This is a genomic window from Lishizhenia tianjinensis, from assembly GCF_900116425.1.
GTDB classification, from domain to species: domain Bacteria; phylum Bacteroidota; class Bacteroidia; order Flavobacteriales_D; family Crocinitomicaceae; genus Lishizhenia; species Lishizhenia tianjinensis.
Genome location: NZ_FPAS01000003.1, coordinates 230,686 through 288,356 on the forward strand (window position 1 = coordinate 230,686; position 57,671 = coordinate 288,356).

51 protein-coding genes and 2 tRNA genes (2 of these 53 only partly in view) are annotated in these 57,671 nt (G+C 37.7%); 26 read left to right on the plus strand and 27 right to left on the minus strand.

Annotation, left to right across the window (positions count from 1 at the left end):
- The 7 genes from BM327_RS10795 to BM327_RS10825 form a co-directional block, all read right to left on the minus strand.
- Window positions 1-1,485, minus strand: the 5' portion of a protein-coding gene (locus BM327_RS10795; RefSeq protein WP_090249348.1) for a T9SS type A sorting domain-containing protein. Its footprint begins 396 nt before the window's first position; only the first 1,485 of its 1,881 coding nucleotides appear in the window; the start codon lies at window positions 1,483-1,485; the stop codon falls past the left edge of the window.
- A gap of 12 nt (window positions 1,486-1,497) precedes the next feature.
- Complete coding sequence (locus BM327_RS10800) at window positions 1,498-3,318, minus strand: T9SS type A sorting domain-containing protein (RefSeq protein ID WP_090249351.1); 1,821 nt, start codon at window positions 3,316-3,318, stop codon at window positions 1,498-1,500.
- Window positions 3,319-3,407: 89 nt separating this feature from the next.
- On the minus strand, window positions 3,408-3,926 hold the full coding sequence (locus tag BM327_RS10805) for a hypothetical protein (RefSeq protein WP_090249354.1): 519 nt from the start codon (window positions 3,924-3,926) through the stop codon (window positions 3,408-3,410).
- On the minus strand, window positions 3,911-5,407 hold the full coding sequence (gene hutH / locus BM327_RS10810; RefSeq protein ID WP_090249356.1) for a histidine ammonia-lyase: 1,497 nt from the start codon (window positions 5,405-5,407) through the stop codon (window positions 3,911-3,913). The genes BM327_RS10805 and hutH overlap by 16 nt, the downstream gene beginning before the upstream one ends.
- 1 nt (window position 5,408) lies before the next feature.
- Window positions 5,409-6,821, minus strand: coding sequence for a histidine--tRNA ligase (gene hisS / locus BM327_RS10815; RefSeq protein WP_090249358.1), 1,413 nt, complete (start codon window positions 6,819-6,821; stop codon window positions 5,409-5,411).
- A 160-nt stretch (window positions 6,822-6,981) separates the two neighbouring features.
- Window positions 6,982-7,191 carry a hypothetical protein gene (locus BM327_RS15890; RefSeq protein ID WP_090249360.1) on the minus strand — a complete coding sequence of 70 codons (210 nt, stop codon included), beginning with the start codon at window positions 7,189-7,191 and terminating at the stop codon, window positions 6,982-6,984.
- A 32-nt stretch (window positions 7,192-7,223) separates the two neighbouring features.
- Window positions 7,224-8,165 carry a hypothetical protein gene (locus tag BM327_RS10825; RefSeq protein ID WP_090249363.1) on the minus strand — a complete coding sequence of 314 codons (942 nt, stop codon included), beginning with the start codon at window positions 8,163-8,165 and terminating at the stop codon, window positions 7,224-7,226.
- Window positions 8,166-8,371: 206 nt separating this feature from the next.
- On the opposite strand from BM327_RS10825, the gene BM327_RS10830 reads away from it, so the two are divergent.
- Window positions 8,372-8,677: an SHOCT domain-containing protein gene (locus tag BM327_RS10830; protein WP_090249366.1), complete on the plus strand. Its 306-nt coding sequence runs from the start codon at window positions 8,372-8,374 to the stop codon at window positions 8,675-8,677.
- 242 nt (window positions 8,678-8,919) lie between these two features.
- On the opposite strand, the gene BM327_RS10835 is transcribed toward BM327_RS10830, so the two are convergent.
- Window positions 8,920-9,246, minus strand: coding sequence for a magnetosome magnetite crystal formation protein family (locus BM327_RS10835; protein WP_090249369.1), 327 nt, complete (start codon window positions 9,244-9,246; stop codon window positions 8,920-8,922).
- A gap of 254 nt (window positions 9,247-9,500) precedes the next feature.
- On the opposite strand from BM327_RS10835, the gene BM327_RS10840 reads away from it, so the two are divergent.
- Window positions 9,501-10,142, plus strand: coding sequence for a sterol desaturase family protein (locus tag BM327_RS10840; protein ID WP_090249372.1), 642 nt, complete (start codon window positions 9,501-9,503; stop codon window positions 10,140-10,142).
- Window positions 10,143-10,508: 366 nt separating this feature from the next.
- Here BM327_RS10840 and rlmD read toward each other — a convergent pair whose 3' ends face one another.
- The 6 genes from rlmD to BM327_RS10870 all read right to left on the minus strand — a co-directional run bounded on the left by rlmD (window position 10,509) and on the right by BM327_RS10870 (window position 17,527).
- A complete protein-coding gene (gene rlmD, locus BM327_RS10845; protein WP_244526214.1) occupies window positions 10,509-12,017 on the minus strand; it encodes a 23S rRNA (uracil(1939)-C(5))-methyltransferase RlmD in 1,509 nt (502 codons plus the stop codon).
- Between the two features lie 248 nt (window positions 12,018-12,265).
- Window positions 12,266-12,763, minus strand: coding sequence for a hypothetical protein (locus BM327_RS10850; protein WP_090249375.1), 498 nt, complete (start codon window positions 12,761-12,763; stop codon window positions 12,266-12,268).
- 111 nt (window positions 12,764-12,874) lie between these two features.
- Window positions 12,875-13,651, minus strand: coding sequence for an acyl-ACP--UDP-N-acetylglucosamine O-acyltransferase (gene lpxA / locus BM327_RS10855; protein WP_090249378.1), 777 nt, complete (start codon window positions 13,649-13,651; stop codon window positions 12,875-12,877).
- A 1-nt stretch (window position 13,652) separates the two neighbouring features.
- A complete protein-coding gene (locus tag BM327_RS10860) occupies window positions 13,653-15,053 on the minus strand; it encodes a bifunctional UDP-3-O-[3-hydroxymyristoyl] N-acetylglucosamine deacetylase/3-hydroxyacyl-ACP dehydratase (protein WP_090249381.1) in 1,401 nt (466 codons plus the stop codon).
- Window positions 15,054-15,070: 17 nt separating this feature from the next.
- Entirely contained in the window at window positions 15,071-16,105 is a 1,035-nt protein-coding gene (gene lpxD / locus BM327_RS10865; protein ID WP_090249384.1) for a UDP-3-O-(3-hydroxymyristoyl)glucosamine N-acyltransferase, read from the minus strand.
- A gap of 171 nt (window positions 16,106-16,276) precedes the next feature.
- Entirely contained in the window at window positions 16,277-17,527 is a 1,251-nt protein-coding gene (locus tag BM327_RS10870) for an HD domain-containing protein (protein ID WP_244526215.1), read from the minus strand.
- A 46-nt stretch (window positions 17,528-17,573) separates the two neighbouring features.
- Here BM327_RS10870 and porX point away from each other — a divergent pair, with 46 nt between their 5' ends.
- The 7 genes from porX to BM327_RS10905 all read left to right on the plus strand — a co-directional run bounded on the left by porX (window position 17,574) and on the right by BM327_RS10905 (window position 24,708).
- A complete protein-coding gene (gene porX, locus BM327_RS10875) occupies window positions 17,574-19,115 on the plus strand; it encodes a T9SS response regulator signal transducer PorX (protein WP_090249903.1) in 1,542 nt (513 codons plus the stop codon).
- 25 nt (window positions 19,116-19,140) lie between these two features.
- Entirely contained in the window at window positions 19,141-19,554 is a 414-nt protein-coding gene (gene tsaE, locus BM327_RS10880) for a tRNA (adenosine(37)-N6)-threonylcarbamoyltransferase complex ATPase subunit type 1 TsaE (protein WP_090249387.1), read from the plus strand.
- Window positions 19,551-20,774, plus strand: coding sequence for an alanine dehydrogenase (locus BM327_RS10885; protein ID WP_090249390.1), 1,224 nt, complete (start codon window positions 19,551-19,553; stop codon window positions 20,772-20,774). Before tsaE ends, BM327_RS10885 begins: the two co-directional genes overlap by 4 nt.
- Before the next feature lie 284 nt (window positions 20,775-21,058).
- Entirely contained in the window at window positions 21,059-21,772 is a 714-nt protein-coding gene (locus BM327_RS10890; RefSeq protein WP_090249392.1) for a DUF4258 domain-containing protein, read from the plus strand.
- Window positions 21,773-21,884: 112 nt separating this feature from the next.
- A complete protein-coding gene (locus BM327_RS10895; RefSeq protein ID WP_090249395.1) occupies window positions 21,885-22,733 on the plus strand; it encodes a T9SS type A sorting domain-containing protein in 849 nt (282 codons plus the stop codon).
- Between the two features lie 56 nt (window positions 22,734-22,789).
- The gene (locus tag BM327_RS10900; RefSeq protein WP_090249398.1) at window positions 22,790-23,692 is read left to right on the plus strand and encodes a hypothetical protein; all 903 of its coding nucleotides are present in this window, start codon (window positions 22,790-22,792) and stop codon (window positions 23,690-23,692) included.
- Between the two features lie 56 nt (window positions 23,693-23,748).
- Window positions 23,749-24,708, plus strand: a complete 960-nt coding sequence (locus BM327_RS10905) for a T9SS type A sorting domain-containing protein (protein ID WP_090249401.1) — start codon at window positions 23,749-23,751, stop codon at window positions 24,706-24,708.
- On the opposite strand, the gene BM327_RS10910 is transcribed toward BM327_RS10905, so the two are convergent.
- Both BM327_RS10910 and BM327_RS10915 read right to left on the minus strand, forming a co-directional pair.
- Window positions 24,705-25,172 carry a CYTH domain-containing protein gene (locus BM327_RS10910; protein ID WP_090249404.1) on the minus strand — a complete coding sequence of 156 codons (468 nt, stop codon included), beginning with the start codon at window positions 25,170-25,172 and terminating at the stop codon, window positions 24,705-24,707. The two genes, BM327_RS10905 and BM327_RS10910, sit on opposite strands and share 4 nt — an antisense overlap.
- Window positions 25,172-25,711 (minus strand): hypothetical protein, encoded by a 540-nt coding sequence (locus tag BM327_RS10915; protein ID WP_090249407.1) that lies wholly within the window; start codon window positions 25,709-25,711, stop codon window positions 25,172-25,174. Before BM327_RS10915 ends, BM327_RS10910 begins: the two co-directional genes overlap by 1 nt.
- 17 nt (window positions 25,712-25,728) lie before the next feature.
- On the opposite strand from BM327_RS10915, the gene BM327_RS10920 reads away from it, so the two are divergent.
- Window positions 25,729-26,379, plus strand: a complete 651-nt coding sequence (locus BM327_RS10920; RefSeq protein ID WP_244526216.1) for an IMPACT family protein — start codon at window positions 25,729-25,731, stop codon at window positions 26,377-26,379.
- Window positions 26,380-27,303 carry an aminopeptidase gene (locus tag BM327_RS10925; protein ID WP_090249410.1) on the plus strand — a complete coding sequence of 308 codons (924 nt, stop codon included), beginning with the start codon at window positions 26,380-26,382 and terminating at the stop codon, window positions 27,301-27,303. It begins immediately after the preceding gene.
- A 69-nt stretch (window positions 27,304-27,372) separates the two neighbouring features.
- On the opposite strand, the gene BM327_RS10930 is transcribed toward BM327_RS10925, so the two are convergent.
- Window positions 27,373-28,848 carry a hypothetical protein gene (locus tag BM327_RS10930; protein ID WP_139230342.1) on the minus strand — a complete coding sequence of 492 codons (1,476 nt, stop codon included), beginning with the start codon at window positions 28,846-28,848 and terminating at the stop codon, window positions 27,373-27,375.
- A 102-nt stretch (window positions 28,849-28,950) separates the two neighbouring features.
- Here BM327_RS10930 and BM327_RS10935 point away from each other — a divergent pair, with 102 nt between their 5' ends.
- A complete protein-coding gene (locus BM327_RS10935) occupies window positions 28,951-29,517 on the plus strand; it encodes a hypothetical protein (protein WP_090249416.1) in 567 nt (188 codons plus the stop codon).
- On the opposite strand, the gene BM327_RS10940 is transcribed toward BM327_RS10935, so the two are convergent.
- The 4 genes from BM327_RS10940 to BM327_RS10955 form a co-directional block, all read right to left on the minus strand.
- On the minus strand, window positions 29,509-29,940 hold the full coding sequence (locus tag BM327_RS10940) for an NUDIX domain-containing protein (protein ID WP_090249422.1): 432 nt from the start codon (window positions 29,938-29,940) through the stop codon (window positions 29,509-29,511). The genes BM327_RS10935 and BM327_RS10940 overlap by 9 nt on opposite strands.
- A complete protein-coding gene (locus BM327_RS10945) occupies window positions 29,924-30,334 on the minus strand; it encodes a pyrophosphohydrolase domain-containing protein (protein WP_090249425.1) in 411 nt (136 codons plus the stop codon). Before BM327_RS10945 ends, BM327_RS10940 begins: the two co-directional genes overlap by 17 nt.
- Window positions 30,335-30,498: 164 nt before the next feature.
- A complete protein-coding gene (locus BM327_RS10950; protein ID WP_090249428.1) occupies window positions 30,499-31,368 on the minus strand; it encodes a sigma-70 family RNA polymerase sigma factor in 870 nt (289 codons plus the stop codon).
- 188 nt (window positions 31,369-31,556) lie between these two features.
- Entirely contained in the window at window positions 31,557-32,699 is a 1,143-nt protein-coding gene (locus tag BM327_RS10955; RefSeq protein ID WP_090249431.1) for an acyl-CoA dehydrogenase, read from the minus strand.
- A gap of 66 nt (window positions 32,700-32,765) precedes the next feature.
- Between BM327_RS10955 and BM327_RS10960 the strand changes: the two genes are divergently transcribed.
- The 11 genes from BM327_RS10960 (at window position 32,766) to BM327_RS11010 (ending at window position 41,752) form a co-directional block, all read left to right on the plus strand.
- Window positions 32,766-33,836 (plus strand): anhydro-N-acetylmuramic acid kinase, encoded by a 1,071-nt coding sequence (locus tag BM327_RS10960; RefSeq protein ID WP_090249434.1) that lies wholly within the window; start codon window positions 32,766-32,768, stop codon window positions 33,834-33,836.
- A gap of 154 nt (window positions 33,837-33,990) precedes the next feature.
- Entirely contained in the window at window positions 33,991-35,220 is a 1,230-nt protein-coding gene (locus BM327_RS10965; RefSeq protein ID WP_090249436.1) for a Glu/Leu/Phe/Val dehydrogenase dimerization domain-containing protein, read from the plus strand.
- Between the two features lie 24 nt (window positions 35,221-35,244).
- Window positions 35,245-36,663, plus strand: coding sequence for a sodium:proton antiporter NhaD (gene nhaD / locus BM327_RS10970; protein ID WP_090249444.1), 1,419 nt, complete (start codon window positions 35,245-35,247; stop codon window positions 36,661-36,663).
- 47 nt (window positions 36,664-36,710) lie between these two features.
- On the plus strand, window positions 36,711-37,409 hold the full coding sequence (locus tag BM327_RS10975; RefSeq protein ID WP_090249447.1) for a MotA/TolQ/ExbB proton channel family protein: 699 nt from the start codon (window positions 36,711-36,713) through the stop codon (window positions 37,407-37,409).
- Window positions 37,410-37,415: 6 nt separating this feature from the next.
- Window positions 37,416-37,850: an ExbD/TolR family protein gene (locus tag BM327_RS10980; protein WP_139230343.1), complete on the plus strand. Its 435-nt coding sequence runs from the start codon at window positions 37,416-37,418 to the stop codon at window positions 37,848-37,850.
- An 11-nt stretch (window positions 37,851-37,861) separates the two neighbouring features.
- Window positions 37,862-38,599, plus strand: coding sequence for a hypothetical protein (locus BM327_RS10985; RefSeq protein ID WP_090249450.1), 738 nt, complete (start codon window positions 37,862-37,864; stop codon window positions 38,597-38,599).
- Between the two features lie 4 nt (window positions 38,600-38,603).
- Window positions 38,604-39,824, plus strand: coding sequence for a bifunctional folylpolyglutamate synthase/dihydrofolate synthase (locus tag BM327_RS10990; protein ID WP_090249453.1), 1,221 nt, complete (start codon window positions 38,604-38,606; stop codon window positions 39,822-39,824).
- A gap of 96 nt (window positions 39,825-39,920) precedes the next feature.
- Window positions 39,921-39,995: transfer RNA gene (locus tag BM327_RS10995), tRNA-Val, on the plus strand.
- A 27-nt stretch (window positions 39,996-40,022) separates the two neighbouring features.
- A tRNA-Val gene (locus BM327_RS11000) sits at window positions 40,023-40,097 on the plus strand.
- A 404-nt stretch (window positions 40,098-40,501) separates the two neighbouring features.
- Window positions 40,502-40,756 carry a GIY-YIG nuclease family protein gene (locus BM327_RS11005; RefSeq protein ID WP_090249456.1) on the plus strand — a complete coding sequence of 85 codons (255 nt, stop codon included), beginning with the start codon at window positions 40,502-40,504 and terminating at the stop codon, window positions 40,754-40,756.
- A gap of 264 nt (window positions 40,757-41,020) precedes the next feature.
- Window positions 41,021-41,752, plus strand: a complete 732-nt coding sequence (locus BM327_RS11010) for a tRNA-uridine aminocarboxypropyltransferase (RefSeq protein WP_090249459.1) — start codon at window positions 41,021-41,023, stop codon at window positions 41,750-41,752.
- 405 nt (window positions 41,753-42,157) lie between these two features.
- On the opposite strand, the gene BM327_RS11015 is transcribed toward BM327_RS11010, so the two are convergent.
- On the minus strand, window positions 42,158-44,647 hold the full coding sequence (locus tag BM327_RS11015; RefSeq protein ID WP_090249461.1) for a DUF5686 family protein: 2,490 nt from the start codon (window positions 44,645-44,647) through the stop codon (window positions 42,158-42,160).
- A 238-nt stretch (window positions 44,648-44,885) separates the two neighbouring features.
- Between BM327_RS11015 and BM327_RS11020 the strand changes: the two genes are divergently transcribed.
- Together BM327_RS11020 and BM327_RS11025 are read left to right on the plus strand one after the other, a co-directional pair.
- Window positions 44,886-46,184 carry a cytochrome ubiquinol oxidase subunit I gene (locus BM327_RS11020; protein ID WP_090249464.1) on the plus strand — a complete coding sequence of 433 codons (1,299 nt, stop codon included), beginning with the start codon at window positions 44,886-44,888 and terminating at the stop codon, window positions 46,182-46,184.
- A 1-nt stretch (window position 46,185) separates the two neighbouring features.
- Entirely contained in the window at window positions 46,186-47,202 is a 1,017-nt protein-coding gene (locus BM327_RS11025; protein ID WP_090249467.1) for a cytochrome d ubiquinol oxidase subunit II, read from the plus strand.
- A 74-nt stretch (window positions 47,203-47,276) separates the two neighbouring features.
- On the opposite strand, the gene msrB is transcribed toward BM327_RS11025, so the two are convergent.
- A complete protein-coding gene (msrB, locus tag BM327_RS11030) occupies window positions 47,277-47,801 on the minus strand; it encodes a peptide-methionine (R)-S-oxide reductase MsrB (protein ID WP_170853743.1) in 525 nt (174 codons plus the stop codon).
- 168 nt (window positions 47,802-47,969) lie between these two features.
- Here msrB and BM327_RS11035 point away from each other — a divergent pair, with 168 nt between their 5' ends.
- Window positions 47,970-49,136 carry an MFS transporter gene (locus BM327_RS11035; RefSeq protein ID WP_090249472.1) on the plus strand — a complete coding sequence of 389 codons (1,167 nt, stop codon included), beginning with the start codon at window positions 47,970-47,972 and terminating at the stop codon, window positions 49,134-49,136.
- A 5-nt stretch (window positions 49,137-49,141) separates the two neighbouring features.
- Here BM327_RS11035 and BM327_RS11040 read toward each other — a convergent pair whose 3' ends face one another.
- From BM327_RS11040 to BM327_RS11055, 4 genes are all read right to left on the minus strand, one after another.
- Window positions 49,142-49,933: a queuosine precursor transporter gene (locus BM327_RS11040; protein ID WP_090249475.1), complete on the minus strand. Its 792-nt coding sequence runs from the start codon at window positions 49,931-49,933 to the stop codon at window positions 49,142-49,144.
- A 5-nt stretch (window positions 49,934-49,938) separates the two neighbouring features.
- Window positions 49,939-54,300 (minus strand): DNA polymerase III subunit alpha, encoded by a 4,362-nt coding sequence (gene dnaE, locus BM327_RS11045; protein WP_090249479.1) that lies wholly within the window; start codon window positions 54,298-54,300, stop codon window positions 49,939-49,941.
- A gap of 102 nt (window positions 54,301-54,402) precedes the next feature.
- Window positions 54,403-57,306 carry a PKD domain-containing protein gene (locus tag BM327_RS11050; RefSeq protein WP_090249481.1) on the minus strand — a complete coding sequence of 968 codons (2,904 nt, stop codon included), beginning with the start codon at window positions 57,304-57,306 and terminating at the stop codon, window positions 54,403-54,405.
- Between the two features lie 177 nt (window positions 57,307-57,483).
- Window positions 57,484-57,671, minus strand: partial view of a hypothetical protein gene (locus BM327_RS11055; protein WP_090249483.1) — the 3' portion only. The gene runs 181 nt beyond the window's last position; only the last 188 of its 369 coding nucleotides appear in the window; the start codon falls outside the window, past its right edge; it ends in the stop codon at window positions 57,484-57,486.

Below are 57,671 nucleotides of genomic sequence, written 5' to 3' on the forward strand. Positions count from 1 at the left end.
TACGAATTGCATCTGACCATTAATTAAATTCAACCGCACAAGTCCTCTACCACTATTTTGTTCCCAGCTTCCATCTAGCTCAACATCTCCTGATGCATATAAATAGTTACCTATGATTTTCAAATCCTTGAAAGTGGATTGATAAGGATACAATTGAGTCATAGACATTAGATATGAACCATTTACAATAGGTTGACAACTACCATTCATATACCTTGTAATAAATACTTCATCATGGTCACCGTTAGGATCTACAATAGTTTTACCACCAATGTAAATTGCATTCAAATCATCTTTGATTACATGCACTTCATCTATATTTAAATCCATTGGTGACACATAAGACCCCACCCACAATAGAACATTGTTTGCATGATACATTGAATCATGAGCCACTATATAAACAGAATCAAAATCACCACCAAAATGAGGGAGAGTTGGAGTGTAAGACTCCCTAATACAATTTAATTCGCCATATATTTTAGCTCTCAAATGGTAACTCTGCGCGTAATACTGGTATACCTCGTAGTTATGTAACTCATTTTCAACAGCAATTCCTATATACCTAGAATAGTCATCAATTCCAACCTTCGCACCATGATTTGGACGTTGTGAAATTTCTATATAACTCCATGTTCCATCGTTGAAGGAGGCCATGGGATAATGGATACCATTCTCAACAAAATCTCCGTAAATAAGCAAGTTTACTCCTCCATCATATTTACTGTATTTTAATACTCCTTTCACCTCGCCTGAAATACCATTTCCAAAACAAGAAAAATTATCATCAGCGTAAACTCCTATATTTAAACAAGGTTGATTGTTTAATTCTGTAAAATTACCCGCTATAACCAAATCGTTTGGAGCAAGTTCATCAATATGTAAATCTACGACTTCTCCGTTTGTACCTTCTCCCAGTTTAGACATCTCTGTCCTTGGCGCATATCCCGGCTGTATCAATGCCAATTCTTGTACACTAAACCCATAGTCCTTGGCCCATTGCAACAAAGCTTCTGATTGGATTTCTTTTACATAGGCATAATTCTGTGTACGAGCTATTTCCTTAGAAATTTCAGGAAACCCTGTTTCCTTTACCAAATAACCAACTGCACAGTGTACTTCGTAGTTATCTATAAAATAAGGCTGTCTTTTTGTATGATAAAGATTGGTTGGAAACACCTTGCGTGCTGCATATCCTTCTAATATGGAAATTGTGTTGTTTCTGTTTTTCAATTGCTCTGCTGACAAATGTTCTGTGTTCTGAACTTTCAAAAGACGGCAAACATTCTCCAAATGATAAGAGATACGATCTGTATCATTGGTAAAAGCGACTTCTTCCTTAGGAAGGTAATCGCTAAAATACGTCCATTGGCTATTTACAGTAAGTAAGTGATTTTTCGCAAAACTTGTTACAGTTGGAGCTAGTTCTTGTGCGCTTACAACACAAGTTATAAGTACAAATAATAGGGTAAACATTCTTTTCATAAGTAGTGGTTTTTATTGAATAATTAATTTTTCTCGAAGTGTGTTTCCTGATTTCAATTTCACTTCTAATAGGTACGTTCCTTCACTTAGAACAGGTAAGGTAAGTTCAAGTGTTGTAGGTAAACTAGTTCGACTTCCTTTCATATCAACAATTGAAATTCTCTCAATATTTTCTTGTGTTGGAATTTCAAGGGTTAATTTACTACCTTGACTAATTGGATTAGGAAAAGTAAATAAGTACATATTATCTTCATGCTCTACCCCAACATATTGATAATTATCCCATTTCACTAAATAATGATAAAATTTTCCTCCAATAACCATTTCTCCATTGTAAACTTCTATGCAACAGACAAGGTAATTAAACCCATTCTGACATGTAAATTCATTCGTATTAAGGTCATAACTAAAAAAATGCCTTTGATAACCGATAAACTCATCTTTTGAATGTAAATATCCTCCAAAATAAAGTTGGTCATCTACAACTTTTATATCGTTAATAAATTCATATGTTATAAGCCCGAAGGTATCTGATAACGATGTTAAGTTTATAAGAGTACTTAAGTTCCCATTAGAAAACTTACACAATATTGGATTATTATCTACAGCATTTCTATAATGCATACCACCTATGTACATTTCCTGATTCACCAATTCAAGACAATGAATTGAACTAGGTAAACCATTTTCAAAGGTATGATAATTAGAGCTCTCTTCATCAGGTATTAATAACCCTTTGGAATAAACTGCATGCCCCAATTCATGTACATAAATGAAATCAAAATCTCCACCGAAAGCACCATAATCAAGTGTATTGATTTCTCCAAAAACCTTCGCCTCAATCTCCCAACCATCTTCGTGAGAATAAGAATAAACCTCTTGGCTATGTTCCTGCTCCTTTACTTCAATTGAAACTCTAAATCCATCGGCTCCATCCGTTCTAGAACCTGCCATAGCAATTCGATTAGATCGGTTTGGAATAGCCAAAAAACTCCAGGTATCATTCTCAAATTTTGCCACCGGATAAGTAATTCCATTGGAAATAAATTCTCCGTAAACAATCAATAAATCACTATTTCCGTCATAATGAATTATCCCTTTAGCATCTCCTTCAATACCATTTCCAAAACACGTATAAACTCCATTTTCGTAATAGGCAATATTTGCACAAGCTCCATTTTCAACTTCTGAAAAGCTTCCAACTACAGCCATTTTGTTATTAGAAGTTTTTAAATCTTTCACCTCTCCATTCGGTGCATTCCCTAATCGAGCTGAATAATTCTCACTCGGATATGTAGGCTGTATCAACGCCAATTCTTGTACACTAAACCCATAGTCCTTGGCCCATTGTAACAAAGCTTCTGATTGGATTTCTTTTACATAGGCATAATTCTGTGTGCGTGCTATTTCTTTTGAAATTTCAGGAAACCCTGTTTCCTTTACCAAATAACCAACGGCACAGTGTACTCCATAGTTATCTATAAAATAAGGTTGTCTTTTAGTATGATAATGATTGGTTGGAAAAACTTTGCGCGCTGCATATCCCTCTAAAATAGAAATCGTGTTGTTTCTGTTTTCCAATTGTGGGGCTGACAAATGTTCTGTGTTCTGAGCATTCAAAAGACGGCAAACAGTTTGCAAATGATAAGCGATACGGTCTATGTCATTGTCAAAAACGACTTCTTCTGCAGGTATATCCTTGCTAAAGTAAGTCCATTGACTATTTACTGTGAGCAAATGATTTTTAGCCAAACTTTTAATGTTTGGTGCTAGTTCTTGCGCACTTGTAACATAGCTTACAAGTAAAAACAAAAGGGTAAAAATTCTTTTCATAAGGGGTGGTTTTAATTCTTACCAACAAGAACGCATAAAAAAAGGGAAGCGTTGACAACACTTCCCTTTTTTAACATAAAGTTTATTTTTTATTTCAAATGCTTAAAATTAATGGCATAAAGCAAGGCCATGATTCCTCCCATTACTGCAAAGGCAAAAATAATTATCCCCGATACTGCAGCTGCTGGCATGATTAAATAAAATCCAAACACACCTAATAAGGTATAGATAAGATAAACGTGGAAACCTAATTTCTTCATTTTAAACAAAAGCACAACAGCCAATACACCAACCAAAACGGTTATGATTTGTAATATTAAATTGGCATAATAACCTTCGGTCATCAAGTAAAAGAAATGGTTCAAAACACCATCTAACATTTCCAAGGCTTCTTCTCCTCCTTCTTGCGTAGCGATTTCATCTCTTGCCTCTTCAAATTCTGGTCCGAGTGTTTGCTCTCTATCCACTACGGGCTTTTCACTCAACAAGCCGGTAACAGAATTGTATAAACTCGAAACTAAATTTAAAGCCGTTAATACTAACAATACAATTAAAAAAGGCGGTCTATCCTTTTGTTCTTCGTAATGTTCTATTATTTCTGGTTCCATATTTCAGTAGCTTTTACTAGGTCTTTACTTTTTCTTAATTCCGCACCAAGGTTTCTATCTTCTTCAATAAACGGAATTTCTGCCCTGAAATTAGTAATAATATTTTGAAGCACAGAACTCGTTTGTAAAGGCTTTCTAAATTCAATCGCTTGCGTGGCATGTACCATTTCTATTCCTAAAATTTGGTATACATTCTCTACAACACGGTGTAACTTCGTTGCAGCATTGGCCCCCATACTTACGTGGTCTTCTTGTCCGTTAGATGAATCAATTGTATCTACAGATGCTGGCGTACACAATTGTTTGTTCTGAGAAACAATAGATGCCGCTGTATATTGAGAAATCATTAATCCTGAATTCAACCCTGGGTTAGCTACCAAGAAAGCTGGTAAGCTACGTGTACCCGAGTTTAATTTGTAAGATCTACGCTCAGAAATACTTCCTATCTCCGCCAAAGCTATTGCTAAGAAATCTAAAATTAATGCCAAAGGCTGACCGTGGAAATTACCCGCAGAAACCACCTTATCTTCATCAACGAAAATGGTTGGGTTATCCGTTACGGCATTGATTTCTCTTGTCACAACATTTTTAGCATGCTGAATTGTATCCCAACTTGCTCCTAAAACTTGCGGTGTACATCTAAAACAGTAAGGATCTTGTACGTGTGCCTTTTCTTGCGCTATGATCTCAGAACCTTGCAACAAATCTGTCATGATTTGCCCCACACGAATTTGACCAATTTGATTTCTGATTTCATTTACCTCAGAACCAAATGGCTCTATACGTCCATCATACCCTTCCAAAGAAATAGCAGCAATTTTCAAGGCTTTTTCAAAAATATCTTCGGCCTTGTTTACACAATACGTACCGTAAGCACTCATAAACTGTGTACCATTCAATAAAGCCAATCCTTCTTTAGATTTCAACTCTATTCCTTCTAAACCGAACGCTTTGTTTACCTCAGCTGTATCTTTCAATTCACCGTTGTGGTAAACCTTTCCTTCTCCAATAATAGCCAAAGCAATATGTGCCAAAGGTGCCAAATCTCCAGATGCACCTAATGAACCTTGTTGGTAGACTTGGGGAATTATATTGTTGTTAAAGAAGAACAACAACCTTTCTATTGTTTCTAATTGCGCTCCAGAATTACCATGAGATAAGCCCATCGCTTTTAAGATCAACATCAATTTCACGATCTCTTGAGGTACTTCTTCTCCCGTTCCACAAGCGTGAGAACGTACAAGGTTTACCTGTAATTGCTCTAATTTATCCGCAGAAATCACCGTATCACACAAAGAACCAAACCCTGTGTTAATACCATAAATAATTTCCTTCCCTTCTGCTACTTTATTGTCTAAGTAGGCTCTACATTTTAAAATAGCAGCCTTTGCATCTTCACCTAATTCAACCTTAACATTTCCTTCTGCTAAAGCAATTACTTCTTCTATCGTAAGTTCTTGGTTATTTAAAATATGAACCATCTTATTTTAATTTTTCTATCAATTGATTAATGTCTAACTCTTGTTGTTCTCCTGTTTCCATGTTTTTCAGTTGAACAATTCCTTTCTCTATTTCTTGAGACCCTACCATGGCAACGTGCTGCACACCTCTGTCGTTGGCGTACTTCATTTGCTTTTTCATTTTAGCTGATGATGGATACAACTCTGCATCTATCCCAGCTTGTCTTAATTGTGAAACCAACTTAAAGCAGTGCTTCGCTTCCGCCTCTCCAAAGTTGATGAACAATACAGAAAGTCCTTTGGTTATGCTCGCTGGGAACAATTCCAAGGTATTCAACACGTCGTAAATTCTATCGGCTCCGAAAGAGATACCCACGCCCGACATGTCCTTCATTCCAAACAAAGCTGTCAAGTCGTCGTAACGACCACCTCCACAGATAGATCCCATTTTCACTCCATTGGCTTTCACCTCGAAAATAGCACCTGTGTAGTAGTTCAATCCTCTAGCCAAAGTAACATCGAATTCTAATTTAGCACGCTGTAAACCTACGGCATCCACCATATCAAACACGTACTCTAACTCGTCAATTCCTTTTAAACCAACTTCGCTACTTGCCAACATCTCACGCATTTCTGCCATGATGCTTGCATTATCACCGTTCATGGCGAACAAAGGTTTGATTTTTTCTATTGCTTCTTCCGGAATCTCCTTCTCACGCAATTCTTTAATCACACCTTCTTCACCTACCTTGTCCAATTTATCTATGGCAACGGTGATGTCTATAATTTTATCTTCTTGACCCGTAATCTCAGCAATACCAGAAAGTATTTTACGGTTATTGATCTTGATACTGAAATCTGGAATATTCAAATTGGTCAACACCTCATCAAAGATTTGTACCAATTCTACTTCGTACAATAAAGATTCAGAACCTACCACATCGGCATCACATTGTGTGAATTCTTGGTAACGTCCGTGCTGTGGTCTATCCGCTCTCCAAACCGGTTGAATTTGGTAACGCTTGAACGGAAATGAAAGGTCGTTTTGATGCTGTACCACGAAACGAGCAAAGGGTACAGTTAAGTCATAACGCAATGCCTTCTCGGCTATCTTTCCTGTTATTTTGTTCAAATTCACCCTTTCTTCCAAAGGCAATTGATCCAACACATTGTTGGTTAACATTGGTGATACTTCACCTTCGTTTAATTTTGATAAATAGTTCCCCGACCTTAAAATCTGGAACATTAATTTATCACCTTCCTCACCGTATTTCCCCATCAAGGTTGATGAATTCTCAAAACTCGGTGTTTCTATAGGTGCAAAACCAAACTTTTTAAATACCGTTGAAATGGTGTTAAAAATGTAATTTCTCTTCTCTACCTCTGCGGGTAAAAAGTCTCTTGTCCCTTTTGGAATAGAAGGTTTCTGTGCCATGCTCGTTTTTTTGTGGCAAAAATAAGAATGTAACGGAGACTTTTAGACACTTAGACACTTAGACTTTTAGAAATTTATAACCATTGGTCAAACTCAACCTACTTTATTTCTCCTGAACTTTGAATTTTAAATTTTGAATTTTGAATTTTGAATTTTGAATTTATGCCGGCTGTCCGGGCGCGCTATTCGCTTTACTGCGTTCTTGGTGACATGGTTTTTCATTCCTTTCTTGCAAAGCTTCACAAGGTCGCTCTCCAACAAAGCATTCAAAAGCCCAGCCCCAATAACAGTATTGAGTGTGAGTAGGGAGTAGATAGTTCCCCCCTATAAAACCTACTTCTCTTTCTACACCTGCAAATTGAAACCGCATAAGTTTTAGAGATGCTTAGAAGTTAATGGAGTTTATTCTAAGAATTGCGGAACTGAATTTTGGAACTCGGAAAAATGCCTAATTTCTTTAAATAGAGATTCATTTCTCTGTCTTAGATTCGGGTATATATCTAATAATAGATAGTGATTTATTTTCTTTTTAATTCCTCTGTAGTGAATTATGTTATTATATCTTAAGTAGTCTTCAAATTTTCTTTCGAATGGCTTGTAATCTAATGTGTTTTCATAGTTTAATTTAGGAAAAACCCTCCTTATTGATAAATCTAAGAATACCTCTCTTTTCTCTGACAATTTCTTTGCACTTTTCATTAATTCAAAGTATGAATCATGAAGAAGTTTCAAGAATACTCCAGAGGTGGAAATTGTAACTATTTCAACTTCCTTTTTTGCTGCTACCATTGCCAAATGCATACTTTTTTCCTTGTACAAGGTTTTGTAAAATGATAAGCTAGAGTTATATATTTCCGTAGGAAAAACTTCATCACCTGGACCAACACAAAGTTCAAAAGGCATCCGCTTGTCACTTTCGTAAAATTGCCACAAAATAGGCGATAAAAAAGCACCGTAGCACGTAGCTAAAGTTACAATTAAATTTCGCTGGGCAACCATATTAATCTTTGCAAGTTCCTTACATAGAATTTCCCATTTTATAATTTCCTTTGAAGGATATACCTGTATCCCCTCTTTACACCCATGAAACTCAAAATGTATGGCAGGAGCATAATTATTTTGAAAGCATTCTACTGCTATGTCATTTAATGTCTTGAGCAATTGTTTTACACTAGTGATTCGATGAAATGTTATTTCTTTATAGAATTTATCTTCTTTTTTTAAATTCATTTCAAAATCAAAATATTTCAGCTCATCTTTTAATCGCTCTCCATTTTTTACATCATAAAGATCTAGAGATTCAAGAATATAAATAGCGTTATTAAACATTTTATAATCTTCCATAGATTAAGTTTCCAACCAAATTACTGCACATTTCTAAACAATCGCAATTCCGAAGGTTCAAGTTGTGCACAGGAAATCCACAGAAAATATCAAACAATTGAGTTCTGCGGTTTTTACCTAACTTATTTCAGGGGAGTTTCCCCCTTAAATCTTTCGTTAATAAGTTTCATTTGAACCGTTTTTGTAGGTTTGGTTCAAAACACGTTATGGGAATATTAGTACTAGCAGGATGGTTTATCCTATGTTTGATTGTAGGAGCTATAGGTAAAAGTAGAAGAATTGGATTTTGGGGATCATTTTTACTCTCCCTATTCCTTTCACCTCTCATTGGATTCATTGTGGCATTAGTTTCTCAAAGAAAAAGTGATAGGGATTTTCAAAAAGCAATTTTAGACAATAACAAAAAAGACTCTATTTCTGATAAACTTGCAGAATTAGAAACCCTTAAAAAGAAAGGTACTATTTCGGAAGAGGAGTACACTGCAATGAGAAAAAAAGCACTTTCCATATAATCAAAGAAATAGAATACCAAATATTAATAAGTAATTGCCGATATTAAAAAAATATCGGCTTTTGTTTTTACTTTTTTCATTAAATCTAAAAACTTAATCTAGTTAAAAAGGCTGTAACAGAAAAAAAAGGCTTCTACCTATCAGTAATAACCTTTATATACTTTTCTAAACTTCAAGAAAATCAATTTCAAATTTCAAATCTCCAATTTCAAATTTCTAATATCTAATATCTAATTTCAAATTTACTCAAACAATCTTCCAAAAGTCTGGTCTATTTTCTTTCCTATATAAGGTACATACTTATACTCCTCATTGGCCGCTCCTACAATTTGTAAAATAATTACGATAAAACACAAGAGATTAAAGAGTCCGCTAATGGTGTATAAATGTAAAATTTGTAGTAAGGTACTCACAACAGCCATGATGATAAAAATACCTAATGACTGGCGCAGGTGAAAAGCATTGAAACGCTTATCATCACCTTGTTTATCATTGTTTAGTACTAAGGCAACTACGAAACCTATGAAGGTTATATAGGTAATAATGGAGGGCAGTTTATTCTTTTCCATGACCTGCAATTTAAAAAAAGAGCCCTCTGCGAAAGAGAGCTCCAATATTAACCTGTAGAAGTTAATAACTGATCCGTTAGAATACTTCTACGCAAATCATTTTTTAAAGTTACAGTACTGCAATTTTTTTTAAATGCCATTTTTAACTACCTTTTAAGTAAAATAATTTTATGTCGCCTGCGAGAAGTTTTTTAGCTAGCATTTATTATGCATGATGAATACTTTTAGGCAACTAAATTAAACAAGCGTTTATTATGAATGTCAAGATTTTTCCCAACAAAAAATCACCGAGACTCTTCAGTAATAATTTCTTGGAATTACTGACTTGGTCACACCCACTACTCATTTTCAGTATGTACAGCGTTATCGCTTACTTCTTAATGAATTACTTTATCAACGAACTTCACCACACCCTAGGCAGTGCCGTTGGCTACTTCTTTTTAGGGTTGTTTAGTTGGACGTTGGCAGAGTATTTCATGCACCGTTTCCTGTACCACAAAATCAAGGATGCCAGTTTTAGCAGTGGTTTCCAGTACATGTTTCACGGTATACACCACGAATACCCCAATGATGAAGGAAGAATAGTATTACCTCCTGTTCCTTCTTTGATTATTGCCTCTTTATTTTTCTTGGTGTTTTACCTATTCTTAGGAGAAACTACCTATGCTTTTGGTCCTGGATTTATGATTGGTTACTCCCTTTACATGAGTATACACAACATGGTACACAAACGTCCCTCTCCTAAAAAGTATAATTTCTGGTGGCGTCACCATAACATACACCATTTTCAACAACACGATAAAGCTTTTGGTGTAAGCACCTCACTTTGGGACAGAGTTTTTGGAACCATGCCCGAGAAAAATAGAAGAACCGTTTATGCAGAAGACGTGAAGTAGGCTTTTAGACTTTTAGAAAGATAATTTTAATTGCTCCGTTTCAGAGATGAGGCGGAGTTTTTTTATTTAAAGATTTAAGGATGGACTTGCGTCCATGATTTAACGATTTAAGGTTTTCCAAACAGGGATAGGATGGAAATTGACTGCGCTGCGGCTGTAGGAATACAGGCTTGTACAAAGCGACCTAAGAAGCTTTGGGAAAGCTTGTAGTACTTAAGCTGTAGAAGGGAGATTGGAAGGATAGCCTGGGAGTTTGCCAAAAATAAAATTGGAAATTGGTGATTTGAAATTGGAAATTGATGATTCAAAAAATAAGATCGGAGAAGTTATCTCAAAAAAAAGAGCAACTTTCGCTGCTCCTATCTCTTAATTTTCTTCTTCTGTTTTTACCATACTGGCGTCGAATTCGAATTGTGCCACGGCTTCGATGTGACCGGTATGTGGGAATTGATCTACCAAGCTTAACTTGCGCATATCGTAACCGGCTTGTCTCAACTGCTCGGCATCTCTGGCTTGCGTTGATGGGTTACACGATATGTACACGATGCGTTGCGCACCCAAAGCAATTACCTTTTTCAAGGTTTTTGGAGCGATACCCGCACGCGGTGGATCTAAAATGATAGTCCCTATTTTCCCTTGATATTCTGGGTATTCTAACAAGAATTTACCTACGTCAGCCGCATAGAATTTAACTTTATCTATACCATTACGCTTGGCGTTTCTTTTGGCATCTGTAATAGCTTCTTCTACGATGTCAACACCGATAATTTCAGCATCCTCTGTACGTGTAGAAAGAATTTGACCTATGGTTCCTGTTCCACAGAAAAGGTCCATTACAACCTCTCCGTTCAAAGTATTGTCTCCTTCGAAAACATAGTCCATAGCCTTGTTATACAAACGCTCTGCAGATTTCGGGTTGGTTTGGAAGAAACTCTCCATAGAAATTTCGAACTCCAAGCCCAATAATTTTTCTACAACGATGTTGCTTCCAAATACTAAGCTACAGTTACCGTTTTCAATTTTAGCTCTATCAGCTACGTTATCATTGATGGTATGCTGGAAACCTGCGATTCTTCCGCCAAAAGTTGTTTTCAAAAACTCACCGAATGCTTCTGCATCGAATTGTTCTTGTCCAACACTAGAAGTCACCAAATTCACCAACAACTGGTCTTGATCAAAAGATTTACGCACAACTATATGACGGAAAAAACCTTCTTTGCGCGGTGGGTGCCAAGCTGGTAAACCTGTTGCCTTTAAATACTCACGTACTTCTTTGAGTTTGTTTTCCCATTCCGCATCGAAAAGTCCAGACTCTTTATTCAACGACTCCACTTTCCACCACGTTCCACGGTGTTTAAAACCGAGGGCGAAAGCATCATCTATTTCTTCGTCTGTTTCTATATCGTGCTCTATACAAGAGAAACTGTACTCCATTTTATTACGGTAGTTGTAATGATTTGGAGATGAAATGAAGCTATCAAAACGCTCTTGTATGTCTTGGAAATTTCCTAAACGACGGTAAATATCAAGGGTTGTAGTTTGCTTGTGCTCTTCTTGCAAAGCGGGCGGAACATGAATGTAAGGCGCACCACTAATTTCTTGGTAAGGCACTTTTGTTTCTTGGGGAGATCTTTCAATGACCTTCAACAATTTACATTCTGCATAACGCTTTTTCTTTTTGTTGACTTTCGCCAAAACACGTTGTCCGGGAAAAGTATTTTGTACAAACAAAACGTAATCTCCCTTCTCTGAGCCCAACTTTGCAATTCCGTTTCCACCGAACGCAAACCCTGTGATCTCTAATTCTATTTCTTGACCTCTATTTACCAATGTTTCTGAATTTGGTGCAAAAATACGAATAGTAAAAGGATTCAAAAATTCAAGGATTCAAAAATTCAAAAATTTGAGGGATTTGAGGGATTTGAGGGATTTGAATAATTTGAAGATTTGAAGATTTGGTTTTGCAATGGACATAGAACAATACTAGATCTCTAGAAATCTAGGACTCTAGCTTCTAAAAGATTTGTCTCTTGACATGGCTCGTGAACCATTGTTTGAGAGTTTGAAGGATTGGGGTTTTGAGGCTTGGGGTTCGAGGTAGGAGAAGTCTCGAAGGCCGACATTTAATTCTCATCGCACCAAATGGTTTGATCTGTTTCAAGGATTTCTCCTTTCGAATTCATAAGAAAACTAAAGATTTGAGGAGAGCAGTGCTCATAGTGTTTTAAAGAGAACGAGATAAGTACTTGGTCCTTTAAATACTTTCTATGACCAAACTTTAGGTAATAGTGCCAACTCCTGTAGTGATTTAATTTATGGGTTAATTTGACGCGTTTGGGGAGATTTTCCAAAACTATCCCTCTTGTTGTATCTACGCTAAAATCTTCACTTTTGTAATCTTTAAAAAAGAGCTTCTCCTCTACTTCACTCACTGTAGCGTCATAAACTTTCAAGGTCTTTTTTGTATAGTACTCCTGCTTGCAATCACAACTGGATAGAAAAACATCTTTGTTTTCTATAGCATCTAAATAATACTGTAACGCAATACTTTCGTATTTGGGCGTTGTATCGCTTTCATTGAGAATACCCAAGCCGAGAATCAATAGCAGTAAATATTTCATGCTTTAAAGATGAAGAATTCAAGGAGTATCCATAAAAAAATCCTCCCAAAATTTGAGAGGACTTTAATATTCTAACTATCTAAATGTCTAAAAATCTAACAGTCTCCAAACCTACAAAGGTCCTCTAATAATCCCCTTATCACTTGCGCGAATAAAGTCAATTACCTGCTGTTTAAGTTCTGTACCTTGTAACTCATTTTCAACAGCTTCTAAGCCTTTAGATACGTTGTTGTTCAATACAAACAAGGTTCTGTATACGTCTTCTACCTCTTTTATTTGGTCGTCTGTAAAACCTCTACGACGCAAACCTATGGCGTTTACACCTGCGAAAGTCAAGGGTTCTCTTGCCGCACGAATGAAAGGAGGAATATCCTTACGGATCAAGGACGCACCACCTACAAAGGCATGTTTCCCTATTTTCACGAACTGCTGGGCAGCTGCCTTTCCTTCAATAATGGCAAAATCATCTATTTCAACGTGACCTGATAGTCCAACATAATTGGCCAAGATCACATTATTTCCTAAAATACAATCGTGGGCAACGTGTACATATCCCATCAATAAGCAATTGTCTCCAACTACTGTTTTGTATTTGTCGGTAGTACCCCTGTGTATAGTTACACATTCTCTGATTTTGGTATTGTTACCAATTTCAACGGTGGTGTACTCTCCTCCAAATTTTAGATCTTGTGGAATTACACCAATCACAGAACCTGGGTAGATTTCACAATCTTCTCCTATTCTTGTTCCTGGGTAGATGGTCACGTTCGGTCCTATCACCGTATTGTTTCCAATCACAACATCTTCGTAGATAGTAGTAAAGGGCTCAACTTTAACATTTTGTCCGAGTTGAGCATCTTTAGAAACTGAAGCTAAATTGCTAATCATGTTATGCTTTATCTTTAATTACCTGTGCAAGCATTTCTGCTTCCATTACAACTTGGCCGTTAACATACGCTTTTCCGCCCATGTTCACTAATCCTCTACGCATAGGTGATAAAAGATTCAATTCAAAAACAACTGTATCTCCTGGAATTACTTTTTGCTTAAACTTCACGTTGTCTATCTTCATGAAGTAAGTAGAGTACAATTCTGGCTCGTCTACTTTCGACAAAGCGTAAATTCCACCACATTGTGCCATGGCCTCAATTTGCAATACTCCTGGGAAAACTGGGTTTCCTGGGAAGTGACCTGTAAATTGTGGTTCGTTCATGGTAATATTTTTCACCCCAACAATACCATCTTCCGTCATTTCTATCACCTTATCTACCAATAAGAAAGGGTAACGGTGCGGCAACATTTTTTCAATGTCGTTGATGTTGTATATAGGCTCTTTTTCTAAATCGAATTTCTTCGGAGCTTTGGCTTGTGCCTTGATTTTATCTTTCAAGATTTTGGCAAACTGAACGTTTCCTGAGTGACCAGGGCGAGCGCCTAAGATGTGTGCTTTAATTGGCTTACCTACCAAAGCTAAATCTCCTACGATGTCTAACAATTTATGACGTGCAGGTTCATTTTGGTATTGAAGTTTAATGGTATTTAAAACACCCATTCCTTTCACTTCAATTTTCAAGTCTTCTTTCCCTAACAACTTAGCCAGGTTATCCAACTCTTCTTGCGATACTTCCTCGCGCTCAACCAATACGATGGCATTGTCTAAATCTCCACCTTTGATCAAGTTATTTTTCGCCAAGAATTCTAGTTCTCTTAAGAAAACGAAAGTTCTACACTTGGCAATTTCTTCTCTAAATTCACCAATGTTGTACATAGACGCGTGTTGCGTTCCTAACACTGGAGATTTGTAATCTACCATTACTGTTAAACGGTAGTTTTCGTCTGGCACCGCCAAGATTTCGTTTCCTTTTTCAGGATCCTCCCAAGGAATAATTTCGTCTAACACGAAGTATTCTCTTTCGGCATCTTGCTCTTCGTAACCTACGCTTTCTATCGCTTCAACAAAAGGCAATGCACTCCCATCCATAATAGGAATTTCAGGTGCATTTAATTTGATTAATGCGTTATCTACTTGCATTCCGTAAAGGGCTGCCAAAACGTGCTCCGTTGTGTAAATACGAATTCCGTTTTTCTCTAAGGTTGTTCCTCTTTCTGTAGAAACCACTAAATCAACGTCTGCATTGATGATAGGCTCTCCTTCTTGATCAACACGTTGAAATTTATAACCGTGATTTGCTGGGGCTGGACAAATTTCTAGCGTTACAGCTTTTCCAGTATGTAAACCAACACCTTCAAGGCTTACGCTTTGTTTTATCGTTCTTTGCTTTTCAGACATAATAGTAACGGATGCAATTATTTATTTGATATTTTATCTTCTAATTCTCTTAATTTCTGAAGGATGTACGGCAATTTTCTGAAACCGAAGAAAGATTTTTTGAAATCATCGATAGGAATACCTGGCGTTCCCATCAAGGTTTGATCTGGCTTTTTCACGTTCCCTGGAACACCGGATTGCGCAACAATTTTAGTTCTGTCGGCAATTTTTATATGACCAGAAATACCCGCTTGCCCACCTATCATAACGTTCTCACCAATTTTAGCAGAACCTGCAACACCAACTTGTGCGGCCATTGCAGAGTTTTTACCTACCTCTACGTTGTGTGCTAAGTGAACCAAATTGTCCAATTTAACTCCTCTACGTAAAATCGTAGATCCTAAAGTAGCTCTATCTATGGTTGCGTTAGATCCCACTTCCACGTTGTCTTCTAAAACAACATTTCCAATTTGTGGCACCTTTTGAAATTCTCCATTCTCATCAGGGGCAAATCCAAATCCGTCAGCACCTATAATAGCACCTCCATGAATTAAACAGTTTTCACCTACTACACAATCCGCGTAAACGGCTGCACCAGGATTGATAACTGTACCTGCTCCAATTTTCACATTTTCTCCAATGTAAACGTTGGGATAAATTTTCACGTTATCCCCTATCTCTGCTCCATCAGCGATGTAAGCAAAAGCTCCAACGTAAACATCCTTTCCTATCGTAGCGTTTTCATCTATGAATGAAGGCTGCTCAATTTTAGGCTGCTTCGTACGCATCTGGTTGTACACCTCTAATAACTGCGCAAAGCAAGAATATGCGTCATCAACTTTAATTAAAGTTAAGGTTGAAGGGAGTTCCTTCGATGGAGTAAAAGCTCTATCAACAATAGCTATAGATGCTCCTGTTGTATAAATGTGCTCTTCGTATTTCATGTTCGCCAAGAAAGAAAGTGTTCCTTCCTGACCTTCTTCTATCTTCGATAAACCACTAACTGTAACATCTTTATTGCCTTCAATGTCACCCTTAATGATACCTGCAATTTGCTCTGCGGTAAACTTCATGACGTCAAAAATAAAAAATCCTCAGCTTATATGGATACTCAAGAATTCATTGTTTTAAACATTCTTTAAATAATAGATAAGTATTTCTTTCTGAGTGAAAAGAATGACCGAAGTCTCTCGGTGATAAAAAAGGACAAAAAGACAAACTTAACACGCGTAAAAAAGGTGCTCCTACCTCCTGATTTCCACAGGGTAACACAAGAAATATTTTTCTACAGGTGCTGTGAGTGCAGAGATATTTAAGTTGTCGGCAGCTTTACTTACATCCACTACTCGACCATCTTTGTACAAGACATTAATATTTTCTTTAAAAGTATTATATGCATTGTTTACCAATTTATCCGTATACACAAAATAATGGGCGTCCTCTGGAGCAATGTTAAAGGTACTTTGTACCATTTGTCTTTCCCATTCTAAACGGTCTGGTCCGAAAGGTTCTGTACTAATTTCAATTTTAAACAAATCTCTATTTACCAACCCTTTAGACAAACGTGCAAGAACGGTATCCTCATGGAATTGCCACACTTTGATGGCGCCCATAATGTCAAAATCATCCAATTGTGCAAAGTTGTTGAGTGCTTCCGCATTCTTTTCGAAATCTTCGATTTTAATGTCGCGTTCTAAAAAGTATTGCAAAGCAGGACTAGCAAACAAATGATGTCCGTCTCTACTCAATTCTTTGGCTCTTCTCAAAATATACATCAACATCCATTCAGCAGCAACTACCGTTTTATGCAGATATACTTGCCAATACATGAGTCGACGTGCCACAATAAACTTTTCAATAGAATAAATCCCCTTCTCCTCCATCACCAATTTATCATCCACAACATTCAGCATTTCTATGATGCGATCAGAACCTATCACACCTTCAGAAACTCCTGTGTAAAAAGAATCCCTGTTGAGGTAATCCATTCTGTCCATATCCAATTGCGAACTCACCAATTGATGCAAAAAAGGTTTGTGGTATTTATTGTTGAAGATAAGTAGGGCTAAATCCAATTCTCCTTTGAATTGCTTAGAAATTTCTTTGATAAATAATGCCGATATTTTTTCGTGACTAATGCCTTTAACTATATCGTGCTCAAGGGTGTGAGAATATGGTCCGTGACCTATATCATGTAAAAGTATGGCCAACATCACTGCTCTTTCTTCTTGCTCTGAAATAAAGTGCCCCTTTCTACGTATTACTTGTACAGCTTTACTCATCAAATGCGTAGCACCTATACAGTGGTGAAAACGGGTATGATGAGCACCGGGATAGACCAAGTGGGTGAGTCCCAGCTGAGTGATTCTTCTCAAGCGTTGAAAATACGGATGTTGAATGATATCAAAAACAATAGAATTGGGAATGGAAACAAATCCATAAACCGGATCATTGATGATTTTCTTTTTGTTATTGGTGCTTGAGTTTGGATTCAAAACTATACTTTTAAATACTGATACTGTAAAGCTAAAAATAAAAACGATGCAGACGAAAATACTTTGGGCAGACGACGAAATTGAATTGTTAAAGCCACACATCATGTTCTTGGAACAAAAGGGCTATGATGTTCAAACGGTTAACAATGGAGACGACGCCGTAGAACAATGTGAAGAACACAATTTTGATATTGTTTTCTTGGACGAGAACATGCCGGGAATCTCTGGATTGGAAGCCTTGACACGCATCAAAGAAAGAAACCCTATGTTGCCTATAGTGATGATCACCAAAAGTGAGGAAGAAAGCATCATGGAAGAAGCCATAGGTGGTAAAATAGCTGACTACCTCATCAAACCGGTGAATCCTAATCAAATCTTGTTGAGTTTAAAAAAGAACTTGAACCAGAGTAAATTGGTTTCGCAAAAAACCAATGCCAATTACCAGCAAGAATTTCGTCAAATCGGTATGGACTTGGGCGATAATTTGGACAAGGATGAATGGAAAGACATCTACAAGAAATTGGTATACTGGGAATTGGAATTGGATGAGGCGGAAGACAAAAGCATGGAAGAAATTCTGCGCATGCAAAAGCAAGAAGCCAATGAACAATTTGTACGCTTTATAGAAGATAATTACTTGGAGTGGTTAAATGGAACAGAAGAAGCGCCTGACATGCTTCCAACTTTGATTAAAAATCGAGTAGCTCCGGAAATAAAAGACACCACTTATTTATTGGTCATCGACAATTTGCGTTACGATCAATGGCAAGTATTGAAACCACTCTTTTCGAAATACTTCAGTATAAAAGAAGATGATTTGGTGTACAGTATTTTACCCACTGCCACCCACTACGCACGTAATGCCTTCTTCGCAGGTTTGCTTCCTTCTGAAATTGCTAAAAAGCACCCTGATTTATGGAAGAACGAAGAAGATGAAGGTGGAAAAAACATGCACGAGAAAGAATTGTTGGCGGCTAACTTAAAGCGTTTGGGACAAAACATCAATTTCTCTTACAATAAGATTACCAATTTAGAGGCAGGGAAAAAGTTAAACGACAATTTCCACCAGTTATCTAATAACGACTTGAATGTAATTGTCTACAACTTCGTAGATATGCTTTCTCATGCTAGAACAGACATGGAAGTAATTCGCGAATTAGCAGATGATGAAAGTGCTTACCGTTCATTAACCCTAAGTTGGTTTGAGCATTCCCCTTTGTTTGACATCATTAAAAAGATAGCCCAGAGCAAAGCAAAGATTGTACTTACAACCGATCACGGAACCGTAAAAGTTCAAAACCCGGTAAAAATTGTTGGTGATAAAAATGTAAACACCAATTTGCGTTACAAAACAGGAAAAAACCTGAGTTACAAGGCCAAGGAGGTATTCCAAGTGAAAGATCCACAGGAAGCTTTTTTACCCAAGAGTAATTTAAGTTCTGAATTTGTGTTTGCAAAAGGAGCAGATTTCTTTGTTTACCCCAACAACTACAATTACTTTGTAAACTTTTATAAAAACACCTTCCAGCACGGTGGTATTAGTTTAGAAGAAATTCTAATACCCTTTGTGGTGATGGAAGCCAAATAAATTTGAAACGTTTATAGATCTCGCAATGCAAATCATTGTACACAACGAAGAAGAATTAGATAAAGTGGTAGATCAGATGCTGCCACTTTTAGAAACGCATAGCATTTTCGCCTTTGACGCGAAGATGGGAAGTGGAAAAACCACTTTTATTGCCCGACTCATAGCTGCCATTTCTGATGAGTCAGATGTTTCCTCACCAACCTTTGGTTATGTTAAGGAACACGATACAAAAATGGGTACTGTTCACCACTTTGATTTATACCGTTTAGAGCACGAAGATGAGGCCTATGACATAGGTATAGAAGAGTATTTATACGGCGATGATATTTGTTTAATAGAATGGCCTAAAAAAATAGAGAACCTTTTGCCCGAAAACACCGTATGGGTAAGTATTGAAGTTGCGCCAGACCAAGCGCGCATTTTTGACATAGAACTATGATAACGGACCCAGAAGTTTTAAAAGGATTGATGAAAGAAGGCAGATTGATGCCTCAAGAAGAAATGTTAGAGGTAGGGAGAAAGAAAAATGCCCTACACATAGGTATCCCCCGAGAAACCTCCTTTCAAGAACGACGTGTAGCCTTGGTGCCTGAGGCTGTTTCATTATTAGTGGCCAATGGTCATGAAGTAAAAATTGAAACAAAAGCTGGAGAAATGGCCAATTTCTCTGACCAAGAATACTCGGAGGCTGGAGCCAAAATAGTTTATGCCACCAAAGAAATCTTTGAATGTGAAATCATATTCAAAGTAGCCCCGCTTTCTGAAGAAGAAGCCAACATGATGCCTGGAAATCAAACCTTGATTTCTGCGCTTCAAATCAATATACAACCCAAAAAGATCCTTCAACTTTTGATGAGCAAGCGCATAACAGCCTTGGCTTGGGATTACATGAAAGATGAAGAAGGTTCTTTCCCTGTGGTTAGAACCGTAGGAGAAATTGCAGGAACTACATCTATTTTAATTGCTGCCGAATTACTTTCTGCTTACAAAGGTGGAAAAGGAATGATGCTCGGAGGTATTGCTGGAGTTCAACCCGCTGAAATAGTAGTTTTAGGAGCAGGAACGGTGGGAGAATACGCCACAAGAGCTGCGCTAGGATTAGGATGTTCGGTAAAAGTATTTGACAGTTCTCTATCTCGATTAAGACGTTTACAAAATGATGTAGGGAGCAGAATTTACACTTCTGTGCTTCAACCCAAAGTATTGGCCAAAGCGCTTATGCGTGCGGATGCTGTTATTGGAGCCATACGCTCTTCTGTAGGAAGAACACCATGTGTAGTAACCGAAGAAATGGTGAGAAACATGAAAACAGGTTCTGTAGTAGTTGATGTTAGTATAGATCAAGGTGGATGTTTTGAAACCAGCGAATTAACCAACCACAATACGCCAACTTTTGAGAAATTTGGAGTAACCCATTACTGTGTACCCAATATTCCATCAAGAGTGGCAAGAACAGCAAGTTTTGCTTTGTCCAACATCTTCTCTCCCCTACTTTTAGAAATGGGTGAATACGGAGGTTGTAAAGAGTTGATCCGACAAAATTCTGGATTCAGAAATGGAGTATACATGTACCAAGGTACTTTAACCAGTGAAGTTTTGGGAAATGCCTTCAACCTGAATTACAAAGATTTGGAGCTGTTTATTATGGGAATTAAATAGATTTTTTTAGACTTTTAGACGGTTAGACCTTTAGACTTTTAGATTTTAAGATTTCGAAAGAACGCGGTTTTAACCGCAAAGAACCCAAAGCTTTTCACGCAGAGCACAAAGGGAATGTTTTTCTCCGTGAACTTTGTGTAATACCTTAGCGGACTCTATGGTAAACATTTGTTCTATCTTTTCACTTTCACCCAACTTTCAAATTCTTAAATTTTTAAATACTTAAATCTTTAAATCCCTACTTTATTACAACAGATTGGCTAATTTCGCGGAAAACATTGGTCATGGATAAAATCATCAACAGGTTTAAGTATTATTTAGGAGGATTTTTAATCGGATCTATCTTCGTCTTTTTCTTTTTTCAAAACAGAGGATGTTCTTGGTTACCTTCTAACCGAGTAAAAAACACCCTTATGGGGAAAGTAATCGCTTTACCTGAAGCAGAAAAACAAGAATTGAAAGCACAAGGTTTAACAGAAGACGACTTTATTTCTTTCTTGAACGATGGAGAAATTGATTTTGGTGGTTCTTTAAAAGACCAAGATGTTTACCCTAAAGTTTACTTGATCAACAAAGAATTTAACGGTAAAAATGTAAGGGCGCAATTTTCTTTGTATGAAGATGCCTACATTACTGTTGGAGAAATATTAAAAGATGGAGAAGATATTCACCGTGTAGAAAACTATACGGGTTGGGGAGATTTCATCAAATTCCCTATGGATACCAACATGGTGTACATGGATACAGCTTTGAATAATTGTCTTTTAGAAGCCTTCGCTTACCAAAAATATGATTCTATACAAGCTGATATGCTCAACACCACACGCATCAACTTTGACCAATCTAATTTGATGTTACCGAAAGCAGAACAACAATTACAATTTACAGATAGAAAATTAGGAGTAGTAGACGCCAAAACCATTTGGTACCTCTCTAAAATCTTTATCAATAAAATAGAATTTGAAGGAAGAGAAGAATATCCTTGTGGATTAAAGTAATCTCTCACCAAAACCTATTGTCGAAGTCTCTCTATTCATTTAGAGGGACTTTTTTTATGGAAAAATGAACGCTTGCTCATCTTGGTTGTACAAATAAAAAAAACAGCACAACATGGCACAGCAACATTTCTACATAAGTATTCCTGAACCTTGTCATGAAGATTGGGGGAAAATGTCCAAGCTTGAAAAAGGACGCCACTGCCAGGCTTGTACTAAAACCGTTTATGACTTCACCAATAAAAATCACGAAGAAATTGAGCAAGCTTTCTATGAAACATCGGATTTATGTGGAAGATTTACTTCTACACAACTTCGTCAAAGCTATCAATTGCCACATGCTCAACGTTTCAATTTAGCCAGGTTTACAGCTGCATGTTTTCTAGTTTTTGGATTGAGCTTATTCAGCTATAGTTGTGATTTGGAAACACCGCATTTCAACCTTATCGACAATTTACAAGAACAATACTTTATGGGAAAGGTTTTACCTCCTGACAGCACATATAAAGTCGAATCCCATCAAGATACTATCATTGAAATGGCCCAGAAGGATAGTCTTGCAACAGATACACTTAACTTTCAAGAAATCAACATACACTCAGCTGTTCACAGGGTAGAACGAGAAATAAGCTTTGCAGGAATTCCAATAAAAACGATTCAACCCACCGTGACCAGAGAAATAAAGCCAATTGAACCTTTGAAAAGTTCCCTAGAAGTTTTTCCAAACCCAAGTAGTGATTTTTTCAAATTACAATTCATTCCTCCCATGCAGGATAGCTCTTCTTCTGAAATTGAAATTCGTATTTATGACGCTGCCGGTAGACTATTGGAAGACGACAGCTACCCATTTTTAGGAGGGAATTTTGAAACGATTTTATCACTTACCGGAAAAGAAGCCGGAGTATACTATCTACAGGTCATTTATGGTCGTGAAGTTTTAAAGACCGTACTCGTTAAAAATTAACCCCATGAATTAAACCATTCTCACCTAAGGGTGTACTTCTCTAAAAAAACACTGCGATGAATTACAAAAACCTACATATTTCCATTCCTGAACCTTGTCATGAAGACTGGAAGGAAATGATTCCGACTGATAAAGGAAAGTTTTGTTCCTCATGTGCTAAAACTGTAATAGATTTTACAAATAGTACACCCGAAGAAATCTACCAACATCTTCAAAAACATCCTCAAACTTGTGGTAGAATAAAAACTTATCATCCCTCTTCCCTAACTCCTACACCCTTAAAACAGCTGGCTCGATTTGCAGCGGCTTTATTTCTAGTTTTTGGTATGAGTTTGTTCTTTTACAGTTGTAAAATGGAGAGTCCAGCAGCAGACCTTCTTACCCTCACAGAACAAGAAGTAAATGTACACGACACGCTAACTTTACTTCAAGATCAAAAACTTGACACCTCTCATTACATCAGAAACTTCTCTCTACTAGACAGTAATCTAAGCCAAGAATTTTCCAGCATTCAATCCACAGCATCGATTACAAAAGAAAGAGCCGTTGAACTCTCGGAGCCTTATAACTATCTAGAAGATGAAAATTTCATTTTAGGTTCTTTCATTTTTGAAGGTGAAATTACTATTCCCCACTTAGAGTCAGAAAATTCAACACCAAATCATTCTCCCCAAATTACATCACCCTATATTAAAACACAATACTTGGAAGACAGTATAGTGATTGTAGATTTTATAGGTCTACCCCTTGAACCTTATGAAAAAAGCGTGTATACAGCAAAAATCGAAATCTATAAAAATTGGACGAATCTAATTTACAAACAAGACCACCTTATAAAGTTACCTCTATCTCAAACTCAATTGCATACAACCCCATTATCCCCAGGCGACTATCATGTAGTAATAAGCATAGGTAAGAGAACTGTACACACTTCTTTTAGAGTAAATGAAAACTTATAACAACCAAAATTTTAAAGGACCTACCCTCTTAATATTGAAAACATAAATCAACGAGTATGAAAAATTCACTGTATAAAATTAGCATACCAGAACCCTGTCATGAAGACTGGAACACCATGACCCCTAATGCGAAAGACCGCTTTTGTTCTTCTTGCGCTAAAACTGTTGTTGACTTCACCCACCTGTCGAAGGAAGAAATAATGTCTCATCTCTCCTCGCATAAAAATGTATGTGGAAGGCTAAATTCCAATCAACTCAACACGATCTATCAATTGCCTTACAAGGAAAGGTTTAAATTGGCCCGTTTCGCAGCGGCTTGTTTGTTGGTGTTTGGACTAGGACTTTTTAATTACTCCTGTGAAATGGAAAGTCCGCAGGTGAACTTACTTGAATTAACATCGAAAGGCACATCTATATTCACCAACTCCGACCCTGAAACACTTGGAGAGCTAGCTTTAGTAAAAGATTCCAATACCGTTCAGCAACTTGAAAAAGACAGTGTTCAAGAGGTGGAACAAAATTGGAACAAAACGAATACCTACGATGAGTTAGAAGGTATAGAAGGTGAAATAGCACTTGAAATGATTCCCGAGGAGTGTATAAATTCAGAAAAACATGAAGATGTGGGAGATACAATCTACACCTTAACCAAAGAAGATATTGAACAAATTCCTTTAGATTATTACCCCATGATAGGAGCAGTAGTTTTGGTGGAAAGACCCGAGAAAACAATTGAACCTATTGTTGTTCCTGAAAATGAATTAAAGCTTTTTCCCAACCCAGCAAATCACGTTACTAACCTTCGTTTTAAACCTAGAAAGTTAGAAAGTAAAGATGACATCACTTTTCAAATCTTCAATCAGACAGGAGCACTTGTTCAACAAGAAAGAATGACTTTCGAAGGTGAGGATTTCACTGCAAAGTTCGCTGTTAGTGATTTAACCAATGGTGCTTATTTCGTCAACTTTGTATACGGTGAGGAGAGGTTTAGTGAAAAACTTATCGTTCAACACTAAAGCATATTTACATTGAAATATTGAGGATCAGTAGAAACATCTTGGGTGATAAAATCGGGATATTCTACTTCCTCATTTTCTGTCTTCAATTCAACTTCTGCCAATATTAAGCCTGCTTTGGGTGAAGTAAACTCATCCACTTCCCAAGTTGTTCCTTGAAAATCAAAGGTAAACCTTACTTTATCAATGTGTTTTGAGCAGAATTCAGCTATCATTGCTTTTGCGTCGGCTACGGGTATTTCATATTCGAACTCTGAGCGTGTAATACCTTTTGTATTGCCTTTAATAGTGAAATAAGCAGACTCTTTTCCAGCTTTAGATTTAATTCTTACGGGTGAAGTTTGTAATGCTGTTCTTCCAATATAGGCTTGAATCATTTGAACTTTTTCAGCTTTGAGGTCTTTCTTGAAAGTTTCCCACTTCGCTTTATCTACCAAGAATTTGCGCTCTATTTCCTTCCCCATTAATTTACGTTTACGTGCTCAAATTGTCCGTTAGTTACTTTTACAGTATCTCCAAAACCTTGGGCCAATTTTGCTTCAAAAAATCCTGAGAATTGATTGTCTACAACATCTATTTTAGAAAACACTACAGTTCCAGATCCGAGCGTAGTGTAATTATCAACTTGGTTTTGCAACTTGTCTGTGATTTTCACATAATTATTCAAAGGCATCATAGGTCGAGCTCCTAAAGAATCTCCGTTTCCAAAATTAAATTTCACTTCTATGGCAAGACTATCGTTTTCGTAATCTGCGAAAAAATAATAATTACCCGAATAGACCATTTCATAATTCTGGAAGGTCCATTTATCTCCATTAATCTTCGCAAATGCATAGCTTATTTCTTCTGGTTCAGCACACGGTGGGCAATCTCCCCCGCAGTCTACGGCTGTTTCACCAACAGACAAATATCCATCCGAGCACTTATCTACCACTTCTTCCTCTTTACAAGCAAAAGAAATGACAAACAAGCCCAATAAAACCGCTAGTTTCGAAATTTTCATGGTAATCACTTTATAGTTTGTGCAAGATAGGTACTTTTGAGAAAAAAAGTATTCTGGAAAAGATAAATAAATACAAAACTATACACGCGAAGTCAGAAGGATTGTACAAAGAAAAAGGCTCTAAATTCATAGGCTACATTGTACAATGTTATGACGAAGACGAAGCAAAAACTTACCTTGAACAATGGCGTAAAGAACACCACCAGGCCAGACATTGGTGTTATGCCTATCGCTTTGGTTTGCATAAAGATGTTTACAGAGCCAACGATGATGGAGAACCTTCGAATTCTGCCGGGGCTCCCATTTTGGGGCAAATTCAATCTTATGATTTAACCAATGTACTCATTTGTGTCGTTCGTTATTTTGGAGGAACCAAACTTGGTGTTGGCGGTTTAATTCACGCCTACAGAGCTGCAGCAAAAGAAGCTATAGACAACGGTAAGATTATAGAGGTTACCGTGCATCAATGGATAGATGTAAATTTCGAATATCCTGAAATGCCCGGCATCATGAAATTTGTTAAAGACCACAACCTTATCATCAAAGAACAAGTGTTTGAACTCTCCTGTAAACTTCGTTTGGGAATTCCCTTAGAAATAAGCGAAATGGTTACCGAACACTTGGAAGAATTAGACAATACATCAATTAGCGATTTAGGAATATATTAAATGAAATTATTAGAAAAACTGATAGAAGTTCGCGGAACTTCTGGAGACGAAGCGGAGATTAAAGATTTCTTGTTGAACCATATTCATGAAGTTAAACAAAACTGGAAGGTTCAACCTCAAATCATAGCGGGAGAAGAATTTCAAGATGCTATAATTTTGGTATTTGGAAAACCTAAAACAGCCCTATTTGCGCACATAGATACCATAGGTTATATGTCGGCTTACGGTAAAAACCTTATCAAAATTGGCGGACCAAGAGCGGTTGAAGGTTATGAATTAGTTGGACAAGACAGCAAGGGTGAAATTGAAACAGAACTCATGCTCATAGAAGATGAAAATGGATCTACCAGCATACAATATGTTTTGGACAGAGAAATTGATAGAGGTACACCTTTAAGTTTTAAACCTAATTTCAGAGAGACAGAAGAATACATTCAAAGTCCTTATCTAGATAACAGACTCGGTGTTTGGAACGCTTTGCAAGTAGCAGAAACTTTGGAAAATGGAATTATCGTATTCTCTACTTACGAAGAACACGGTGGAGGTTCTGTGGGCTTTTTAGGAAGATATATTTACGATAATTACCAAGTACGCCAAGCTTTGATTTCTGATATAACTTGGGTAACAGATGGTGTGCACCACGGAAAAGGCGTGGCTATTTCTATGCGTGATAGCGGTATTCCAAGAAGAAAATATTTGAACAGAATTCTAAGCATAGCCAGTAAAAGTGGAATTGCTCATCAATTAGAAGTAGAATCTGCAGGGGGTAGCGATGGAACAATGTTGCAAAAAACAGATTTACCCTTTGACTGGTGTTTTATTGGAGCTCCGGAAGATAATGTACATAGTCCAGACGAAAAAGTACACAAGTTTGACATTGCCTGTATGGTAGATTTGTACAAGGTATTGATGCAAGAATTATAAAGAAATTTCAACGCAAAGAAAAAGGCTCATTCGTAGAAATGAGCCTTTTTTAATCATCTTAATTTTCTCTTACAATCCATTAGCAGCCATGAAACTCTCTAACAATTGTTTCAATACATTTTCTTGTCCCTTTTTCGCCTTAATTACAATACGAGATTCTAAATTATCAGCTTCCATGTAGATATGGTCTAGGGCATCCACCATAAACTCTGCATCATCTAAGTCTACTTTAATATCTTCTGGTAAAGCATTGATGTCAACAAAAGCTGTCACTGGTTTCGATCCAAATCCTTTTGCCCATTCTGGTACTGTAACTTTTCCTTCTGGGAAATTTCCATTCACTCCTTTTTTATACATTAAGAAATCATCGTTCTTGTACACTTTCTGATTCTTTCCAATTAAGAATTCATTGGCAGCAGTTTCCTTAACTTCAGACGACCATAAATCTTTGCTGTTGTCCAATAAATTCATCATACTTTCACCTACACCCGCGTAAGCAGAAACATAATTCAAACTATCAGCTTTACCCGCGATTTGTGCAACAGCTGTAAACTTACCGTTGATGAAAGTATTCAATTTGTTAGAACTTAGTAAAATTGAAACCAAAGGACTCACATCGCTTTGCGCCAAAATTTTATTCATGTAATTCGGATCTATTGTTTTGGCAAACTTGTCCATTTTATCCACATCTATATTTATGCAGATTCCCATGTTTGCTTCAAAAGCACCTAGCTTCTCGAAAATAGCTTCATTGTCATTCGTATTTAAGAACAATGCATTTTTCAATTCGTCATTTACATAGGCTTTAGTTGTAATTACTCCTTGCCCCTCTTCAAAACGCACACTTGTTTTAAACTGGGCATCTTTCATGTACATCAATGTCATCTTCTTTTGCTCTACTGTAACATCTTTGCTGAATGCAGCTGCCTCAACATACATCGCATCAGGTTTCGTACAAAAAACAATATCGCTATCATCTGCCAAGACTTCATGTGCTATGTCTTGTTTCGATTTGTTTTTATTTTTCGCAAAGAAATCTTTCACGTAAGCCACTGGCTCCATAATCTCATCTTTCTCTACAAAGGCAACGGCCATTTTCGGTGTAATTGCAATCACTTGATTGTCGCTAACGAAAATGGATAAATCTTCTTCTTCAGATAAATTCGTAAAGCTCATGTTTACAATTTGATCGACCAATTTTTGGTGATCCTTCACATCTAAAATCAATACGCCTTTATCAGCTGGCAAACCATCTGTTGTATCTGAATTTTCAACTGCGAAGTAAATTCGAGCATCCTCTGGCAAGGCTAAATTGAAGGTATCTAGCGTGCTTGATAACACGTCACCATACATAGGTAAATTCTTCGCATCCGATTTATTTACGATATTATTGTAATCAACTGCACCATACGCTACCACTGATGTATTTGTAGCAACATAGCCCTCTAAAAGTTCATCGGCACGCAAGCTACTCATACCTTTTTCACCACAAGAAAAAAGCACTGCTGCTAATCCAAGACTTAAGATGATTTTCATTTTTTTCATGTAAAAAAATTTATTTGTTAATTCTATTTCAAAGTTAAACTTATCACGCAAATAGCCTACCAAAACAAATTATTCAATTGCTTTTTCAACTACCTTTGATTTATGCATTTTATTGAACCTCATTTTAGCTGGAGAGATTATTACGTTGCCTCAGAAGACGCGTATTCACCATTCTTTGAGAGAGAGTATTCTGAATTTGAATTCAGCGATGCCCTCTACAATTTTGCCATACACCCACAATGGGATAATTTTGGTTCACCCACTCTTTTTATGAAGATACTTTACGCCGATTATGAAATTGGTTTCTGTATCATCGAATTCATTGGAGAATGGAACGATGCTATCAATAATGATATCATGACCCTTAAACGTGATATTATTGAACATCTTATGCAAAACGGTATAGATAAGTTCATTATTATAGGAGAGAATGTACTTAATTTTCACTATTCGGACGATAGTTATTATGAAGAATGGTTCGATGAATTGGAGGATGGTTGGATAGCCATGGTGAATTTTCACGACCACGTATTGGAAGAGTTCAAAGAGATACACCTCGACCAGTTCTTTGTGATGGGTGGAGAATTAGAAGATGTTTCTTGGAGAACCTACAACCCTATTCAGTTTTATGGAAGAATAGAGCAGTACGTTCAAAAGCGCTTAATGTAGTTCACTTAATTTTTGCGCCACTATTTTATCTACCGGAAAAGTTAAATCTTGCGGACCAATACTCTCCAGGGGCTTCCATCTTGGTTGTTCTTCTGCATCTGTAAGGGTAATGGGCAATTCACTGCCAAATTCTTTGTGTAAAGGCTTTACCCAATAGTACAAGCTTATGAGTTGGTCGTTATCGTTGAAGGCAGATTGTTGAAAGAAATCTGTACAATAAAAAAGCTCCCCCACTTCGATTTCCAAATTCAATTCTTCTTGAAATTCACGCACCAAGCACTCCTTCAGACCTTCTCCCCACTCCAAACCACCTCCCGGAAATTTAGTAAAGCTTCTTCCAAATCTATTTTCATCTGAAAGAAGCACATCACCTTGCGTGTTGGTAAGTAGACCGTAAACTCGAATATTAAACTGTTTTCTCACCTTTTAAAACCGCTTTGATGTCTGGTTTGAAATATAAATCTGATTTCAAGATTTTACCATCTTCTCGGTAAATAGCCTTTCCATTTTCATCCAACTTACTCATGTTAGAACGTTGAATTTCTTCAAACACTTCCACTATTTTATCTTGGAGTCCATGCTTTAACAAAGTACCACAAAGGATGTATAGTTGATCTCCCAAAGCATCAGCTACCTCAACTAAATCTCCTTCTTTTGCAGCTTCTAAATACTCTTCGTTCTCCTCTTGCATTAAACGGTGACGCAAGGTGTAGTCTGCCTCACTGATTGCTCCTTTCGGTTCATATTCATTTTTGATTCCAAAGCTATCGTGAAAGGTTTCCACGGCCTTGATAATATCTGCAAAGTCCTTTTTCATATAATCAATTTTGGACCAAGATATTAGAATTGAAGAAGAGAAGAGCTTTATTCTGCTGAGTATTTATCCACAAAATTGGCGACTATACACAATCGTAATATCTAATTGTTGGTCACAAAAAAACCGATGCTTTCACATCGGTTCCCACTGTAGTTATTGTGGAATTATCCTAAATACATTTTCAACATCTTGCTTCTAGAAGTATGTTTTAAACGTCGAATAGCTTTTTCTTTAATTTGTCTAACCCTTTCTCTGGTTAAATCGAAATGCATACCGATTTCTTCCAGTGTTAAAGGAGCTCTCCCGTCTAAACCAAAGTAGAATTTCACAACATCACCTTCTCTCGCGGTAAGTGTAGATAAACTTCTATTGATCTCTTTGGCCAGTGACTCTTGTAACAAAGTCTTTTCTGGACTAGGCAAAGCATCGTTTGGAAGCACATCATACATAGAAGAAGAAGACTCATCCCCTTCTTTTAAGGGTGCATCCATAGAAACATGTCTCCCCGAAGTAGCAAAAGCAGTTCTTACTTCTTCCACCGTACAATCCAAGGCTTCCGCCAATTCATGCGCACTAGGCGGACGCTCCAAACGCTGTTCTAATTCTGAAAAAGTTTTGTTTATCTTATTAATTGAACCAATTTTATTCAAAGGCAAACGCACTATACGCGCTTGTTCTGCCAAAGCTTGTAAAATAGATTGTCTGATCCACCATACGGCATAAGAGATAAATTTAAAACCTCTGGTTTCATCAAAACGTTTTGCTGCTTTGATTAACCCCATGTTACCTTCGTTAATTAAATCTGGCAAAGACAAACCTTGGTTTTGATATTGCTTAGAAACAGAAACCACGAACCTTAAATTGGCCTTGGTTAATTTTTCTAAAGCTTTGTTGTCTCCAGCTTTAATTCTTCGGGCTAATTCAACTTCTTCCTCAGCAGTAATTAAATCAACCTTAGCAATTTCTTGCAAGTATTTATCGAGTGAAGCGGTTTCCCGGTTGGTAACCTGTTTGGTAATTTTTAATTGTCTCATAGCGCTAACAGTTTTAAGATAAGAAAAGAGCCAACTTATACTTTCTTGAAAGATAAGCTGTTATATATTAAACGCAATAAAAACAGAAAAGGTTGGAGATTTTTTTGGTTATGTAGAATATTTTTCATAACAAAAAAGCGAAACCCGCTAGGAGTCTCGCTTTTTACACTATATTTTTTTTCTAAAAATTAGTCTCTCAACACATTTCTAGAAATTACAATCTTTTGAACTTCAGAAGTTCCTTCGTAAATCTGCGTAATTTTCGCATCTCTCATTAAACGCTCTACGTGGTATTCTTTAACGAATCCGTAACCACCGTGAATTTGAACAGCCTCTACTGTTTGTTCCATCGCTACTTTAGAAGCGTATAATTTAGCCATTGCAGAAGATTGGTCGAAGTTTCTTCCCATATCCTTATCTCTTGCTGACTTGTAAACTAACAATCTTGCAGCTTCGATTTCAGTAGCCATATCTGCTAATTTAAAAGCGATAGCTTGGTGCTTAGAAATCTCTTTTCCGAATGCTTTTCTTTCTTTCGAGTAAGCTGTTGCCAATTCGAAAGCTCCAGCTGCAATACCTAATGCTTGAGAAGCAATACCGATACGTCCACCAGATAAAGTTTTCATTGCGAAAGTGAATCCAAATCCGTCTTCACCAATTCTATTTTCTTTAGGAACTTTTACGTCGTTGAACAACAAAGTGTGTGTATCAGAACCTCTAATACCCATTTTATCTTCTTTTGCTCCAACAACAAATCCTTCCATTCCTCTTTCTACGATGAAAGCGTTGATTCCTTTGTGACCTAACTCTGGGTTAGTTTGTGCAATCACTAAGTAAACAGATGCTGAGCTACCGTTAGTAATCCAGTTTTTCGTTCCGTTTAAGATGTAGTGATCTCCCATATCTACAGCTGTAGTTCTTTGAGAAGTTGCATCAGATCCAGCTTCTGGCTCAGATAAACAGAATGCACCAATTTTCTCTCCTGTAGCTAATGGTACTAAGTACTTTTGTTTTTGCTCTTCAGAACCGAATTTTTCCAATCCCCAACAAACTAATGAGTTGTTAACAGACATACATACAGAAACAGATGCGTCAACTTTAGAGATTTCTTCCATAGCGATAGCGTAAGAAAGTGTATCCATTCCTCCACCACCGTACTTCGGGTCTACCATCATTCCCATGAATCCTAACTCACCTAATTGCTTGATGATCTCCGCTGGAAATTCTTGCTTGTTATCTCTCTCAATTACTCCTGGTTTACAAACATTCTGAGCAAAATCTCTCGCTGCGTCTCTTACAGCTATATGTTCTTCTGTTAAATCGAAATTCATCCGTATGATTTTATAATTTTGATGTGGCAAAAATAAGCTTATTATTGAAAATCAGAAAACTTTAATATGTCATTCCCACAATCTTACAAGCTAATTGGACTCATGTCTGGCACCTCTTTAGACGGACTAGATATCGTCGCTACCCAATTTACATTTGATGCAGGAGCTTGGAACTACAACATTGAACACTGTAAAACAATCCCTTACAGTACAGATTTTGAAAACAAATTAAAAACGGCACATCAATTATCTGGGTTAGACCTTACTTTTTTAGACAAGGAAATTGGTGGATATTTTGCCCAAGCTGTGAATAACTTTTGTGAGGAATTCCACATCAACAAAGAAGAAATTGACGCTATCGCCTCTCATGGTCATACTATTTTTCACCAACCCGATAAAGGAATGACCCTTCAGATTGGATGTGGACAAAGCATAGCTACACAAACCGGAATAAAAACCATCAATAATTTTAGAGAGAAGGATGTTTTGCTGGGCGGACAAGGAGCTCCTTTGGTTCCTGTTGGTGATACCCTACTATTAAAAAATGAAGCCGACGCTTTTTTAAACCTTGGTGGATTTGCCAACATCAGTATACCCAAACAAAACAATTTAGCCTTTGACATTTGTCCGGCAAACATCGTTTTAAATGCCATCGTTCAAGCCAAAAATCTCGACTTCGATTTCGATGGTAACGAAGGAAGAAAAGCAACGATAAACAAGGAACTCTTATCTCAACTCAACGCCTTTCCTTTTTACCACCAAAAAGCGCCAAAATCTCTCGGTTTAGAATGGGTTGAATCTTACATTCATCCACTTTTAACGGCAAATTCATACGCCGATAATTTAGGTACATTTTACGCCCATATTGCACATCAAATTTCTCGTGTTTTAGAGGAGCATAAAGTTGCCTCTATAATGATTACCGGTGGCGGTGCGAAAAATAGCTTCCTGATAGCTAAAATCAAGGAGAAGTACTCGGGAAATATAATCCTTCCGGAAGATGATTTAATTGATTTTAAAGAAGCGCTGATTTTCGCATTTTTGGGCGTGTTAAATCTCCGTAACGAAAACAATTGTTTAGCGCAAGTTACCGGTGCAAGTAGAGACTCTAAGGGAGGAAATACCTTTGAACCCTAGATATTTTCAAAGGTTTGATTCTTTGCTTAGAATAAGTTTTTTACTTTTGCTGCCGTCTGTTTCTATTAATAAGTATGAAATACTTAAAAATGGAAGCGAAAAATTAACTTCAACTGTGTGAAAAGCACAGCACAATTAGATATAAATAAACACAATGAAAGAGTTACTGAACAAGTTTGAAAACAAACGTCCAGAGATCGTATTCGAATGGAAAGATTCTGAAACAGAGGCAGAAGGATGGGTTGTAATTAATTCACTTCGCGGTGGAGCAGCAGGTGGAGGAACACGTATGCGTCCAGGTTTGGATAAAAGAGAGGTTGAATCTTTGGCGAAAACGATGGAAGTGAAGTTCACGGTTGCAGGTCCAGCTATTGGTGGAGCGAAATCAGGAATCAACTTTGACCCAAAAGACAGTCGTAAAGAAGGTGTTTTGAGACGTTGGTACGCAGCAGTAACTCCTTTGTTAAAGCACTACTACGGTACTGGTGGAGATTTAAACGTTGACGAAATCCACGAGGTTATTCCAATTACGGAAGACTGTGGAGTTTGGCACCCACAAGAAGGTGTGTTTAACGGACACTTCCAACCAAGAGAAGCGCAAAAAATTAATAGAATTGGTCAGTTACGTCAAGGTGTATTAAAAGTAATCGAAGACGAAACATTCACGCCAAGCATCAACAGAAAATACGTTATCGCTGATATGATTACAGGTTACGGTGTAGCTGAATCTATCAAGCATTATTATAACATCTGGGGTGGTGACATCAGAGACAAAAAAGTTATCGTTCAAGGATGGGGTAACGTAGGTTCTGCAGGAGCTTACTACTTGTCTCAAATGGGAGCTAAAGTGGTTGGTATCATCGACAGAGTTGGTGGATTGATCAAAGAAGATGGATTCTCTTTCGAAGAAATTAGAGACATGTTCTTGAACAAAAACGGAAACGAATTGAATCACCCAGACATGATGTCTTTCGAGGAGGTTAACGCTAAAATTTGGGATATAGAAGCAAACGTTTTCATTCCTTGTGCAGCATCTCGTTTAATTACACAAGACCAAGTAGATAGAATGATTAAATCAGGAGTAGATGTAATTTCTGCTGGAGCTAACGTTCCTTTCGCTGATCCAGAAATCTTCTTTGGTTCTATTGCAGATTTCGCAGATAACAATTTGACGGTAATTCCTGACTTCATCTCTAACTGTGGTATGGCAAGAGTATTCGCTTACTTGATGTCATCTGACTTAGGAGAATTAACAGATCAAGGAATTTTCCAAGACACTTCTGATGTAATTAAGAAAGCATTAGAAAATACACACTTAAAAAACCCACAAAAAACAGGAGTTGCTAAAGCGGCATTCGAAATCGCATTGAAACAACTTGTATAACCAATATTACTATAATTAGATATCATGGAAGGATTTATTTTAGCGGTATTCATCTTAGGATACTTAGCCATTACTTTAGAACACAACCTTAAGGTTGATAAGTTAATCCCAGCATTGTTAATGATGGCTTTAGCTTGGGCTGGAGTAGCTTTTGGATTAGATAGCTTTACTACTTGGTTCGATTCTGATAATCACCACTTGGTAGATGGATTCGCTCAGTTGGCAGCTCATTCAGAAGATCACAATGAAGTTACTAAAATGACGTGGATGGAAGGAACTTTACTTCACCACTTTGGTAAAACATGTGAAATCTTAATTTTCTTAATTGGAGCTATGACTATTGTTGAAATCATTGATCACTTCAATGGATTTGCAACAATTAAAAACTTCATCAAAACCAACAAAAAAAGAACTTTATTGTGGATCGTTTGTATCCTTGCTTTTGTTCTTTCAGCTATCATTGATAACTTAACAGCTACGATTGTATTGATTACAATTTTACGTAAGTTATTGAAGAACAACTCAGACAGAATTTGGTACGCCGGTTTAATCATTATTGCTGCTAACGCAGGTGGAGCTTGGTCTCCAATTGGTGACGTAACGACAACAATGTTATGGATGGGTGAAAGAGTTTCTACAGGGAAATTAATTGAATTCTTAATCATTCCTTCTTTAGTATGTATGGTTTTACCTACAGTTATCGCTTCATTCTTACCAGCTTTCAAAGGTCAATTTGAAGTACCTGAAGAGGAAGAGGCTAACAACGCTAGAGGTCCATTAATGTTATACTTAGGGTTAGGTATGATCATCTTTGTTCCTGTCTTCAAAACGATTACTCACTTACCTCCTTACGTAGGAATGATGTTATCATTATCTATTGTTGCTATGGTGGCAGAGGTTGTTTCTAATAGACAGTTGAACTTAACAAGTGCAAGTAAAGAAATAGAACAAGAAGAAAGCGGAGATCACAACCCTGATGCTGGTCACCACTCTTCACCAACTTTCAAAGCTTTGGGTAAAATTGAGATGCCGTCTATCTTATTCTTCTTAGGAATCTTGATGACAGTTGCTGCTTTAGAATCTTTAGGTATGATTTACATCTTTGGTAAGAATGTAGAAGAAAGCATGCCGGTAGATTTATTCATCACTTTGATGGGAGTTGGTTCTGCTGTAATTGACAACGTTCCATTGGTAGCAGCTTCTATGGGTATGTTCGATATGACAAATCCTGAATACGCTATGGATAGTCACATTTGGCACTTTATTGCTTACTCTGCTGGTACGGGAGGATCTATGTTAATCATTGGTTCAGCTGCAGGTGTTGTAGCAATGGGAATGGAGAAAATTTCTTTCTTCTGGTACTTAAAAAATATTGCTTGGTTGGCACTTATTGGTTTCTTAGCTGGAGCTGGTGTTTACCTTGGAATTCAGATGTTCGTTTAATCGAACTTAACATGTAACAAATTATAAATTTCAACGTTTATTCGAGTATGAATCATTCATTTTTAATGCAAATTGCAAGCGACAGTACAGCTGTTTCTGAAGATTTTAAAGAGGTAGCCATCTGGCAAGCTGTTAAAGACGCAGGTTCAACACCTATGGGAGCAATTATCCTTATCGTGTTAGCCATTATGTCTATCTACGCCATCTACATTTTCGTAGAGCGTTTCTTAGCTTTAAGAAGAGCAAGTCAAATAGACCCAAACTTCTTAACCAATGTAAAACAAATGCTAATGGATGGTAAAATTGATGATGCCAAAAATCTTTGTGCTAGAACCAATACGCCATCAGCAAGAATGATTGAAAAAGGTATTTCTCGTTTAGGAAAACACGTAGATGTGGTTTCTTCAGCGATAGATAACACGGGTAAACTTGAAATTTCTAAGTTGGAGCAACGTTTAAGCTTTTTAGCTACTGCCTCTGGTGCAGCACCTATGATAGGGTTCTTAGGAACTACTTTAGGGATGGTACAAACCTTTAACGAGATGAAGAACTTGGATTCTTTACAGTTAGATACGATTGCACCAGGTATCATGACAGCTATGGTAACCACTGTAGCAGGATTGATTGTAGGTATTATTGCCTACATGGGGTATAACTACTTAGTGGCAAAGATTACCACAGTTATCTACAGAATGGAAAACGATGCTATGGAGTTCATGGACTTATTGCACAAACCAGGAAACTAAGAAACTATGGGATTCGGAACACAAAATAAAGTAAAGGCTGAGGGTGGAATGGCTTCCATGACCGACCTTGTATTCTTGCTACTTGTATTCTTTATTATTATGAGTACAATGAGTGAGAACAACACGCCGGTGGACTTGCCAAAACCTTCAGAAAAACTGGATCCGTCGAAAACAAATACAACAACAACTGTAATTGTTACTGCAGACAACTTGTACCAAATTATGTCAGGTCAATTGGACGACGCTTCTAACCCTTTCAATACAAAAACGGAAGGTGGAAGCTACGAACAAGTAAAGGCATTTTTGGTAGAGCAAGTAGAAGCGAATCCAGAAAGAAAATTAAAAATTGCAGGTTCTCGTGAGGCTAAATACGAAGCGGTTTTCCAAATTTTAGCCTTGGCTAAGAACAGAGAGTGGAATCCTGCTTTAGCGTACGATTAACACCATTTATTATGAGCAGTTACTTTGCAGAAATAGTAGATAAAAGAGACAATAGAAAGGCGATCATAGCGAGTTTACTCGCTATGCTTGTCGCTGCTTTCATTTTATTTTTCGAAAAGTATCACGAGCCAGACCCTCCCAAATTAGATGTGCCGTTAGTGGCTGAAATGATATTCCCTGAAGGAATAGATGCATTTGAAATAGACAACGGAGGTGGCGGAGCTCCTGAAGCAGAGAACAATACCGTTGCTGCAGAGGAACCAACAAGAGAAGAAGAAACACAGGAAGACTCTCCTGTGGAAACACCTTCTTCAACAGGCGAAAACAAAACTCCTAATACCCAACCGGCAGAAAAACAATCTACAGAGCCCGCAAATCCATTCAGTGGATCTGGTGGACAAGGAACCAGTGGAACAGGACCTGGTTTAGGAAATGATAACGGACCTGGTCCCGGCACAGGAAACCCTGGTCAAGGTGGATCTGAAGGAGAAAGAATTAGACTTACTGACATTAAATCTACTCCTAAAACTCCTAACTCCGAATACTGTAAGGTTGCACTTATCCTTACCGTAAACTACGAAGGAAAAGTAATCTCTGTATCTGTTAATAGAACTGAGACTACAGCTGAAAATGAAGCCTTGATAGACGAAATTATAGCATTGACTAAAAAAGAAGTACGTTACAAGGCAAAACCAGTAGGATACCGCGTAGAGAAATGTTTCTATACAGTTTCTATACGTCCAAATTAATCGTATGACTTATCAAGAAACAATAGATTGGTTGTTTCAACAATTTCCCTCTTATCAAAACATAGGAGCGAAAGCCTATAAACCCGATCTATACAACGTTGAAAAGCTGTGTGCTATTTTCAACAATCCACAGAACGACATCAAAACAATACATGTAGCAGGTACTAACGGGAAAGGGAGTACCTGTTCTTATATGTCCTCATTTCTAACTGAAGCAGGCTATAAAGTCGGTTTGTTTACCTCTCCCCACTTGCAGCGTTTTACAGAACGCATACGCATCAATGGTGAAGAAGTAAAAGAAGACTTTGTAATTGATTTTGTAGCGAAAGTAAAAGTCCAAGAACTCGACTACTCACCTTCTTTCTTTGAGATAACCTTTGTAATGGCTCTGGAGTATTTCAAACAAGAACAAGTAGATTTTGCCGTTATTGAAACGGGCTTGGGAGGTAGATTGGATGCCACCAATATCATCTCTCCTATAATTAGCGTAATTACCAACATAGGTTTAGAACACACCAATTTCTTAGGAACAACCATCAAAGAAATTGCAGGTGAAAAAGGAGGAATCATTAAAACGCATACCCCCGTTGTTTTAGGTACCAAGGATGCAGAAGTAGTAGAAGTGATGGAAAACGTTGCGAAGGCAAAAGAGGCAGCGCTTTACTTCAGTAATGATGCTTTAGATACTCCCCCTTCCCTTTTGGCCAATTATCTCCAAGAAAATTATAGAACAGCTCATAAGGCCATAGAAGTATTGATCAAGGAAAACTACATCAACACGATAGATGTAGCGGAAAACTTTGAAAAAGCACTTCAAAACTTATATCAGAATACAGGTTTAAGAGGCAGAATGCATTTGATGCAGGAACATCCGAGAATCATTTTTGATGCGGCCCACAATGCGGATGGTATCAAAAACTTGCTCTCTAATTTTAAAGAAGAGCGTCTTTTTATTGTCTACGGAAGTTCGAACGACAAAGATTTCGATGCGATTTTTCCATTATTTCCAAAAAACGCGACTTATTTCTTGACTGAATTCAAAAATGAACGTAGCGCGAAAATTGAGGTTTTGGAGCAAAATGCGGTCAAAAATGAATTAAATGCAAAATTTTTCAAAAAAGTTTCTGAAGCCTTGACCTCCGCACAAAACACAGCGGGTCAACAAGATACAATTCTATGTTTCGGAAGTTTTTTCTTATTGGAAAATTTATATGAAATTTTTTAAAAATTTTAGTTGCTAATTAGAATTATACACTTATATTTGCACCCGCAATCACGGTTCAACGGAACACAAAGTGATACTTGAAATAAGAAAGTTATTGGGCGATTAGCTCAGTTGGTTCAGAGCACCTGCCTTACAAGCAGGGGGTCACTGGTTCGAATCCAGTATCGCCCACTTTTAAAACTCTAATAACTTTCTCTCGGGCGATTAGCTCAGTTGGTTCAGAGCACCTGCCTTACAAGCAGGGGGTCACTGGTTCGAATCCAGTATCGCCCACCGAACAAAAGGTCAAGTTTATTTTAAGCTTGACCTTTTTTTATGTCCATACATTTTCATTTTAGTTCTGATTTGCTCAGTTGGTTCAGAGCGTCCCGATGCAATCGGGAGGGACACTACTTCGAATCCAAAAGATAGACACCGTTTCTTTACCAAAATCATCTCCAACCATAGTTCAAACTTATTTAAAGCTTAACCTTTTTTATGTCCATACATTTTTCCTATCAATTTTGATTTGCTCAGTTGGTTCAGAGCATCCCGATGCAATCGGGAGGGGAACCCAACGTTTCTGGACTAGATTTAAGACTAACCCAAGGTTGAACATCATACTTTTCTAAAAACAACCTTTTTGAGATCCTTAAAAATGTTGTAACTTGAGTACTATTCAACCTAATACTCCAAACATGTATAAAGTCTATATTTTATATTCTAACACCCTTAACAAATTCTATATTGGCTACACTGGTGATAACATTCAAACACGTTTGAAAAAACACAATTCCAATCATAAAGGTTTCACCGGAAAAGTAAATGACTGGTTCGTTAAATACACAGAGGATTACAAGACAAAAGAGGAAGCCTTAGCCAGAGAAAAACAAATCAAAAGCTGGAAATCTAGAAAAATGATATTACAACTAATTGAGAAGGTTAACACTTAATTTATATGATTCTCCCAACTGGTTAAGAGCATTCCAATACAATCGGGACAGGATCTGGTTCGAATCCATGTGTTTACTTCCGAGACTTTCGGAAATCGCCCACCGAACAAAAGGTCAAGTTTATTTTAAGCTTGACCTTTTTTTATGCCTTTACTTTTTCTACATATAATCCTCAGATGGAAAGAGAAGCAAATAGAAATTGAGTAATTTTGCATTTTCGAATTCAAATTAGTTAAGTCGGGAGACTGAAAAAAGACATTTATCTTGCGTGTAGAAATAGAAAATCCGAGAAAGAAGTGTTACCAGTGTATGAAATCTGCGAGCACTTGTATCTGTAAACATGTTCATCCCATAAAAACAAAAACACGTTTCGTTATTCTCATGCATCCGAAAGAAGCTCGGAAAGAAAAAAATGGTACGGGTTATATGACCAATCTTCAACTGGAAAATGCTGAGCTTATTGTTGGTGTTGATTTCAGCGAGAATAAACGTGTGAATGAAATTCTCAACAATGAAGAAAACAGTTCTTTCTTACTCTACCCTGGAAAAGAGACTTTCAATTTATCTGTAAAGAAAAGTACAGAGATCCATACATTTCTAGACAAAACTCCGCACATATTTATCTTAGACGGTACTTGGCCATGCGCGCGTAAAATGCTTAAGTTAAGTAAGAATTTGCAAACCTTGAAAAGGGTAAGTTTTGATAATGAAATCAAATCTAAGTTTATTATTAAGCAACAACCAGAACCACTTTGTTTGAGTACCATTGAGTCGGTATACACCGTAATTAACCTACTTAAAACGGCAAGGTTTGAAACATGTAATACAGACAACTTTCTGCTTCCATTTGAGAAGATGATAGAACAACAAATAGCGTGTATTTTGGATCCCAACAACAAGAACCATTACCGACCGAATAAAAATCCAAAGATTGCACCCAAAAACATGTATAAGAAAACAACGGAAAGGAATATCATTTTTGAGGAAAATAGATAGAAAGACAGTATTGAGTGTGAGTTTGGAGTGTTGACGAAGAAACAATAATTAAGTCTCTTTCCATTTAACCACCATGTACACAAAGATTTTTCACGAAGTACACAAAGAGAAAACTATAGTCTTTTTAAAACCCTATACAAGAAGCTAGAATTAGCCCCTGCTAGCGATAGGACTGGCAGCCCGGAGTTGGGGTGGGGATTGAAACTTAGGGGCTGTAGAGCGACTTTAGAAGCTTTACAGCATCTTTAGATGAAACACCAGCACAAGGAGGACTATAAGGGATAGCGCGGCCACGCTCACCAAGATTCTTGGGGAGCGTGGAAGCAGCCAAAACACACTACTTATAATAAGCTACCCATTTTCACTTTAGTAGCTTGATTTGAAAAGTTCATTATTAGAAAACCGCTAGTAATCCCACTTATCGTAGAAGGCATTATAGAAGTTTATACCGAATTTAAAATTGAGCTGGGCGGGACCATAACTACTTTTCGAACTCACGGCGTAGGCTCCGAGTTTGAAGATGGTTTTCTTGATTCTAAATTGTCGTTCTATCCCCGCATACAACTCTACTTGTTGAAAGTTACTCGAAGGAATAGCCATGTAACTTCCTCCAACGGTTTCCTCTAATTTCAATTTATTAATGAGGGGAACTTTGTGTAAAAAGGCGCCTTTAAAGTGGTGAATAAAGTTCAATTGAAAATAACTATTTGCCGTGCTCAACGCCGTATCTAAACTCTGCTGCGAATACACAGGGTTGGAAAAGAAGAAACGATCTGACGTTCTAAAAAACTTATACTCTACGGCGCGTAAATTCTCCTTGTACAAAAAGCTTCCGGCCAGGGCATAGATGTCTGTATGACCAAAATTCTTCAAGTCAATATCATCTTCTAATTTCAATTCCACGTAGCTAAAGTTTGACTGACCACCCAATAAATTAGGCACACCCATTTTATGTTTCATACTCACCACAGGCCACTTGGAGCCCAGTATTATTTTCTCGCCATCTCTAATTTTGTAGCGTTGTTGAAAGTGATATTCTAAATAGAGCTCTGTCATGAAAATGCGGTAGCCTTCAAAATCATTGGGCTTTTGAAAATTGCCAAACAAACTGGCCCATTCTGGATACTCTATATCTGTAATATTGATGCGATCTGAGTATTCCATGGAAGCTTTCAGGTAAAGTCCGTTAGTAAGCTCTGAAAAGTGATACACGCTCCACTTCTTATTACGCATGCGGTTGGCTGGTGCGATGGTTCCTTGTATACTTTGGTAACTGGTCATGAAATCATAAATATCACCAACTTCAAACCCAATTTTTGCAAAGTTCAAAGGATTATATTTAAAGTATCCATTGAACTGCCATTTCACATCCTTGTTTCTAAATCCATAATCAATCAGCGGGTTAATCATGAAATCTTTGTGCGATTTGGTGCCTTTGGTATATTCTACTCCCAATCGGTGTCTATAACCACCAACCCCAAGGGGTACAACTTGTTCTAGCAGTGGAATAACTCGAAAGGATTGCTTTTTAAAAGTATTCCTGTGGCCCACCCCATTAAAAATGAGGTTGAGCACACTAAAATCATTATAAATACTGTCTCTTTTGAGCAGGTACTCCTCGCTTTGGTGGTAACGTTTGATGCTATCTTGCTTAAATATAAAGGTCAACTCTTCCACTTTCAAAGGCAAAGGACGTTCATATATCCAATACATACTATCTCTGTCGTAAGCCGAATCACTCACCACACTTGGCGTTAGCCAGAACTTTTGTTTGTAGTCGCCTTTATCGAAAGCATAATTATCTTGTTTGATGCGAATGGCACCGTGGTACATCTTTTTTCTTTCCTTCAAACTGTAGATAAATTCCTTTCTTACGGGAAAAACTCTATTTTGCTCAAAAGTATAATCACATATAAAGTGGAACTCTTTAAAGTAGTTGAGTGCCGACTGGGACAAGGATAAGTCTGCAGATAGCAAACGTTTGGAATCTATATGAAAATATAATTTACCACTCCACAAGGCTGCCTCCTGAAAACGAGGAATAACCTCTATGACGTATACTTTTTCATTGTTCTCATCGTAATACAGCTCAGCAATATCGTAGGTATAAGACAAAAATGCTAAACTCGACAAAGGCGAAATAACATTAAAGGTACTTACTCCCGAAATTTCTTGTGAATTTTTAAAGAGGTTAACATCCGCGTCTTTTGAACCTTGAACAAAAAGATAAGGATTACTCATCTCTGCCTGTTGGGGAGCAAGTCCTGAATTTCCATCCATTTGTATGCTTACAGAAACTCCACCTGCATTGCTTTTATCCGACAAGTCTAGATAAGCCCTTACACTATCCTTATACTTCCCTGGATCTTGGTAAAAAGATCTTGTGACCATTTCATTGAGGTTCATCTTTTTTCTACCCGAAGGAAGCTTATACAACATAGAATCTGGCACTTCCATTTCTATACTGCTGAGCACATACATATCCATGGAATAGTTAGAGAGTTTATCCTCCCATTGCTTTTTTTCAGCGATTACTTCACGCATAAAGGCCATGGCTCTTGACTTTTTAGAATCTTCAGAAATCACCACTTCTTCAAATTCTAAGGCCTCTGTTAACAAGGTGAAGTTTTGAATTTGCTCACCGGGCTTTAATTGAATACTATCCACCAATTCTTCATAGCCTGTTACTCGTATATAGAGTTGAACAAAGTTTGTATCCAACTTCAACACATATTTACCCTCTCCATTGGTAAGGGTGCCGTAAGAAGTATTTAACACTCCCACACGTGCAAATGGAAGCGCCTCGCCTTGCTCATTTACAACCTTTCCCTTCAAAACCTGAGCATTACTCAGAAAAGAAAAACAAAGGAATAGAATGAGGTAAATATGTTTCATGAGTGCATGTTTTCTATGGGACTTTTCTGTTCGCAAAAAGTTACACTATTCACCAGAAGGCCAAAAATTTCAGAGAGAAAAAAGAAAATAAACAAGCATTTGTCCCCCACCGTAAATTCTGAAGCAAAAAAGGGCGTTTCATCCTATAATTGGTCCTTTAAAACTTCCTTTTCCACTGCATCTTTCGTAATTTAACCCTCCAAAGAAACGCGATACATTTCGCATTAAATTGGACCCTATGGACGAACTCCTCGCAGCCCGACTCCAAATGGCAAGCTCTATGGTTTTTCACATCGTATTTGCCGCCATAGGAATGGTTATGCCCTTCCTGATGATGATTTCTCATTACAAATATTTAAAATCTGGTAATGAGCTTTATTTACAGCTCACCAAAACCTGGCAAAAAGGAGTAGCTATCTTCTTTGTAGTAGGTGCCGTATCCGGAACCATGTTATCTTTTGAACTGGGCTTACTTTGGCCAGAATTTATGAAACACGCAGGACCTATTATAGGGATGCCTTTCTCTTTAGAAGGAACTGCCTTTTTCGTGGAAGCCATAGCCTTAGGATTCTACCTCTACGGATGGAAAAACATCAAAAGCAAATGGTTCCATTGGTGGACGGGTGCTATTGTGGGCATTTCTGGTTTAGCTTCCGGAATTTTGGTAGTTGCCGCCAACGGTTGGATGAATGCCCCCAGCGGATTTGATTACAAAGACGGCGTTTTTAGTAACATAGATCCTGTGGCTGCCCTGTTCAATGACGCTTGGTTTTCTCAAGCCCTGCACATGTCGCTCGCTGCTTTTATTGCTGTAGGTTTTGCCGTAGGAGGATTGCACCTCTGGCAATACTACAGAAAGAAAAATTCGGAAATACATTTCAAAGCTTTTACCATCGCTTTGAGTATAGGAGCTATAGGCGCTATTTTAATGCCTATTAGTGGAGATATAGCCGCCAAAGACGTTGCGGTGCGACAACCTGCAAAATTAGCCGCGATGGAGGCTTTGTACGAAACCGAAAAGGGAGCAGATCTTTTGATTGGAGGAATCGTCGACGAAGAAACCCAAGAAGTGAGTATGGCTTTACACATTCCAAATGGACTTTCCTTTTTAGCTTTTAACGATTTCGATGCAGAGGTGAAAGGTTTGAATGAATTCCCAAAAGACGAGCATCCTCCCGTAGCATTAACCCATTATTCATTTCAGGTCATGGTGGGCATAGGAGGATTTCTAGCCTTGTTAGGTGTAATCTTCCTCATCAGTATTAAAAAGCAAAATTGGCGCAAGAAAAAGTGGTTTTTATACGCTTTTTTAATTGCCACACCGCTTGGCTTTATCGCCTTAGAAGCAGGTTGGTTTGTTACAGAATTAGGTCGACAACCTTGGATCATCAACGGTATTATGAAAACTAAAGATGCCGTAACACCTGTACAAGGCATACAATACAGTTTCTATTTGTACATGCTCATTTACATAGGATTGAGCTTTACGGTGTATTGGTTAATGAACAGACAGATTAAAAAACTTAACAGCTTGTAATATGGAATTCATTGTACTTACTTTTCTCTTTTTAGCCATTTTGTTTTACCTCTTATTTGGAGGAGCAGATTTCGGCGTAGGTGTTTTAGAATTCTTTTCGAGCAAGGAGAATAAGGAAATCACTAAGAAAACAGCCTATAGAATTATAGGTCCGGTATGGGAAGCCAACCACGTTTGGCTCATCGTGGTGATTGTTATTATGTGGATAGGATTTCCGATTTACTACAATATCATCGTTACCCAGTTACACATTCCTTTGAGTTTGTTGCTGCTTGGTATTATCGCTAGAGGAACTGCCTTTGTATTTAGACATTATGATGCTTACAAGGATGATAGTCAGAAATTCTACGACAAAATTTTCCAGTATGCCAGTGCTTTTACACCCTTTATCATAGGAGTAATTATAGGGGCCATATTAAGTGGAGAAATGATACACCCAGACAAAGTAGCAGGAAATGACTTTTATACCTTATATGTTGCTACGTGGTTCAACACCTTTAGTTTGTGTACTGGTTTATTTGTTATGAGTCTAACGGCCTACATCTCTTCTATTTTCTTAAGTACGGAAAGTTTAGATGAAGAAAAATTCTACTACATCAAAAAGGCAAAAAGAGCAAGTTTGTTTATCTTAATTACAGGAGCACTTGTGTTTATAGACAGCATATTAAATGGTCGTGAGTTCTTTCTAATTTACGCAGAGAACTGGTGGACATGGGCCATACTCATTTTAGCAGGTTTAATTTTCATCCCCATGTGGAAGGGAATTAACAAGGGAGACAGATGGATGCCAAGAGCATGGATGGCACTTCAAATTATTATGATTTTGATGGTTTGGGTAATAGATATCTTTCCCAAGCTTATCATTTTTAAAGAAGGAAGTTTAGGGTTAACAGAAAACCCTGTTCCCGATGCTGTGTATCAAAGTTTAGGTATAGCCCTACTCGTGGCATCTGCCTTCGTATTACCTGGCTTGTTTCATTTGTACAAAACCTTTGGGTTGGTGAATATGAAAAAATGATAGAGCTTAGGTATTCCTGGTTCCATAAAAAAGAAAAACCCCGACTTTACGCCGGGGCTAAAACAAAAAACACACTATTCACTTGTTTTATACCTATTATGAAAAGTTAGAGCAGCCGAATTAATGCAATAGCGCAATCCGGTAGGTTCAGGGCCATCTTCGAAAACATGTCCCAAGTGACCATCACATCGGTTACACACTACCTCTATTCTTTGCCATCCGTATTTATTATCCTCTTTTTCTCCCACATTTACTGTATTGATGGGTTCGTAAAAGCTTGGCCAACCTGTACCCGATTTGAACTTTGTTTCACTATCGAACAAAGGCAAATCACATCCTGCACAGTGGTAAATTCCATCTGCTTTATTGTCCCAATACTTCCCAGTAAACGCTTGCTCTGTACCTTCTTTTCTCAATACATCATAAGCCTCAGGAGAAAGTTCCTTCTTCCATTCTTCATCGGTCTTCACAATTTTAGCAAGGGTATCTTCTAGAACTTCATCTAAACCTGCATTCATCGTGTAAACTGTGCGTGGAGAATTTACTCTTCCACATGCACTTAGCGCACTAATTAGAATTATACCTATTAAAGTCTTCATACTTCTTAGTCGTTTAAACTTCCGATTTCTTACATACCTACGCTCAAAAACAAGGTCTGGATTTTAAAAACTCAAATATTTTTCATTTTTTTTCTTTTGTCGTGAAAACACCTTTATTCCTAGACTCTAATCAGAAAATACAAATACCTTTGCCCCAAAATTTTCAGCATGAAGAAATACAGTAAGAACTTTTGGGCCATTTGTACATCTCTCTTGCTGTTCATGACGAGTTTTAACCTCATCATTCCTGAACTCAACGATTTCATCACCATATTGGGAGGAATAGAATACAAGGGGTTGATCATTACTTTATTCACACTCTCTGCTGCGATTTCTAGACCATTTTCAGGAAAACTTTCAGATACCATAGGAAGAAAATCTACTATGTACATTGGTATTACGGTAAGCACCATTGTTACTTTCCTTTATCCTTTGTGCGGAAGCGTACTTTTCTTTTTAACCTTGCGTTTTTTTCACGGCTTTTCTACAGGATTTTTGCCTACAGGAGCCACGGCTTTGGTAACGGACATTTTACCCGCCGACAAACGCGGCCAGGGAATGGGTGTTTTTGGAACTGCTACTTCTTTAGGTATAGGGGTTGGACAATTTTTAGGCTCTCCAATTACCAATTTAGTGGGCTTAGATGGACTTTTCATTATTTCTGGAATGTTGGCCATCATAGCAGGACTGATGATTTTAACCGTAAGAGAAACCTTAAAAAATCCACAAACTTTTTCTCCTGGATTATTAAAAATTAAGAAAACAGAAATCATAGAAAGAAATGTTATTCCTGCAGGAATAGTAATGATATTAACGGCTACTTGCTCAGGGATAATATTCGTCCTTTCTCCGGATATGTCAGAATACCTAGGTATTGCAAACAAAGGATGGTTCTTCTTTTTCTATGTGATATCCACTATAGGGATAAGATTATTCACAGGCAAAGTGTCTGACAAATACGGACGACGAGAAACTTTGATAGCGGGTTGTTTGGTACTTTGTATCAGCATGCTTATTGTTGGTTTCTCTGAAAGCATGTTCATGTTTACTATAGGGGCTATAGTTTTTGGTATAGCAACAGGAATTAACAGTCCTACTCTCTTTGCATGGATGGCAGATTTATCCCCTTCTCACCGTAGAGGAATAAGCGCCGGAACTTTGTTTATTGCCTTAGAAGTTGGAATTATGTTTGGAGCAACAAGTACCTTATACACCTATGAAAGCACCTTTAAATCTGTTCCTCAAACCTTTATGGTAGGTGCAGGTTTTTCTATTGTTGCTTTGCTCTACATTCTTTGGCACCTTAAATTCAGAAGACAGCAAACGACGTATTAATTGAACTAATCAATCTCATGCTCCACTTTTAAATATTTTTTAAACCAACGCGTTCCATAGTAGAACGGAATCGTATCCAAAAAGGCACAAACTAATTTGAAGAGATAACTGCTCACCACAAAAGCAAAAAGTTGAAAAGCGATGCTCGTTCCTTCTTTCATGGGGAGTCCGTTTGCAAAATAATAGGTGATAAGAATAACCGATACAGAATCAATCAGCTGACTGGTTAAGGTTGAAACGTTATTTCTCAACCACAACTTCTTTCCTTTGGTTTTCTTTTTCACGAAATGAAAGACGTGAACATCTACAAACTGCGCGGTTAAATAGGCGATCATAGAGGCGAGCGTAGCACCAAAAGCCAAATGTCTGATATCATAAAATGAATAGCCATAAGGTACTACCGTCTCACCATTTTCATTTATAACTAATCCTAAAGTACCGTTTGCTTGTAAGTTCTCTGGCGCATTGAGCCATCCTCCAAACCACAGAATAAGCAACACCCATATATTCAAAATAAGTCCCACCCATACTACTCTGTTTGCTCTTTTTCTACCGTAGATTTCAGATATAAAATCTGTACATAAAAAAGTAATAGGATAAGGCAAAACACCTATCGCCAAAGAAAATCTAAAGGAACTTTCATCAGAAATTCCGATGTAAGAAGATAAGTCGATAAAGCGACTCACTCCCAAAATATTCAACATTGCCAATGACCCCAAGAAAATACCCGACAACAACAAGAACACAAATTCTCTGCGCTGTGCTATTTTGTAATCTACTCCTTGGGCTCCTAACATTTATCTTATTTATCGCTTAAGGTTACTTCCATGTCGTATTCTTTCAACGACTTCACCAATTCATCTGTTAAATCTACACGCACAGATCTCGACGGCATTTCTACCTCCATGTTGTGTGCGGTATCGTAAATTTTAAACTTAATTGGCGTTGTACCTACGTTATCATTAAACAACTTGTACACCTCATCAATCAAACGCTGATCTACCGATTTTGTCGAGATTCTTAAGTCCAATGACTTGGCTTTTTTCTTACGCATCTCAGACAACATCTCAATGGCAGAAATCTGGAAGTTAAATTCTCCCGCTCTATACCTGTGTGGAACAATGTTTCCTTTGATGCAAACAAAGAGTCCATTGGTCATGAACGATTTCCATTTTAAGAAGTCTTCTCTCCACAAGAAAAGTTTATGCGAATCGTTGTAATCTTCTATCAATAAAGTACCGAAAGGATCATTACGTTTTGTTCTTCTTTCTTCACATTCTGTAATGATACAAGCTATGCTCACTTCCTTGTTGGCATGTTTCTCCATCTCATTTAACATCCCCACATTACCATTACAGAAAGATTCTATATCTAATCTATAATCATCCAAAGGGTGTCCAGAAATAAAGATACCTACCACCTCTCTTTCGCGGTTCAATTTATACATTGAAGTCCACTCTTCTGCATGCGGAACTTGCGGTGCTGGAATCTCAGTTCCACTGGCTTCACCGAACAAACTTGCTTGAGCCGAATTTTCATTCTCTTGATAATTCGCTCCAAACTTAATAGCTGTTTCTAAGAAAGTTTTCCCGTTATCTTCTATAAAATATTGTGCACGGTGAATATTTTTAAACGAATCAAAACCACCCGCTAACGCTAAACTTTCGAAGGCTTTTTTGTTACACAACCTAAGGTTGATACGCTTGGTTAAATCAAAGATATCTCTGAAAGGTCCATTCTCTTCACGCTCTGTTTTAATGGCGTTTACCGGACCACTACCTACACCTTTTATCGCTCCCAAACCGAAACGAATCGCTCCTTGTTTGTTTACGGTAAATTTGTAATCCGATTCATTGATATCTGGACCCAATACCTCCACGCCCATACGCTTACATTCTTCCATGAAGAAAGTCACCTGCTTTAAGTCGTTCATGTTGTTACTCAAAACAGAAGCCATGTACTCTGCAGGATAATGCGCTTTTAAGTATGCTGTTTGATAAGCTACCCAAGCATAACACGTAGAGTGAGATTTGTTGAAGGCGTAGGATGCAAAAGCCTCCCAGTCACGCCAAATCTTATCTAACTTATCCCTATCATGTCCACGTTCATTTCCTTGATCCAAGAATTTCGGTTTCAACTTCGCAAGTAGGTCGAGTTTTTTCTTACCCATGGCCTTACGCAGTGTATCGGCCTCACCCTTGGTAAATCCTGCTAAAGACTGTGACAAGAGCATTACTTGCTCCTGGTACACGGTAATTCCATAGGTTTCTTCCAAGTATTCTTTACAGGCATCAAGGTCATATACAATTTCCTCTTCCCCGTGCTTACGACGAATAAAAGAAGGAATATATTCCAAAGGACCTGGACGGTACAAGGCGTTCATGGCAATCAAATCGGCAAATACAGTAGGTTTCAAATCCTTCATGTATTTCTGCATCCCCGGAGATTCATACTGGAACACCCCAACTGTTTCTCCACGCTGGAAAAGTTCATAGGTCTTCTCATCATCTAGCGGGAAATCATCAGCTACTAAATCAATTCCATGTCTATCTTTTACGTGGCGTATAGCATCTTTAATCAGGGTCAATGTTTTCAACCCCAAAAAGTCCATTTTCAACAATCCTGCTTCTTCAGCCACTGAGTTATCGTATTGGGTACAATACAATTCAGAATCTTTGGCTCTGGCAACAGGAACATAATCTGTAATATCCGAAGGAGTAATAATCACCCCACAGGCGTGAATACCCGTGTTACGTATCGTTCCTTCTAATTTACGCGCTTGTTGGATTACTTCACCAGTAAGGTCATTTCCTTCCGCCAAAGCTCTAAATTCCATCACACGCTGTATATCTTCCTGGTTATTTTTCAGTTTTTCCGCCAACTGCTCATCTGTAAGGTTGAACATTTTAGCGAGGGATAAATCAGGAATTAACTTGGCTATTCTGTCAGCATCAAATAAAGACAAATCCATTACACGAGAGGTATCACGTACAGCAGATTTCGCCGCCATGGTACCGTAAGTAATAATTTGGGCCACCTGATTGGCTCCATATTTATCAATTACCCATTGAATTACTCTACCACGACCTTCATCGTCAAAGTCAATATCAATATCGGGCATGGATACACGATCCGGATTCAAGAAACGCTCAAAAAGTAAGTCGTACTTAATGGGATCTACATTCGTAATCCCCGTACAATAGGCTACAGCAGATCCCGCAGCAGACCCCCTACCTGGTCCAACCGAAACGCCCATTTCTCTCGAGGCATTACAGAAATCCTGTACAATCAAGAAATAACCTGGGTATCCTGTTTTAGCAATAATGGAAAGTTCGAAGTCCAAACGCTCTCGAATTTCATCAGTGATTTCTTCGTAACGTTGTTTCGCACCTTCGTAAGTTAAATGGCGGAGATAATTGTTCTCTCCACGTTTCCCGCCATCTTCTTTGTCCCTTTCATCTAAAAATTCTTCAGGAATATCAAAGGCCGGAAGTAATACATCCATGGCCAAATGATAGTGCTCTATTTTCGCTACAATTTCATTGGTATTGATGATGGCTTCAGGAATATCGGCAAAAACTTCCTTCATCTCGTCAGCCGTTTTGAAGTAGTATTCATCATTGTCTAAACCAAATCTAAATCCTCTTCCTCTTCCTTTCGGTGTATCTCTTAACTCACCATCCTTCACACACAACAAAATATCGTGTGATTTTGCATCCTCTTTCTCTAAGTAAAAGGTATTGTTAGTGGCAACAACTTTTACATCATGGGTTTCCGCAAATTTCAACAAAGTTTCATTTACCCTGTCTTCATCTTCCTGTCCGTGACGCATAAGCTCTATGTAGAAATCATCTTGGAATTGTTCTTTCCACCACACCAATGCTTCCTCGGCCTGTGCTTCACCCACGTTTAATATTTTGCTCGGTACTTCCCCATAAAGGTTACCCGTCAAACAGATGATATCACCTTTGTACTTTTCCACCACATTTTTATCGATACGGGGCACGTAGTACATACCATCCGTAAAGGCAATAGAAGCCATTTTGGCCAAATTGTGGTAACCGCGCTTGTTTTTAGCCAACAATACGATTTGATAACCGTTGTCTTTGTTGCTTTTATCCAGGTGATCTCTACACACATTAAACTCACACCCTATGATGGGCATCAATTCCGTTTTCGTGTAAGGTTCACCTTTTTCTTCAGCAGCTGCGCGTTCTGCTTTAATTTTATTGTTGTGTTCTGTAATGTACTTTTCGAAGTGAAAAGCCGCCATCATGTTTCCCGTATCTGTCAATGCTACCGCAGGCATATCTAATGATGCTGCCTTGGCAATCAAACCTTTGATATCCGTAGTAGATTGTAGAATAGAAAACTGACTATGGTTGTGTAGGTGCGTAAAATTAACACCCTCTAACTTCTCAAGTCCCTCTTTAATTTCGGCCTTTGAAACACTCGAAGTATCTGTTTTTAGTTTCGCAGATTCTTCTTTGAGGTTAAGGTGGGTTAACCCTACCCCTTCTATCATGTTTGGGTTTACCGTAATGAAGTTATCGAAGTAGTTTCTTTCTACTTGTAATTCTTCTTCGGTAAATACCTCTCTACGAATTAATTCAAAGAAACAACGCGTAGTTGCCTCCACATCGGCTGTTGCGTTGTGGGCTTCGGCAAAAGGTTGTTGGAATAAAAATTCGTGTAATTCTGTTAAGGTGGGTAGTTTAAATTTACCTCCTCTACCACCAGGTATTTTACACAAGTTCGCAGTAATCTCTGTACAGGTATCCAAAACGGGCATTTCTGCCATGGGAGAGTCTACACTTTGTCGGTAAAACTCACAACCCATAATGTTGACGTCGAATCCAACGTTTTGTCCGACCACAAACTTCGCTTTCGAAAGGGCCACGTTAAACTCCTTCAATACCATGTCCAGGTCTTCCCCTTGCTCCATGGCCAATTCAGTAGAAATACCGTGAATACGCTCGGCATCGTAAGGAATGTCAAAACCATCTGGTTTCACTAAATAATCTTTGGCTTCAATTAAGCGCCCCATATCGTCGTGCAACTGCCAGGCAATTTGTATACACCTTGGCCAGTTATCCGTATCTGTAATGGGAGCGTTCCAATTTCTAGGTAAACCTGTTGTTTCCGTATCAAAAATTATGTACATAGTGCTGGATTCTTTGCGAAAAGTAAAGATACAATTCTAGCACTGTTTGCCCCGATAAAGTTACCCGAAGTTTTACACAAGTTTTACAGGTGACACACCGATTTATTTTAAAACATTTATATGTCCTTGTTTTACAAAAGGCTTATCCAAATCCCCACCTTTTACTTCTATTATCCAAACATAAGTTCCATCCGGGACTAACCTTCCGTTATAGCTACCATCCCACCCTTGTTGAGCGTCGTGACTTTCCCAGATTAACTCCCCCCATCGATTGTAAACCCTTATTCGTAGAAGATAATCCTCAGCATTTTTAAGTTCAACCTCCCAGGTATTATTTGTTTCATTTCCGTCCGGTGTAAAGGTATTCGGAACATATATGGTAAAGTCATCCTTTATCGTTAGAATTTGCGTAACACTATCAAGACATCCAAACTCATTTTGTACGATTAATAAAACAGAATAGTCCCCAATTTCAGCCGGAAAATTATATTCCGGATTCTGCATATTTGATGAGCCATTACCATGAAAACTCCACTCCCAATAAATTGGATTTCCAGAAGACTGATCGTAAAAATCAATATCTGTATCTTCAATTGTAATAGTAGCAGGACTATATATAAATGAAGCCAAAGGCCTAGGATAAACGTAAATAGCGTTGATTAATTCAGCACTGTCAAGACATCCAAAACTATTTTCAGCAATCAACAATACACTATAAACACCCGTATCTGCGTACAAATGACTTGGGTTTACGAGTGATGATTGATTTCCATCCCCAAAAAACCATTGAAAATCTGCATCGGATGGTGTACTAAAATTAACAAAGTCAACTAGATTGCTATTTCCAACACAGAAAATAGAATCGGAAATACTAAAATTTGCGAAAGGAGAAGGATGAGTATTTAAGGTAATTAATTTTTCAGCAACACAACCTAAACTGTCTTCTACTCTAAGCGCTACCAGAGTGTCTTGATTAATAAAAACACTATAACTCGATCCACCAGCCATGTTATTCCAAGAATAATTATAACCTCCAGTACCTCCTTGTACTACACTTACTAAGTCCACATTGACCCCGGAGCAAAATACAGAATCTGATGGAGCTATTATTAACAGTTCTTGAGGTTCCGGTACACTAATCGTCATAGAATCTATACATCCTGGATTCAATGTGGTCACCACAACGGTATAAGTACCTGCAGAAACAGCATTTAAAACATTAGAACTCGTTCCGTCATCCCAGTTATAAGTATAACTTCCATTATCTGTTAGGCAAGTCACCTCTACATAAGCATTAGTATCTCCATAACATGCCAAAGGCACCAAAGAATCCAACACAAGGGATACCCCACCTAAGTTAACAACACCGTTAACAAGAGTATCGCAACCATTTGCGTCAATAATCTCAACAGAGTAAGAACCTGCCAATAACTGTTCTTGTATAGAGTCTTGGGTAGGACCATTCCCCCAATCAAACTGAAAAGGACCATTATCTCCGGTCAAATCTGAAACGCCAAACACCCCGTTAACCGTGTCACAATCAGCATCAACTTCTAGAATTGTAAAATTAAAGGACACGGGCTCTATTAAAGTTACACTTGTATCATAATCGCAACCTATTGCGTCTTCGACATGCAGATCATAGGTTCCTGCACTTAAATTTTGAAGACCTTGTAAATTTGAATTCACTCCGTTGCCTGTCCAATCATAGGTATATGGCGCAACTCCTGAAACCACAACATTCAACAACCCATCAGAGCCATCTGAACAGCTAGGATTATTTGCCTGTAGGTTAATATTCATAGGATGAAAAGTAACAGATACCGTATCCGTAAAAGGACAGCCGTTGGAACTTACGTAATCCCAATAAAAATTATATTCTCCATTAGAAACTACTTCAACAGAGGTAGAATTTGAACTAACAGATCCAAATAAAACAGAGGAATCAGAACTCCAACTCCCATTATTAGCATTCGCATAAAGTGTAGTCTGGAAGTAACAAGAACTATCTATGTAACTACCAACCGAAGTATCTCCAAAATCTACTAGAATATTTTGAACAGTACTTGTTGAACATCCCGTAGAGTCTGTCACCATCAATTCTACTTGATACACCCCTCCTGTTTGATAATCATGCCATGGAGACACTCCTGTCCCTAGCCCACCATCTCCAAAACTCCAATCATAATTTAAGCTTGCGTTGTATGCACTTGAACACCCCAACCCCAATTCAAAAAAGGCAGTATCACTAACACAAAAGACAGTATCTGATACAGAAAAATCTGCGATATGTGCATAGGAGAAATTAGAATATATAACATCATCTTGTGATTGATTATAGAATCCAAACTTTCCAGGATTATAACAACCTGATTCTTCAAATATTCTATTTCCATCTATCCAGATAACTATAGAGTCGTAAGTATATTTCAATTGAAAATTATACTGTTGAAAATCGTTCCATCCATTATTTGAATAATCTGTATCTAACAAATTTAGATTGGCAGAATTAACACGTTGCCACATTTCTGGGTATACCTGGCCAGACCCCTGAATTGTTATATTGGTAAAATCAAAATTACCATCCATCTGATACAAGGCAAACCCTTCCGTACAATTCATTCCAACAAAGGTTTGAGTACTTTGTTTCCAATCTAAAACGAAGGTTTTCAAGTAGGTGTTTGAAGGATTCGTTAATGTACCAATTGGGTTTTCATAACCAAAAACGAACCCCACCAAATCATCATCTGCAGAAGTATTCACCTTGATCGAACCTTGAATCAAAACGTTAATGTAATCTTCAGGACTTACAAACCAAGTAGATGCACCATTTACACTCTGCACTACCTGAGTACCAGAAGCATTGACTGTCCACTGACCTGTAGAAGCATATCCCTCCTGTGACCATGTATTTAAATCCATAGCCTGACCACAAGGTAATTGAGCCAAGATATATGGTATAAAACTAAAAATAGTGATAGAAAAAATGATTGATTTAAGTAGCATTACGCTGAAATTTTATTTCAAAAATAAGGAATTACTACCTAAACCTCCGTAGACAAGATTTTTTTCTTTTCAACTAGATTTTCCAGAAAGCTTCTTTAATCGCTTGCAAAAAATAAGTTTCAATAAAAAGTTGGTCTGCGGGGTATACGCTCATGTCCCTGGTAGAAGTTAATCCTCTCACTCCAACATCTCACCTCCAACAACAATATCCGATATGTGTACGCTAAAATTGGTAGGGAAAAACAAAAGTACCACGGTCAACCCAAGGCCAACAAAAAGTAATTGCTTCTGGAATTTTAGTTTTCCCTTGATTAAGCTGAGCAGAACAATCAATTCAAACATAAAAATAAGCATTCCTAATCCAT

Bases quoted from the DNA above. Each gene is read 5' to 3' on its own strand.
- BM327_RS10835 (WP_090249369.1), bottom strand. From the start codon at position 9,246: ATGGAAAAGAATAAACTGCCCTCCATTATTACCTATATAACCTTCATA.
- BM327_RS10930 (WP_139230342.1), bottom strand. From the start codon at position 28,848: ATGAAAAAAATGAAAATCATCTTAAGTCTTGGATTAGCAGCAGTGCTT.
- BM327_RS11040 (WP_090249475.1), bottom strand. From the start codon at position 49,933: ATGTTAGGAGCCCAAGGAGTAGATTACAAAATAGCACAGCGCAGAGAA.
- lpxD (WP_090249384.1), bottom strand. From the start codon at position 16,105: ATGAAGTTTACCGCAGAGCAAATTGCAGGTATCATTAAGGGTGACATT.
- BM327_RS10990 (WP_090249453.1), top strand. From the start codon at position 38,604: ATGACTTATCAAGAAACAATAGATTGGTTGTTTCAACAATTTCCCTCT.
- BM327_RS10925 (WP_090249410.1), top strand. From the start codon at position 26,380: ATGAAATTATTAGAAAAACTGATAGAAGTTCGCGGAACTTCTGGAGAC.
- BM327_RS10975 (WP_090249447.1), top strand. From the start codon at position 36,711: ATGAATCATTCATTTTTAATGCAAATTGCAAGCGACAGTACAGCTGTT.
- BM327_RS10985 (WP_090249450.1), top strand. From the start codon at position 37,862: ATGAGCAGTTACTTTGCAGAAATAGTAGATAAAAGAGACAATAGAAAG.
- BM327_RS10965 (WP_090249436.1), top strand. From the start codon at position 33,991: ATGAAAGAGTTACTGAACAAGTTTGAAAACAAACGTCCAGAGATCGTA.
- BM327_RS11050 (WP_090249481.1), bottom strand. From the start codon at position 57,306: ATGCTACTTAAATCAATCATTTTTTCTATCACTATTTTTAGTTTTATA.
- BM327_RS10935 (WP_090249416.1), top strand. From the start codon at position 28,951: ATGCATTTTATTGAACCTCATTTTAGCTGGAGAGATTATTACGTTGCC.
- BM327_RS10895 (WP_090249395.1), top strand. From the start codon at position 21,885: ATGGCACAGCAACATTTCTACATAAGTATTCCTGAACCTTGTCATGAA.
- BM327_RS15890 (WP_090249360.1), bottom strand. From the start codon at position 7,191: ATGCGGTTTCAATTTGCAGGTGTAGAAAGAGAAGTAGGTTTTATAGGG.
- porX (WP_090249903.1), top strand. From the start codon at position 17,574: ATGCAGACGAAAATACTTTGGGCAGACGACGAAATTGAATTGTTAAAG.
- BM327_RS10910 (WP_090249404.1), bottom strand. From the start codon at position 25,172: ATGGGGAAGGAAATAGAGCGCAAATTCTTGGTAGATAAAGCGAAGTGG.
- msrB (WP_170853743.1), bottom strand. From the start codon at position 47,801: ATGAAGACTTTAATAGGTATAATTCTAATTAGTGCGCTAAGTGCATGT.
- BM327_RS10900 (WP_090249398.1), top strand. From the start codon at position 22,790: ATGAATTACAAAAACCTACATATTTCCATTCCTGAACCTTGTCATGAA.
- BM327_RS10960 (WP_090249434.1), top strand. From the start codon at position 32,766: ATGTCATTCCCACAATCTTACAAGCTAATTGGACTCATGTCTGGCACC.
- BM327_RS10840 (WP_090249372.1), top strand. From the start codon at position 9,501: ATGAATGTCAAGATTTTTCCCAACAAAAAATCACCGAGACTCTTCAGT.
- BM327_RS10850 (WP_090249375.1), bottom strand. From the start codon at position 12,763: ATGAAATATTTACTGCTATTGATTCTCGGCTTGGGTATTCTCAATGAA.
- hutH (WP_090249356.1), bottom strand. From the start codon at position 5,407: ATGGTTCATATTTTAAATAACCAAGAACTTACGATAGAAGAAGTAATT.
- lpxA (WP_090249378.1), bottom strand. From the start codon at position 13,651: ATGATTAGCAATTTAGCTTCAGTTTCTAAAGATGCTCAACTCGGACAA.
- BM327_RS11015 (WP_090249461.1), bottom strand. From the start codon at position 44,647: ATGAAACATATTTACCTCATTCTATTCCTTTGTTTTTCTTTTCTGAGT.
- BM327_RS10955 (WP_090249431.1), bottom strand. From the start codon at position 32,699: ATGAATTTCGATTTAACAGAAGAACATATAGCTGTAAGAGACGCAGCG.
- dnaE (WP_090249479.1), bottom strand. From the start codon at position 54,300: ATGTACATAATTTTTGATACGGAAACAACAGGTTTACCTAGAAATTGG.
- BM327_RS11005 (WP_090249456.1), top strand. From the start codon at position 40,502: ATGTATAAAGTCTATATTTTATATTCTAACACCCTTAACAAATTCTAT.
- BM327_RS11020 (WP_090249464.1), top strand. From the start codon at position 44,886: ATGGACGAACTCCTCGCAGCCCGACTCCAAATGGCAAGCTCTATGGTT.
- BM327_RS10860 (WP_090249381.1), bottom strand. From the start codon at position 15,053: ATGTCTGAAAAGCAAAGAACGATAAAACAAAGCGTAAGCCTTGAAGGT.
- BM327_RS10950 (WP_090249428.1), bottom strand. From the start codon at position 31,368: ATGAGACAATTAAAAATTACCAAACAGGTTACCAACCGGGAAACCGCT.
- BM327_RS10830 (WP_090249366.1), top strand. From the start codon at position 8,372: ATGGGAATATTAGTACTAGCAGGATGGTTTATCCTATGTTTGATTGTA.
- BM327_RS10905 (WP_090249401.1), top strand. From the start codon at position 23,749: ATGAAAAATTCACTGTATAAAATTAGCATACCAGAACCCTGTCATGAA.
- BM327_RS11035 (WP_090249472.1), top strand. From the start codon at position 47,970: ATGAAGAAATACAGTAAGAACTTTTGGGCCATTTGTACATCTCTCTTG.
- BM327_RS10805 (WP_090249354.1), bottom strand. From the start codon at position 3,926: ATGGAACCAGAAATAATAGAACATTACGAAGAACAAAAGGATAGACCG.
- BM327_RS10915 (WP_090249407.1), bottom strand. From the start codon at position 25,711: ATGAAAATTTCGAAACTAGCGGTTTTATTGGGCTTGTTTGTCATTTCT.
- BM327_RS11025 (WP_090249467.1), top strand. From the start codon at position 46,186: ATGGAATTCATTGTACTTACTTTTCTCTTTTTAGCCATTTTGTTTTAC.
- BM327_RS10800 (WP_090249351.1), bottom strand. From the start codon at position 3,318: ATGAAAAGAATTTTTACCCTTTTGTTTTTACTTGTAAGCTATGTTACA.
- BM327_RS10885 (WP_090249390.1), top strand. From the start codon at position 19,551: ATGATAACGGACCCAGAAGTTTTAAAAGGATTGATGAAAGAAGGCAGA.
- nhaD (WP_090249444.1), top strand. From the start codon at position 35,245: ATGGAAGGATTTATTTTAGCGGTATTCATCTTAGGATACTTAGCCATT.
- BM327_RS10980 (WP_139230343.1), top strand. From the start codon at position 37,416: ATGGGATTCGGAACACAAAATAAAGTAAAGGCTGAGGGTGGAATGGCT.
- BM327_RS10825 (WP_090249363.1), bottom strand. From the start codon at position 8,165: ATGGAAGATTATAAAATGTTTAATAACGCTATTTATATTCTTGAATCT.
- BM327_RS10945 (WP_090249425.1), bottom strand. From the start codon at position 30,334: ATGAAAAAGGACTTTGCAGATATTATCAAGGCCGTGGAAACCTTTCAC.
- BM327_RS10890 (WP_090249392.1), top strand. From the start codon at position 21,059: ATGGATAAAATCATCAACAGGTTTAAGTATTATTTAGGAGGATTTTTA.
- hisS (WP_090249358.1), bottom strand. From the start codon at position 6,821: ATGGCACAGAAACCTTCTATTCCAAAAGGGACAAGAGACTTTTTACCC.
- tsaE (WP_090249387.1), top strand. From the start codon at position 19,141: ATGCAAATCATTGTACACAACGAAGAAGAATTAGATAAAGTGGTAGAT.